General features: G+C 38.1%; 65 protein-coding genes (1 of these 65 running past the window's edge). 61 read left to right on the top strand and 4 right to left on the bottom strand.

The window, feature by feature from the left end; genetic code table 11:
- The 12 genes from rpoC to G600_RS0104395 form a co-directional block, all read left to right on the top strand.
- A protein-coding gene (gene rpoC, locus G600_RS0104450) for a DNA-directed RNA polymerase subunit beta' (RefSeq protein WP_027430865.1) crosses the window boundary here: on the top strand, positions 1–879 show its final stretch. It extends 2769 nt beyond the left edge of the window; the window shows 879 of its 3648 coding nt (coding positions 2770–3648); the start codon falls outside the window, past its left edge; its stop codon occupies positions 877–879.
- A 302-nt stretch (positions 880–1181) separates the two neighbouring features.
- Complete coding sequence (rpsL, locus tag G600_RS0104445; protein ID WP_027430864.1) at positions 1182–1601, top strand: 30S ribosomal protein S12; 420 nt, start codon at positions 1182–1184, stop codon at positions 1599–1601.
- Between the two features lie 227 nt (positions 1602–1828).
- A complete protein-coding gene (gene rpsG / locus G600_RS0104440; RefSeq protein WP_027430863.1) occupies positions 1829–2299 on the top strand; it encodes a 30S ribosomal protein S7 in 471 nt (156 codons plus the stop codon).
- A 22-nt stretch (positions 2300–2321) separates the two neighbouring features.
- On the top strand, positions 2322–4439 hold the full coding sequence (gene fusA / locus G600_RS0104435) for an elongation factor G (protein WP_027430862.1): 2118 nt from the start codon (positions 2322–2324) through the stop codon (positions 4437–4439).
- A 231-nt stretch (positions 4440–4670) separates the two neighbouring features.
- Complete coding sequence (gene tuf / locus G600_RS0104430) at positions 4671–5864, top strand: elongation factor Tu (RefSeq protein ID WP_027430861.1); 1194 nt, start codon at positions 4671–4673, stop codon at positions 5862–5864.
- A gap of 255 nt (positions 5865–6119) precedes the next feature.
- A complete protein-coding gene (locus tag G600_RS13745) occupies positions 6120–6818 on the top strand; it encodes an ECF transporter S component (protein ID WP_051195359.1) in 699 nt (232 codons plus the stop codon).
- A gap of 169 nt (positions 6819–6987) precedes the next feature.
- Complete coding sequence (locus G600_RS0104420) at positions 6988–7989, top strand: P1 family peptidase (RefSeq protein WP_027430860.1); 1002 nt, start codon at positions 6988–6990, stop codon at positions 7987–7989.
- Between the two features lie 370 nt (positions 7990–8359).
- Positions 8360–9979 carry an autotransporter outer membrane beta-barrel domain-containing protein gene (locus G600_RS0104415; protein WP_027430859.1) on the top strand — a complete coding sequence of 540 codons (1620 nt, stop codon included), beginning with the start codon at positions 8360–8362 and terminating at the stop codon, positions 9977–9979.
- Between the two features lie 28 nt (positions 9980–10007).
- Positions 10008–11411, top strand: a complete 1404-nt coding sequence (locus G600_RS0104410; protein ID WP_027430858.1) for a ferric reductase-like transmembrane domain-containing protein — start codon at positions 10008–10010, stop codon at positions 11409–11411.
- A 189-nt stretch (positions 11412–11600) separates the two neighbouring features.
- Positions 11601–12677 carry an FAD:protein FMN transferase gene (locus tag G600_RS13740; RefSeq protein WP_081669408.1) on the top strand — a complete coding sequence of 359 codons (1077 nt, stop codon included), beginning with the start codon at positions 11601–11603 and terminating at the stop codon, positions 12675–12677.
- Between the two features lie 68 nt (positions 12678–12745).
- Entirely contained in the window at positions 12746–13222 is a 477-nt protein-coding gene (locus tag G600_RS0104400) for a NusG domain II-containing protein (protein WP_027430857.1), read from the top strand.
- A gap of 9 nt (positions 13223–13231) precedes the next feature.
- Positions 13232–13741, top strand: coding sequence for a Gx transporter family protein (locus G600_RS0104395; protein ID WP_027430856.1), 510 nt, complete (start codon positions 13232–13234; stop codon positions 13739–13741).
- 317 nt (positions 13742–14058) lie between these two features.
- Here G600_RS0104395 and G600_RS0104390 read toward each other — a convergent pair whose 3' ends face one another.
- Positions 14059–14964: a class I SAM-dependent methyltransferase gene (locus tag G600_RS0104390; protein ID WP_027430855.1), complete on the bottom strand. Its 906-nt coding sequence runs from the start codon at positions 14962–14964 to the stop codon at positions 14059–14061.
- Between the two features lie 258 nt (positions 14965–15222).
- Here G600_RS0104390 and G600_RS0104385 point away from each other — a divergent pair, with 258 nt between their 5' ends.
- The 45 genes from G600_RS0104385 to G600_RS0104165 all read left to right on the top strand — a co-directional run bounded on the left by G600_RS0104385 (position 15223) and on the right by G600_RS0104165 (position 47803).
- Positions 15223–17046 carry an ABC-F family ATP-binding cassette domain-containing protein gene (locus G600_RS0104385; RefSeq protein ID WP_027430854.1) on the top strand — a complete coding sequence of 608 codons (1824 nt, stop codon included), beginning with the start codon at positions 15223–15225 and terminating at the stop codon, positions 17044–17046.
- Positions 17047–17236: 190 nt separating this feature from the next.
- Positions 17237–18847 (top strand): zinc ribbon domain-containing protein, encoded by a 1611-nt coding sequence (locus G600_RS14955; protein ID WP_027430853.1) that lies wholly within the window; start codon positions 17237–17239, stop codon positions 18845–18847.
- Positions 18848–19365: 518 nt separating this feature from the next.
- Complete coding sequence (gene rpsJ, locus G600_RS0104375) at positions 19366–19680, top strand: 30S ribosomal protein S10 (protein WP_027430852.1); 315 nt, start codon at positions 19366–19368, stop codon at positions 19678–19680.
- Between the two features lie 221 nt (positions 19681–19901).
- On the top strand, positions 19902–20537 hold the full coding sequence (gene rplC, locus G600_RS0104370) for a 50S ribosomal protein L3 (RefSeq protein ID WP_027430851.1): 636 nt from the start codon (positions 19902–19904) through the stop codon (positions 20535–20537).
- Between the two features lie 27 nt (positions 20538–20564).
- Positions 20565–21185 carry a 50S ribosomal protein L4 gene (gene rplD / locus G600_RS0104365; protein WP_027430850.1) on the top strand — a complete coding sequence of 207 codons (621 nt, stop codon included), beginning with the start codon at positions 20565–20567 and terminating at the stop codon, positions 21183–21185.
- Positions 21185–21487: a 50S ribosomal protein L23 gene (gene rplW, locus G600_RS0104360; RefSeq protein WP_027430849.1), complete on the top strand. Its 303-nt coding sequence runs from the start codon at positions 21185–21187 to the stop codon at positions 21485–21487. The genes rplD and rplW overlap by 1 nt, the downstream gene beginning before the upstream one ends.
- A gap of 48 nt (positions 21488–21535) precedes the next feature.
- The gene (gene rplB / locus G600_RS0104355) at positions 21536–22378 is read left to right on the top strand and encodes a 50S ribosomal protein L2 (RefSeq protein WP_027430848.1); all 843 of its coding nucleotides are present in this window, start codon (positions 21536–21538) and stop codon (positions 22376–22378) included.
- A 50-nt stretch (positions 22379–22428) separates the two neighbouring features.
- The gene (gene rpsS / locus G600_RS0104350) at positions 22429–22704 is read left to right on the top strand and encodes a 30S ribosomal protein S19 (protein ID WP_027430847.1); all 276 of its coding nucleotides are present in this window, start codon (positions 22429–22431) and stop codon (positions 22702–22704) included.
- Positions 22705–22822: 118 nt separating this feature from the next.
- Positions 22823–23209 (top strand): 50S ribosomal protein L22, encoded by a 387-nt coding sequence (gene rplV, locus G600_RS0104345; RefSeq protein ID WP_027430846.1) that lies wholly within the window; start codon positions 22823–22825, stop codon positions 23207–23209.
- A gap of 87 nt (positions 23210–23296) precedes the next feature.
- Positions 23297–23971, top strand: coding sequence for a 30S ribosomal protein S3 (gene rpsC / locus G600_RS0104340; protein ID WP_027430845.1), 675 nt, complete (start codon positions 23297–23299; stop codon positions 23969–23971).
- Positions 23971–24408: a 50S ribosomal protein L16 gene (gene rplP, locus G600_RS0104335; protein WP_027430844.1), complete on the top strand. Its 438-nt coding sequence runs from the start codon at positions 23971–23973 to the stop codon at positions 24406–24408. Before rpsC ends, rplP begins: the two co-directional genes overlap by 1 nt.
- Complete coding sequence (gene rpmC, locus G600_RS0104330; RefSeq protein ID WP_012738580.1) at positions 24398–24598, top strand: 50S ribosomal protein L29; 201 nt, start codon at positions 24398–24400, stop codon at positions 24596–24598. Before rplP ends, rpmC begins: the two co-directional genes overlap by 11 nt.
- Before the next feature lie 45 nt (positions 24599–24643).
- The gene (rpsQ, locus tag G600_RS0104325) at positions 24644–24901 is read left to right on the top strand and encodes a 30S ribosomal protein S17 (RefSeq protein WP_027430843.1); all 258 of its coding nucleotides are present in this window, start codon (positions 24644–24646) and stop codon (positions 24899–24901) included.
- 71 nt (positions 24902–24972) lie between these two features.
- Positions 24973–25341 carry a 50S ribosomal protein L14 gene (rplN, locus tag G600_RS0104320; RefSeq protein WP_027430842.1) on the top strand — a complete coding sequence of 123 codons (369 nt, stop codon included), beginning with the start codon at positions 24973–24975 and terminating at the stop codon, positions 25339–25341.
- A gap of 10 nt (positions 25342–25351) precedes the next feature.
- Entirely contained in the window at positions 25352–25663 is a 312-nt protein-coding gene (rplX, locus tag G600_RS0104315; RefSeq protein ID WP_027430841.1) for a 50S ribosomal protein L24, read from the top strand.
- Positions 25664–25684: 21 nt separating this feature from the next.
- Complete coding sequence (gene rplE / locus G600_RS0104310) at positions 25685–26227, top strand: 50S ribosomal protein L5 (protein ID WP_027430840.1); 543 nt, start codon at positions 25685–25687, stop codon at positions 26225–26227.
- A gap of 16 nt (positions 26228–26243) precedes the next feature.
- Entirely contained in the window at positions 26244–26429 is a 186-nt protein-coding gene (locus G600_RS0104305; RefSeq protein ID WP_027430839.1) for a type Z 30S ribosomal protein S14, read from the top strand.
- A gap of 154 nt (positions 26430–26583) precedes the next feature.
- The gene (rpsH, locus tag G600_RS0104300) at positions 26584–26985 is read left to right on the top strand and encodes a 30S ribosomal protein S8 (protein ID WP_027430838.1); all 402 of its coding nucleotides are present in this window, start codon (positions 26584–26586) and stop codon (positions 26983–26985) included.
- Positions 26986–27128: 143 nt separating this feature from the next.
- Entirely contained in the window at positions 27129–27671 is a 543-nt protein-coding gene (rplF, locus tag G600_RS0104295; RefSeq protein WP_027430837.1) for a 50S ribosomal protein L6, read from the top strand.
- 17 nt (positions 27672–27688) lie between these two features.
- Positions 27689–28057: a 50S ribosomal protein L18 gene (rplR, locus tag G600_RS0104290; protein WP_027430836.1), complete on the top strand. Its 369-nt coding sequence runs from the start codon at positions 27689–27691 to the stop codon at positions 28055–28057.
- 19 nt (positions 28058–28076) lie between these two features.
- A complete protein-coding gene (gene rpsE / locus G600_RS0104285; RefSeq protein WP_027430835.1) occupies positions 28077–28586 on the top strand; it encodes a 30S ribosomal protein S5 in 510 nt (169 codons plus the stop codon).
- 41 nt (positions 28587–28627) lie between these two features.
- A complete protein-coding gene (gene rpmD / locus G600_RS0104280; protein ID WP_027430834.1) occupies positions 28628–28813 on the top strand; it encodes a 50S ribosomal protein L30 in 186 nt (61 codons plus the stop codon).
- Positions 28814–28840: 27 nt separating this feature from the next.
- Entirely contained in the window at positions 28841–29281 is a 441-nt protein-coding gene (rplO, locus tag G600_RS0104275) for a 50S ribosomal protein L15 (protein ID WP_027430833.1), read from the top strand.
- Position 29282: 1 nt separating this feature from the next.
- A complete protein-coding gene (secY, locus tag G600_RS0104270) occupies positions 29283–30602 on the top strand; it encodes a preprotein translocase subunit SecY (RefSeq protein ID WP_027430832.1) in 1320 nt (439 codons plus the stop codon).
- 160 nt (positions 30603–30762) lie between these two features.
- Complete coding sequence (locus G600_RS0104265; protein ID WP_027430831.1) at positions 30763–31404, top strand: adenylate kinase; 642 nt, start codon at positions 30763–30765, stop codon at positions 31402–31404.
- A 21-nt stretch (positions 31405–31425) separates the two neighbouring features.
- Entirely contained in the window at positions 31426–32181 is a 756-nt protein-coding gene (map, locus tag G600_RS0104260; RefSeq protein WP_027430830.1) for a type I methionyl aminopeptidase, read from the top strand.
- Positions 32182–32191: 10 nt separating this feature from the next.
- Positions 32192–32464 (top strand): KOW domain-containing RNA-binding protein, encoded by a 273-nt coding sequence (locus G600_RS0104255; RefSeq protein ID WP_027430829.1) that lies wholly within the window; start codon positions 32192–32194, stop codon positions 32462–32464.
- 8 nt (positions 32465–32472) lie between these two features.
- Complete coding sequence (infA, locus tag G600_RS0104250; protein ID WP_027430828.1) at positions 32473–32691, top strand: translation initiation factor IF-1; 219 nt, start codon at positions 32473–32475, stop codon at positions 32689–32691.
- Positions 32692–32794: 103 nt separating this feature from the next.
- Positions 32795–32908 carry a 50S ribosomal protein L36 gene (rpmJ, locus tag G600_RS0104245; RefSeq protein WP_003022746.1) on the top strand — a complete coding sequence of 38 codons (114 nt, stop codon included), beginning with the start codon at positions 32795–32797 and terminating at the stop codon, positions 32906–32908.
- Between the two features lie 304 nt (positions 32909–33212).
- Positions 33213–33587 (top strand): 30S ribosomal protein S13, encoded by a 375-nt coding sequence (rpsM, locus tag G600_RS0104240; protein WP_027430827.1) that lies wholly within the window; start codon positions 33213–33215, stop codon positions 33585–33587.
- A 46-nt stretch (positions 33588–33633) separates the two neighbouring features.
- A complete protein-coding gene (gene rpsK, locus G600_RS0104235) occupies positions 33634–34029 on the top strand; it encodes a 30S ribosomal protein S11 (RefSeq protein WP_027430826.1) in 396 nt (131 codons plus the stop codon).
- 19 nt (positions 34030–34048) lie between these two features.
- Positions 34049–34642 (top strand): 30S ribosomal protein S4, encoded by a 594-nt coding sequence (rpsD, locus tag G600_RS0104230; RefSeq protein ID WP_027430825.1) that lies wholly within the window; start codon positions 34049–34051, stop codon positions 34640–34642.
- 217 nt (positions 34643–34859) lie between these two features.
- Complete coding sequence (locus tag G600_RS0104225; RefSeq protein WP_027430824.1) at positions 34860–35828, top strand: DNA-directed RNA polymerase subunit alpha; 969 nt, start codon at positions 34860–34862, stop codon at positions 35826–35828.
- Positions 35829–36000: 172 nt separating this feature from the next.
- Positions 36001–36537 (top strand): bL17 family ribosomal protein, encoded by a 537-nt coding sequence (locus tag G600_RS0104220; RefSeq protein WP_027430823.1) that lies wholly within the window; start codon positions 36001–36003, stop codon positions 36535–36537.
- A 186-nt stretch (positions 36538–36723) separates the two neighbouring features.
- Positions 36724–37602, top strand: coding sequence for an energy-coupling factor transporter ATPase (locus tag G600_RS0104215; protein ID WP_027430822.1), 879 nt, complete (start codon positions 36724–36726; stop codon positions 37600–37602).
- Entirely contained in the window at positions 37583–38422 is an 840-nt protein-coding gene (locus G600_RS0104210) for an energy-coupling factor transporter ATPase (RefSeq protein ID WP_027430821.1), read from the top strand. Before G600_RS0104215 ends, G600_RS0104210 begins: the two co-directional genes overlap by 20 nt.
- Positions 38419–39219, top strand: coding sequence for an energy-coupling factor transporter transmembrane component T family protein (locus tag G600_RS0104205; RefSeq protein WP_027430820.1), 801 nt, complete (start codon positions 38419–38421; stop codon positions 39217–39219). The genes G600_RS0104210 and G600_RS0104205 overlap by 4 nt, the downstream gene beginning before the upstream one ends.
- Positions 39220–39228: 9 nt before the next feature.
- Positions 39229–39987 carry a tRNA pseudouridine(38-40) synthase TruA gene (truA, locus tag G600_RS0104200; protein WP_027430819.1) on the top strand — a complete coding sequence of 253 codons (759 nt, stop codon included), beginning with the start codon at positions 39229–39231 and terminating at the stop codon, positions 39985–39987.
- A 203-nt stretch (positions 39988–40190) separates the two neighbouring features.
- Positions 40191–40625 carry a 50S ribosomal protein L13 gene (gene rplM / locus G600_RS0104195; RefSeq protein WP_027430818.1) on the top strand — a complete coding sequence of 145 codons (435 nt, stop codon included), beginning with the start codon at positions 40191–40193 and terminating at the stop codon, positions 40623–40625.
- A 27-nt stretch (positions 40626–40652) separates the two neighbouring features.
- Entirely contained in the window at positions 40653–41057 is a 405-nt protein-coding gene (rpsI, locus tag G600_RS0104190; protein WP_027430817.1) for a 30S ribosomal protein S9, read from the top strand.
- Positions 41058–41588: 531 nt separating this feature from the next.
- Positions 41589–42518 (top strand): ABC transporter permease, encoded by a 930-nt coding sequence (locus tag G600_RS0104185; RefSeq protein ID WP_027430816.1) that lies wholly within the window; start codon positions 41589–41591, stop codon positions 42516–42518.
- A gap of 43 nt (positions 42519–42561) precedes the next feature.
- Positions 42562–43635, top strand: coding sequence for an ABC transporter permease (locus tag G600_RS0104180; protein ID WP_027430815.1), 1074 nt, complete (start codon positions 42562–42564; stop codon positions 43633–43635).
- A gap of 17 nt (positions 43636–43652) precedes the next feature.
- The gene (locus G600_RS0104175; RefSeq protein ID WP_027430814.1) at positions 43653–44645 is read left to right on the top strand and encodes an ABC transporter ATP-binding protein; all 993 of its coding nucleotides are present in this window, start codon (positions 43653–43655) and stop codon (positions 44643–44645) included.
- Complete coding sequence (locus tag G600_RS0104170; protein ID WP_027430813.1) at positions 44638–45624, top strand: ABC transporter ATP-binding protein; 987 nt, start codon at positions 44638–44640, stop codon at positions 45622–45624. The genes G600_RS0104175 and G600_RS0104170 overlap by 8 nt, the downstream gene beginning before the upstream one ends.
- Before the next feature lie 367 nt (positions 45625–45991).
- Positions 45992–47803, top strand: coding sequence for a peptide ABC transporter substrate-binding protein (locus tag G600_RS0104165; protein WP_027430812.1), 1812 nt, complete (start codon positions 45992–45994; stop codon positions 47801–47803).
- A 78-nt stretch (positions 47804–47881) separates the two neighbouring features.
- Here the strand turns inward: G600_RS0104165 and G600_RS0104160 are convergent, their stop codons facing one another.
- Positions 47882–49255 carry a dihydroorotase gene (locus G600_RS0104160; RefSeq protein ID WP_027430811.1) on the bottom strand — a complete coding sequence of 458 codons (1374 nt, stop codon included), beginning with the start codon at positions 49253–49255 and terminating at the stop codon, positions 47882–47884.
- A 193-nt stretch (positions 49256–49448) separates the two neighbouring features.
- On the opposite strand from G600_RS0104160, the gene G600_RS14950 reads away from it, so the two are divergent.
- From G600_RS14950 to G600_RS0104140, 4 genes are all read left to right on the top strand, one after another.
- Positions 49449–51959 (top strand): bifunctional diguanylate cyclase/phosphodiesterase, encoded by a 2511-nt coding sequence (locus tag G600_RS14950; RefSeq protein ID WP_051195357.1) that lies wholly within the window; start codon positions 49449–49451, stop codon positions 51957–51959.
- A 232-nt stretch (positions 51960–52191) separates the two neighbouring features.
- A complete protein-coding gene (locus G600_RS0104150; RefSeq protein ID WP_027430810.1) occupies positions 52192–53874 on the top strand; it encodes a hypothetical protein in 1683 nt (560 codons plus the stop codon).
- 11 nt (positions 53875–53885) lie between these two features.
- Positions 53886–55223, top strand: a complete 1338-nt coding sequence (locus G600_RS0104145; RefSeq protein WP_027430809.1) for a M18 family aminopeptidase — start codon at positions 53886–53888, stop codon at positions 55221–55223.
- A 36-nt stretch (positions 55224–55259) separates the two neighbouring features.
- Complete coding sequence (locus G600_RS0104140; protein ID WP_027430808.1) at positions 55260–56273, top strand: tRNA dihydrouridine synthase; 1014 nt, start codon at positions 55260–55262, stop codon at positions 56271–56273.
- Positions 56274–56382: 109 nt separating this feature from the next.
- Here the strand turns inward: G600_RS0104140 and G600_RS0104135 are convergent, their stop codons facing one another.
- Together G600_RS0104135 and G600_RS0104130 are read right to left on the bottom strand one after the other, a co-directional pair.
- Complete coding sequence (locus tag G600_RS0104135; RefSeq protein WP_027430807.1) at positions 56383–57144, bottom strand: SDR family NAD(P)-dependent oxidoreductase; 762 nt, start codon at positions 57142–57144, stop codon at positions 56383–56385.
- Positions 57145–57317: 173 nt separating this feature from the next.
- Positions 57318–57671: RNA-guided endonuclease InsQ/TnpB family protein (locus G600_RS0104130; protein WP_027430806.1), on the bottom strand; the 354-nt coding region annotated here is incomplete at its 5' end.

Raw genomic sequence — 57671 nt, 5'->3', positions numbered from 1 at the left:
GCTGCTCAGTCAATCGGTGAACCTGGTACACAGCTTACTATGAGAACATTCCATACTGGTGGTGTTGCCGGTGATAACATTACACAGGGTCTTCCTAGAGTAGAAGAACTTTTCGAAGCTAGAAAGCCTAAGATGTTAGCTGTTCTTGCTGAATTTGGTGGTACAGTAAGTATCAACAAGACAGAAAAGAAGGAAGAGATTATCATCACAGATGATGAAGGTAACTCTAAAGCATATCCATTATCAAAGGATACAAGACGTAAGGTTGAAGAAGGTCAGGTTGTTAAGAAGGGTGAAGAAATCACAGAAGGTTCTGAAAACCCACATGATATCGTAAGAATCTTAGGCGTTAGAGCTGTTCAGGATTATATCCTTAGAGAAGTTCAGAGCGTTTATAGAATTCAGGGTGTTGATATCAACGATAAGCATATTGAACTCATTGTTCGTCAGATGCTTAAGAAGATCGTTATCGATGATCCAGGTGATTCAGAATTCTTACCAGGTTCTACAGTAGAAACTATAGAATTTACAGAAACTAATGAAGCATTAGAGGCTGAAGGTAAGAGAACTGCAACTGGTACACCTATTATCTTAGGTATCACTAAGGCTTCACTTGCAACTAATTCATTCCTTTCAGCTGCTTCGTTCCAGGAGACAACAAAGGTTCTTACTGATGCAGCTATTAATGGTAAGGTCGATCCACTTATCGGTCTTAAGGAAAATGTTATTATTGGTAAGTTAATCCCAGCTGGTACAGGTATGAAGAGATATCAGAATGTGCAGCTTGATACAGGTCTTGATTATGATGAGCCTGTTGAGGAAATTGCAGTTTCAGAGGATGCTGATGCAACTGAAGAAATCGCAGTAACTGAAGAGTAATATTAATTAATATAATTTATAATAAAGGTGTTTTAGTTTTCTAAAACACCTTTATTTAAAATAAAAAGAAATCATGAGGAAAAAATTTATTTTATAATGTTTTCCAATAAATAATGTGGGATTTACAAAAAATCACAAATAATTGTTATCTAAACTAAATATATACACTTGACATATATAGTGGAAAATAATATAATTTTAGGGCGTGCCAGATAGGTATGCCCTATTTTGATGCGCGACATTCTTAGTGAATTACTAAGATGCAACCAAAATTTATTCTAATTCCGGGAGGTGAAATACGAATGCCTACATTTAACCAGTTAGTAAAGCAGGGAAGAAAGTCAGCTGCTAAGAAGTCTACAGCTCCAGCTCTTCAGAAGGGATATAACTCACTTCAGAAGAAGACTACAGACATTTCAGCACCACAGAAGAGAGGTGTGTGTACAGCAGTTAAGACAGCAACACCTAAGAAGCCTAACTCAGCTCTTAGAAAGATTGCCAGAGTACGTCTTTCTAATGGTATCGAAGTAACATCTTACATCCCAGGTGAAGGTCATAACCTTCAGGAACACTCAGTTGTTCTTATCAGAGGTGGAAGAGTAAAGGATTTACCAGGTACAAGATATCATATCATCAGAGGTACACTTGATACAGCAGGTGTAGCTAAGAGAAGACAGGCTCGTTCTAAGTACGGTGCTAAGAGACCTAAGGACGCTAAGTAATTAAGTCTTTTGATACCAACCGAGCTATCGGTAAATTTTAATAATCTACATAAGTAGATTAAGTAACAGCACTTATGTGCAATGAATAGTCGTAAGACATTTAACGAACATAAATTTATTATTGTGCCGGAGTTAGATTAATCCACGGTTGCAGATTAAGATAGACGGCGCGTACACGAATTTTTGTGAGTACCTATGAATTAATTATTATTAAGGAGGGAAGAACCGTGCCACGTAAAGGACATACTGTAAAAAGAGATGTATTAGCAGATCCTATTTACAATAACAAGGTGGTTACAAAGCTTATCAACAACGTTATGCTTGATGGTAAGAGAGGCGTAGCCCAGAAGATTGTATACGGAGCATTTGAAAAGGTAGCAGCTAAGAGCGATAAGCCAGCTTTAGAGGTTTTTGAAGAGGCTATGAACAACATCATGCCAGTTCTCGAAGTTAAGGCTAGACGTATCGGTGGTGCTACATATCAGGTACCAATCGAAGTTAAGCCTGAAAGAAGACAGGCATTAGCACTTCGTTGGATCACAACTTTCTCTAGAGCTAGAGGCGAGAAGACTATGGAAGAAAGACTCGCTAACGAGATTCTTGATGCAGCTAACAACACAGGTGCATCTGTAAAGAGAAAAGAAGATATGCACAAGATGGCAGAAGCAAACAAGGCTTTTGCTCATTACAGATTTTAATTAAAACGGAGGGATATAAGCAATGGCAGGAAGACAATATCCACTTGATAGAACAAGAAATATTGGTATCATGGCTCATATCGATGCCGGTAAGACTACTCTAACAGAGCGTATCTTATACTACACAGGTGTTAATTATAAGATCGGTGAAACATACGAAGGTACTGCTACAATGGACTGGATGGAGCAGGAGCAGGAAAGAGGTATCACAATTACTTCAGCTGCTACAACATGCCACTGGACATTACAGGAGCAGGCTAAGCTTAAGAAGGGCGCTTTAGAGCATAGAATTAACATCATTGATACTCCAGGTCACGTTGACTTCACAGTAGAAGTAGAACGTTCATTAAGAGTACTTGATGGTGCTATCGGTGTATTCGATGCAAAGGGTGGTGTTGAGCCACAGTCAGAAAATGTATGGCGTCAGGCTGATACATATGGAGTTCCAAGAATGGCATTCGTTAATAAGATGGATATTCTTGGTGCTAATTTCCCTAACACAGTTAAGGAAATTGGAACAAAGTTAGGCAAGAATGCTGTAGTTATTCAGTTACCTATCGGTAAGGAAGACTACTTTAAGGGTATTATTGACCTTTTCGAAATGAAAGCCTATATTTACAATGATCAGAAGGGTGAAGATATCTCAATCGTAGATATCCCTGATGATATGAAGGATGAGGCAGAAATCGCTCATACTGAATTAGTTGAGAAGATTGCTGAATTAGATGATGATCTTATGGAGAAGTATCTTGAAGGTGAAGAATTAGGAATCGATGAGATGAAGAAGGTTCTTCGTAAGGGTACTATTGAAGGTACAGCTATCCCAGTTTGTTGTGGTTCAGCTCACCAGAATAAGGGTATTCAGAAGCTTCTTGATGCAGTTATCGAATTCATGCCAGCTCCTACAGATGTACCTGATATTAAGGGTACAGATATGGAAGGTAACGAATTAACAGTTAAGTCTTCAGATGACGAACCTTTCGCAGCATTAGCATTCAAGATTATGACTGATCCATTCGTTGGTAAGTTAGCATTCTTTAGAGTATATGCTGGTACATTAAACTCAGGTTCTTATGTACTTAATGCTACTAAGGATAAGAAGGAAAGAGTTGGTCGTATCCTTCAGATGCATGCTAATAAGAGAGAAGAAATCGATAAGGTTTATGCAGGTGATATTGCAGCTGCTGTAGGTCTTAAGGTTACTTCAACTGGTGATACAATTTGTGATGAACAGCATCCAGTTATCTTAGAGTCTATGGAATTCCCAGAGCCAGTTATTGAGCTTGCTATCGAGCCAAAGACTAAGGATGCTCAGGGTAAGATGGGTGAAGCTTTAGCTAAGCTTGCTGAAGAAGATCCTACATTCCGTGCTCACACAGATCAGGAAACAGGTCAGACAATTATCGCTGGTATGGGTGAATTACACCTTGAAATCATCGTTGATAGACTTCTCCGTGAATTTAAGGTAGAAGCTAACGTAGGTGCTCCTCAGGTTGCTTACAAGGAATGCTTTACTAAGGCAGTTGATGTTGATAGTAAGTATGCTAAGCAGTCAGGTGGTCGTGGTCAGTACGGTCACTGTAAGGTTAAGTTTGAACCTATGGATGCTAACGGTGATGAATTATTCAAGTTCGAGTCAGCAGTAGTTGGTGGTGCTATTCCTAAGGAATATATCCCAGCTGTTGGTGAAGGTATTGAAGAAGCTGCACAGGCTGGTATCCTTGCTGGATTCCCAGTTCTTGGTGTTAAGGCAACTGTTTACGATGGTTCTTACCATGAAGTCGATTCTTCAGAAATGGCATTCCACATCGCTGGTTCTATGGCTTTCAAGGAAGCTATGGCTAAGGCAGCTCCTGCTATCTTAGAGCCTATTATGAAGGTTGAAGTTACAATGCCTGAGGAATACATGGGTGATGTAATTGGTGATTTAAATTCACGTCGTGGACAGATCGAAGGTATGGAAGATATCGGTAATGGTAAGCTTGTAAAGGCTTATGTACCACTTTCAGAAATGTTTGGTTATTCAACAGATCTTCGTTCTTCAACACAGGGTCGTGGTAACTACTCAATGTTCTTTGAGAAGTATCAGCAGGCTCCAAAGTCAATTCAGGATAAGGTTATTGCAGCTCACGCAAAGTAATATAAATTTCCTGTAACATTAGTTAATAAAAACCTTTTGGTTTTATTATATAGTGTACAAATTACAAGATGAAGGCAAGCCTTCATCTTGTAATAAAGATATTTGACAATAATCCTAATAAATTATTGTTGAAAAAATTTCAGAAATGAAATATAATATATATCAGCTATGATAATCCCGAAATTCGGGCAACTAATCAAAGTTGGTTATTATTAAGGAGGATTTTAAATAATGGCAAAGGCTAAATTTGAAAGAACAAAACCACATTGTAACATTGGTACAATCGGACACGTTGATCACGGTAAGACAACATTAACAGCTGCTATCACAAAGACTCTTCATGAGAGACTTGGTACAGGTGAAGCTGTTGCATTTGAAAATATTGATAAGGCTCCAGAAGAAAGAGAAAGAGGTATCACAATCTCTACTGCTCACGTTGAGTACGAAACAGAGAAGAGACACTACGCTCACGTTGACTGTCCAGGCCATGCTGATTATGTAAAGAACATGATCACAGGTGCTGCTCAGATGGATGCTGGTATCTTAGTAGTTGCTGCTACTGATGGTGTTATGGCTCAGACAAGAGAACATATCCTTCTTTCAAGACAGGTTGGTGTTCCTTACATCGTAGTATTCATGAACAAGTGTGATATGGTTGATGATCCAGAACTTCTTGAATTAGTAGATATGGAAATCAGAGAACTTCTTAACGAATATGACTTCCCAGGCGATGATACACCAATCATCCAGGGTTCAGCTCTTAAGGCTCTTGAAGATCCTAACTCAGAATGGGGCGACAAGATTCTTGAACTTATGCATACAATCGATGAGTATGTTCCAGATCCAGAAAGAGATACAGATAAGCCATTCCTTATGCCTATCGAAGATATCTTCTCTATCACAGGTCGTGGTACAGTTGCTACAGGTAGAGTAGAAAGAGGTATCCTTAAGGTTAACGAAGAAGTTGAAATCGTTGGTATCCATGAAGACATCCGTAAGGTTGTTGTTACTGGTATCGAAATGTTCAGAAAGCTTCTTGATGAAGCTCAGCCAGGTGATAACATTGGTGCACTTCTTAGAGGTGTTCAGAGAGACGAGATCCAGAGAGGTCAGGTTCTTTGTAAGCCAGGTTCAATCACACCACACCACAAGTTTACAGCTCAGGTTTACGTATTAACAAAGGACGAAGGTGGACGTCATACTCCATTCTTCAACAACTACAGACCACAGTTCTACTTCAGAACAACTGATGTTACTGGTGTTTGTGAATTACCTGCTGGTACAGAAATGTGCATGCCTGGTGATAACGTAGAAATGACAGTTGAACTTATCCATAACGTAGCTATGGAGCAGGGTCTTCGTTTCGCTATCCGTGAGGGTGGTAGAACAGTTGGTTCTGGTGCTGTTGCAACAATCATTGAATAATTTTAAATCATTTAGACATAATTAGATTTAATATATATAATTTATAGTTCGGACGCCAAGGGGCTTGTAGTTTACTACAAGCCTCTTGTTTTTTTCTCTAATCTATCATATACTTATGCAGGAAATCCGATATAAAGAATGACTAGATTTGAGCTTGGCGCATAAGTTAAGTGCAGCCAGTATAAACTAATAGTCATTTTTGGGTTGTTTACGTTGTATCCGCTTAGGGCGAGAACGACAGTAAGGAGGAGCAATATGAATAAGAACAAATTAAATGTTCGCAAGTTAGTTGAGTTAGGTGTATTAACAGCTATCATTCTTATTATGGCTTTTACACCACTAGGTTATTTAATGACACCATGGGGAATTCAGATTACTTTAATTGTAATTCCTGTTGCAGTTGGTGGAATTATTCTTGGACCTAAGGCAGGCGCTTTCTTAGGTTTAGTATTTGGCTTAACATCATTTTCACAGAGTTTTTCAAGCGTATTAGGACAGCAGATGTTACAGGTTAGTCCAGTAAAGACATTCATTTTATTAGTAGGTAACAGAATTTTAGTTGGTTTAATTCCAGCTTTGATTTATCTTGGCTTTAGAAAGCTTAAGCTTAACAAGGCAGTGGCAATCACAATTTGCTGCTTCTTAACACCTATTACTAATACGGTTCTTTACATCGCAGGTAACTGGTTAATGTTTAAGGATACATGGTTAGGCAATGAGTCATTAACTGGCGGTTATACAGGTAATGGCGGCTTTAGCTTACTCTTTTTCATGCTTGGTTTAGTAGCTGTAAACGGTATAGTAGAGGCTATTGCTTCAACTATTATTGGTTCTGCAGTTTGCCAGGCTCTAACACATACAGTTAATAAGACAGATACACCCATAAGTGCTAGCTATAAGGAAGGCGTAGCAAAGGATGTAGTTGATAATAAAAATTTAGGCGAGTCAGCTTAAAACTAAATGAATTTGTAATATAAGGAACAGCTAAATGTGCTAGAATAACAGTAGTAATTATTGTTATAACATTTGGCTGTTCTTTTTTGATAAAAATAATGCTTTAATAAATTAGGATGGCAATAAAGAAAGTTGATATAGGAATACATTTTCATAAAAAGGAGTTTATATGAGAGAGATTGATTTAATGGAGGTTGGCGGCTTTAAGGTGGGTCATTACACTGACGAAGAGGCGGCAACGGGATCAACAGTGATTTTGTTTGATGAAATGTCTCCCGCAGGAGTAGATATTAGAGGCGGCGGTCCAGCTTCTAGGGATTCGCAGATTTTAAATCCATTAATGGCGGCAAATGAAATTAATGGTGTTTTATTATCAGGGGGTAGCGCTTTCGGCCTTGATGCGGCTGGAGGTGTGCTTGAGTATTTGTCAGAGAGAGGTATTGGCCTAGATGTGGGAGTTGCAAAGGTTCCTTTGGTTCCACAGGCGTGTATATTTGATCTTGGTGTTGGTAGAGCTGATGTTCGTCCAGGTAAGGATGCGGGTTACAAGGCTTGCGAGAACGCTAGTTATGAGAGCCCACAGAGAGGTAACGTGGGCGCTGGAACAGGAGCATCTGTGGGAAAATGTTGTGGCTCCGACAGAATGATGAAGTCCGGTTTAGGCACATTTGCAGTAGAATTAGGCGAGCTTAAAGTAGGTGCAATCGTGGCGGTTAACGCAGTTGGTGACGTTTATGAGAATGGCAAGGTTATCGCAGGCTTGATGAATAAGGATAGGACAGGGCTTGCAAGTTCTTTTGATGAAATATTATCATGGACTGAGAAGGCGTATATGGGAAATGTAGGTGAGAGTGGGCAGATTGATCTCGCAGAGTCAAAGGCTTCCACTAATACTACAATTGGCTTGATTGTCACTAATGCCAAGTTCTCTAAGGCAATGCTTTGCAAGATTGCTGGTATGGCCCACAATGGTTATGCAAGAAGCATTAATCCGGTGCATAGTATGATGGATGGGGACAGTATTTATGCGGCTTCAACAGGAAATGTGGAGTCGGATGTTAATACAGTTGGCATGCTTGCAGCCTTCGTTATGGAGAAAGCTGTAATTGATGCGGTTAAGCAGGCAAAGCCAGCTTATGGGCTAAAGGCCTATGAGGATTTTGCAAACTAGGCTGAGCAGTAAATGTGCGGGAAGCGTGTGAAGTGCAGCTAATCTAGGAAACAAAAGGTAAATTTTGGAAGAGTCGTAATTAGGATTGCGGCTCTTTTTTTAGTGCAAGAAAATACAATAAGGAGAAGTGCCTTGTGACTTGCAGATATAAAAGATTGTGCACAATTTAAAATTTTAACTAAATAAGAAAAACTATCAATAAGACTTATTGACCTTATAAATAATTTTATGTTATTATCTTACACGAACTCAAGTTAGTCTAGTTGAACGCAATTTAGTAATGTAAAACATAATTTAGATTGATTAAACTAAAAAACTTTAGGGATTCGTAACATTTTCATTACATTTATAAAAAATAGGGAGGAAAAAGATGAAAATCAATAAGATTTTAGCTACAGTACTTGCTTTAGTATTAGTAGCAGCAAGTATTCCTGCAGTTAGCGCAAAGGCTGCAGACGAATACGTATATGGTACTTTAGCTTACCTTACATACGGAGAGTATTTCTCTAGCGAATTGGGGGATAGCGCAGCAGTAGCAGCAGATGGATATGACACTATCACAAGTGCTACAACATCAAAGTACAAGTCATTTGTTAACTCAGCTTACACTACAGACGAGTCAACAGGTGAGACATCTATTTACGGTATCAGCAATGTTCCAGTAAGAATTGAGAAGTCAGTTTATGAAGCAGCAGTAGCTGGCACAAATAGCGCAGTAGCAAGCTTACTTTCAAGAGGCTTCACAGAATCAGCTAGCGAATTATCTGTTTATAAGGAAATCGCAAGCGATGCATCAATTAGCGCTTATGTTGGTTTAACTAACAATGATGTTGCTGCAGATGCTAGCTCATATATTTCAACTGATTCAGCTTGGGGTAATTATATTGTTTTCATTTATGCTAACGACGGTTCAAGCCTTGAATCAGGTAAGAACATCGAAGGTGCTTATGTTACAACAACAGATGGTCAGACATATCCTTTATATCACTCAGCAAACCTTTGGTTCCAGGCTTATGAATTCTCATGGGCAGTTGAGTCAGATTTCAAAGAGCCACATGGTAACAACCCATACACAGCTTCTTTAACAGGACTTACAGGAAAGACAATTAGCTCAGTTACTTACATCTTTAAGACAACAGATGAAAATGGTAATGCTACATTTTCAAAGAACACATATAACGTGGGCGAGCTAAAGGTTAAGGAATTACTTGATGATTCATCAAGTGTAACTGCTACAGAGGCTAACAACACAAATAATAATACTTCTGATTTAACTGTAACAGCACCAGCAGGTTCTAACTACAGTGTTGCATCAATAGATTCATTAACAGAAGGTACAGATTATACAGTAGCAGCAACAGATACAGGTTTTGCTATTACATTTGCAGAAAATGTAGCTGCAGGCGCTTACACAGTAACATTTACAGACGATAATTACGAAGATATGACAGCTAGCGTGGTTGTTTCAGCTAATGTCTCAGACGGCGATATCACAATCGAGAATAATGCATTAGTAATTAATAATGAAAATGTATCTCTTGCCGATTTCTTAGCAGCACTTTCATCTGCAACACTTACAGTAGATGGTACAACAATTAGCGGTGGTTCAAGCGTTCTCTTTAATGAAGATGGAACTGTTAACCTTGATGCTAAGACTTCAGGCCGTGGCGCAAAAACATTATTCCCAGAAACAGGTAGCTATGAAGTTGTATTAACTGTTCCAGGTTACGGTACAATCACAGGTACAGTTGTTAAGGCAGAAGCTAGTGAAGAAAACAGTGAAGCAAGTGAAGTTGCAAACGACGAAGTTAATAATGGAGAGGTTGCAGCTGAAGAAGGAAATGTTGCATTAAATGGAACTAGCGAAACAACTACAGAAAAGACAAATACAAACGATTCAGCTAACATAGTAGTATTTGTAGTAGTTGCAATCCTTGCAGTAGCTGCTATTACAGTAGAGGAAATTCTTAGAAGAAAGAAGAGAGCATAAAATTTATATATAGTGGAGGAAAACTTTAATGGTTTTCATTGTTGGACTTATTTTAATGTGTGTGTTAGTTTGGCTCTTTGCAGATCAAATTAAGAAATACCCAGCTTACTTCTATGCTGGAGCTTTTATATTAACGGTTATATCTTATATTGTTTATAAAAATGTAACTATGTCAGAATTTGTAAAGACTTACCTTCTTGGTATCTTTACAACAGGAACATTAGGAATTGCGGACTTTTATATCGTAATGTTTACAGGCGCCTTAAGAAACGGTAGCCCACTTATTAAGAAGCTTATGATGATTAGAGGAGAATTATCAATTCTTTCTTGCATCTTAATGTTTGCTCATCTTGCAATTTTTGGCCCTTCTTATATTGGGATGGCAGCTAAGAATGCAAGTGTAATGTCAAAAAGTTTACTTGTAAGCATTATTTGCGGAACAGTGCTTTTAATACAGATGATTTATCTTGGTGTAACATCAATTAAGGCAGTAAGGAAAAAGTTTAAGGCTAAGACTTGGAAGAGATTACAAAGAACAGCTTATCTTTTCTATTTCCTTATGTATGTGCATGGCGTAACAATGCAGGCGACTAAGATTAAGTCAGCAGATAAGAGTGCATTAATTACAATCATTGCTTATAGCATTTTATTCTTTACATACGTAATTATGCGTGTAAGAAAAGCCTTACTTGCAAAATACAAGAAGGCAGATGCCCTTAAAGTGGCTAAATTCGATAAGATAGGCACATCTATTGCAGGAGTTCTTGCAGTGGCACTCCTTTGCCTTATTACAATCCCACAGTTTAGTGAGTACGCAGAGGCAAGCGAAAGAATTGAGGCTAGAAAGAAAGAGGCCGCAGAGCTTCAGGCAATGCTTGATGCCCTTGAGGAAGATGAAGAAGTGGCAGCTGATAGTGCGGAAAATGTAACAGAAGTAGCAGAGGAGAATGCATCAGAAGAAGCAAGTAGTGAAAATGCATCTACTACTGTAGATTCATCTAACGCAAGCTCAAGTAATTCAGCCACAACAAATACATCAGGCACAGGTAGCACTAGTGCTGGAAGCACAGGCTCATCAAGCACTGCTAGTTCTAGTGCAGGAAGTTCATCAGCTAGCCAAGGCTCTTCTTCATCCACAGGAAGCGCCCAGGCAGAAGCTACAAGAACCTATAAGGCAGATGGAAGCTATAGCGCATCAGCAACAGTTGAGGACTATGCATATCCAATCGTTGTTACAATCACAATCAGCAATGACAAGATTGTCTCAGCAACAGCCAACATAAGTGCAGCATCAGATTTGGATTATGATTTTGCAGAGATGGCTGCAGGCGGTTTATCAGCCAGCGGTTATAGCGCAGTTTCAGGTGCTACATATTCATCAGCGGCTATTCAGAAAGCATATAATGCAGCAGTAGCCAAGGCAAAGAATTAATAAGGTATAAGTTCACGTTAGAGGGTTTAGCAGTTGACACAAATATAATATTTATACTAAAATTTAATGCCAGTAGGGTAACTTACTGGCATTATCTTATGTAAACGATGTGTCTTTCATATTTAATGTGAAAAGCAATAGATAAAAAAGAAAGGGATAGGACTACGTTTTGTAGCCAGGTGATTTAAAATGTTTACTTTATCGGAAATACTAAAAAGAAATTATAAGAGGCTAGGCAGTTTGCTGTTAGTGCTTTTGGTGTTTGCGATAAATTTAACAGCTTGTGCTAATTCGAAAACTAGTAGCAGTACCGGAACAGAGTCGGCTAGCCTATCAGAGTTACATTTTGACACAATCATGTCCATAAGTTTATATGGTAGTGACAAGGCGGCTTTGACAGAAATTATAAATGAGGCCTACGACGAGGTGGATAGATTAGAGTCAATCTTTAGCGCCCAGCTTGAAACTAGCGAGCTCTACAGTATAAATCAGGGGATTGCTAAAGGCCAGACAAGCTTTGTGATTTCTAAGGAGCTAACGGAGGTTATTGACTATGCCCTTAAGGTAAATGAAAAGTCTAATGGGGCTCTTGATATTACTATTGGAAATTTAATTAATCTTTGGGGCATTGGTACAGATCACGAGAAACTACCAACTGATGATGAGATAGCAACAGCGCTTGTTGGCACTGGCTGTGAATATCTAAGCCTTAATAAGGAGACTAATACTTTAACGGTTTCCTCTGAAAATGTGCAGCTAGACCTTGGGGCTATTGCTAAGGGCTACGCGGCAGATCTAGTAAAGGAGCTGATATTAGCTAAGGATTCAAGCGTGGTGGGCTTGCTAGATTTTGGCGGCAACATCATGACTATTGGCTCAAAGCCAGATGGCAGCAATTGGAAGGTGGGCATTACAGACCCTCTTGATTCCACTAGCGTTTACGGCGGGGTTAGTGTCTCTGACCTTTGCGTGGTCACTTCTGGTAATTACGAGAGATATTTTGAGAAAAATGGAGTGCGCTACCACCACATCTTAGATGCCGCAAGCGGCTACCCTGCAGATAAGGGTATCATTAGCTCATCTATTATTGGGGCTTCCTCAATTGAGTGTGACGCCCTTTCAACTGCATGTTATTGCCTTGGGGTAGAGGATGCACTTGCTTTGATAAACTCCCTTGATGGTGTGGAGTGTGTGCTAATTGATAATGATGGAAATTACTATACTAGTGATGGAATTGGGGACTATAATTTTACAAAGGCAGAGTAAGGCCGGCGCCTGTGATGTGTGGCCTGGCGGCGCAGTTGGCAACTGCTCAAATTTAGAAAGGAGATAATATGGATTTGAATAAAAAGGACATGAAGGAAATGAAGGAAATGAAGAAAGCAGACAGCTCTAAAGATAAATCTAAAGCTAGCTCTAAGAAAATCGCAATTATATTATCTCTTCTAATACTTGTAATTGGACTTGGGGCGGGGCTTAGCCTTTACATAATGAACAAGGAAGCGACAGATGGCAGCTATGCCTACATTTACCAAAACAACGAACTTATTAAAGTGGTAGACCTAACCAACGTGAAGGAAGACTACGAATTTAGAATTGACTCAGAGGACGGGGGTTATAATATTGTAAAGGTAACAACAGATGGCAGCATCGGAATCATAGAGGCATCTTGTCCAGATCACGTCTGCATGAACACAGGCTTTATAAGAAATGGCTTAGTTCCCATAACTTGCCTACCAAATGAACTCGTAATTGAGGTTAAGAATTCTAAAGAAGACAGTAATCTTGAATACGATGGGGTTGCCCAGTAAGGAGTTTTTATGTCAGTTAGAAAAATCACATTGTTAGCCCTATATACAACTATAGCCCTAACAATTTTCGTAATAGAATCAGCAATACCAACAGTTGTGCCAATTCCCGGAGTGAAACTTGGCCTATCTAATATAGTGACACTTTTTGTAATAAAACGACATGGAGCAAAGGAGGCGGCTATCGTCCTTATAATGAGAGTAATACTTGCCTCAATATTTGCAGGACAAATAGTATCCTTTACATACTCCATTGCCGGTGGCTTTTTATGCCTAATTGTAATGGCAATTATAAACTTTATTCTAAGAGGCGAGTTTTTATTTATCACTAGCGTCTTTGGTGCCATTGCCCACAACGTAGGTCAGATCCTTGCAGCATTTTTTGTTTTGAAAATGTCTGGCATCTTCGCTTACATTCCTTTCCTTATAATTAGCGGTATCATTACCGGCTTGTTTACAGGCTTTGCCTGCTACTTTGCAGAAAAGAAGATTCCAAGGAAGCTAACTAATGAGCTTAAGTAGAGAATAAGCTAGAGGAAACACTTAGAAAAGTTATGAGATAAATATATAAGAAAAAAAGAAGATAAATATAGAAGATAAAAATCCCTATCACAGTAATTTTGTGATAGGGATTTTTAAGTTAATTTAATTCTAAAATTAATTATTGCATTTAACTCAGTCGGAGAAATCCCCCACCTCATTAGCGTAGGTGGGGGATTTCTCCGACTGAGTTAAACGCTCCGCGAGGATGCGCACGGATTCGGACAGGAATTTGTCTGCTTCAGCAGACTCGAATCCAGCGCGCAAGACTCGCGAGCGAGTCTTGACATTACAGGCGATTAAGCATTTTCAAAACGACCACTAGCGCCGCAAGGAAGTACTAGACCGTTTGAACTTACTGGAAGGCCTACTTCCTGTGAGTCTACAAAGGCATTAGGATTCTTATCAAGTGTTTCCTTTAATTCAGTCTTTAACATGTAAGTTAAAACAGCTGGCTGAAGACCTGTTGTGTATGAATTAATAAGGAAGAATAGTGGGTCGTCACTTAGAATCTGCATACAAATCTTAACGAGATTGTGGATGGATTCTTCAATCTTCCAAATTTCGCCCTTAGGTCCACGACCGTACGATGGTGGGTCCATGATAATTGCATCGTATGTGTTTCCACGTCTGATTTCACGTTCTACAAATTTAACACAGTCGTCTACGAGCCATCTAATAGGGGCATCAGATAGTCCCGAACTTGCAGCATTTTCCTTAGCCCAATTAACCATACCCTTAGAGGCATCTACGTGAGTTACCTTAGCGCCGGCAGCGGCAGCTGCAAGAGTTGCACCACCTGTGTAGGCGAAGAGGTTAAGAACCTTGATTTCCTTGTCAGGTTCGGCTTTCTTCTTATTATATATGAGGGTTGAGAACCAGTCCCAGTTGGCAGCCTGCTCTGGGAATAGGCCTGTGTGCTTGAAGGAGAAAGGCTTTAAGTTAAATGTAAGCTTCTTTCCTATTGGCAATTCGTAGTTAATCTGCCACTGCTGTGGTAGGTCGAAGAACTCCCATTCTCCGCCGCCCTTAGAGCTTCTGTGGTAGTGGCCGTTCATGTGCTTCCAGCCGTATTCCTTCTTTGGTGTGTCCCAGATTACCTGTGGGTCCGGACGCACGAGCAAATATCCGCCCCAGCTTTCAAGCTTCTCACCCTTTGATGTGTCAATAACGTCGTATTCTTTCCAATTATTGGCTATAAACATAGTATCCTTCTTTCTTCTAACGATTTATTAAAACAAATTGGCCTCTGCCAAAATGTTAGTTATCTTTTTACGCACTAAAGATTATATATGATAGTGAACTTTTAAGCAAATCAATCTTTACAATTGACAGAAATCTTTTTTATAGCTTATCATAGGTGTGATTGACTGGTGGCTTTGCCTTGCTGGTAAGTCACATTTTTTCAAAAAGAATGTTAATAAATTATATAAGAAGTAATTTCTTTGTGGAAAGGTTTATATATGAATATTTTAAACGTTGAGAATATATCTAAGACTTATGGAGAGAAGGATCTTTTTAAAAATGTATCCCTTGGTATTAACAAGGGCGATAAAATCGGCGTCATTGGCGTTAACGGTACGGGCAAGTCTACATTTTTAAAAATCATCGCAGGCCTTGAGGAGCCAGATTCCGGCAAGGTGATTAAGGGTAATGGGGTAAATGTTACATATCTTGAACAGATGCCAAACTTCCTTGAAAATGAAACAGTTCTTTCATATTGTATGCGTGGTAAGCACAATGCAACTGAGGCGGAGGCTAAGGAGATTTTAAATAAGCTTGGGGTGCCTGATTTTGACAAGTCTATTAGCTTGCTTTCTGGTGGCCTTAAAAAGAGGGTGGCGCTTTGTAAGGCAATCTTAGAGCCAAGCGAGGTTTTAATTTTAGATGAGCCTACAAACCACCTTGATAATGAGATGGTTATTTGGCTTGAGGACTATATTAAGGCCTTTAAGGGCGAGCTTATTATGGTTACTCACGACAGATATTTCCTTGATAATGTCACTAACAAGATCGTGGAGCTTGATTATGCAAATCTTTACGAGTACGACAGTAACTACTCTGGCTTTCTTGAGCTTAAGACTCAGAGGGAGGAGATGGAGCGCGCCACTGAGAAGAAACGTCAGAACACTCTTCGTAGGGAGTTAGAATGGATTAAGCGTGGTGCTCTTGCTCGTTCTACTAAGCAGCAGGCAAGAATTGATAGATATGAGGATATGAAGCAGGCTTCTCGTGAGGCGAGAGCGAAGTTTATGAAGTCGGACCTTATTATGAGTTCGGTGGGAACTCGCCTAGGCAATAAGACCATTGAGCTTCACAACGTGGGCAAGGCCTTTGGGGATAAGAAGCTGTTTTCTGACTTTGAATACATTTTCTTGAAAGATGATAGAATCGGTATCATTGGTAGTAACGGCTGCGGCAAATCCACTTTAATGAAGATTATCACAGGGGAGCTAAAGCCTGATAGCGGTAGCGTGGAGATTGGCGAGACGGTGCGCATTGGTTACTTCATGCAGGAGAATGAGCTTCTTGATGAAAATGCTACAGTGCTTGAATTTGTGCGTTCTATCGGCGAGTATGTCACAACCGCTGAGGGTAAGGCCACTGCTTCTCAGATGTGTGAGAAGTTCCTTTTTGGGCCTAAGCAGCAGTGGACTCCTATTCGTAAGCTTTCTGGTGGCGAGAAGAGACGTCTCTATCTTTTGTCGGTGCTTATGAGTGCGCCAAATGTGCTTATTCTTGATGAGCCGACTAATGATTTGGACATTGAGACTCTTGAGATTTTGGAGGAGTACCTTGATGGCTTTGCGGGTATTGTCATTGTGGTTTCTCATGACCGCTACTTCCTTGATAGAGTGGTGGATAGAATTTTTGCTTTTGAAAATGGACACCTAAGCCAGTACGAGGGCGGCTATTCCGATTACAGGGACAAGGCCGTTATGGCTGGCAAGTTGTTAGAGAACGGGGCAAGAGCTGACTCTACTATTAACAATACATTTTCAAATGCCAGAAACCTTGAGGCGGCTAACGAATACAAGGCTAACAAGTCTCACAGCAGGAAGTTTAGCTATGCGGAGAAGAAGGAATTCGAAACTATTGATGATGATATTGCTAAACTGGAAAATAGAATATCAGAGATAGATGAACTTATTGTTAAGTGTGCTACTGACTTTGTAAAGCTTAATGAACTCACTAAGGAAAAAGAGGAAAAGGAAATGTTGCTCTTGGAAAAAATGGACCGTTGGGTTTATTTAAATGAATTAAATGATGAAATAAATGGTAATTAGTCTTGAAATAGACAGCGGTTCATGTTATCATTTCTAAAGATTTTATAAAACTTTATTATGAGGGGCTTATACATTAAGGGTGCACTTAATGGCTTATTTATGTTTACTTGTGAGGGTTTAGGTGGCATTTGAGCTTTCTTAATGAAGAGGTTTAATGAGATCAAAAAAGTAATAATATGGGAGGATTTATATGTTTTGTCCTAATTGTGGAACTAAGAATGAAGACGATGCAGTATTTTGTGGAAACTGCGGAACAAAATTAAATCTTGATGACTTTAACGAAACATTAAATGCAGCTGCTAATGAAACAGCTGAGGCTGCAGATGTTGCTAATCAGGCAGCAGATACAGTAGATGTGGCAGCTAATCAGGCTACAGATGCTTTTGTAAATCAGGAAGCTCAGCCAGTTCAGGGCTTTGCTAACGGATTTGATCCAAACGCAAACCAGAACTTTAACAATGGATTTGATCCAAATGCAAACCAGAACTTTAGCAACGGATTTGATCCAAATGCAAACCAGAATTTTAACAATGGATTTGATCCAAATGCAAACCAGAACTTTAACAACGGATTTGATCCAAATGCAAATCAGAACTTTAACAACGGTTACAATCCTAACTATGCTAACAATGGTTACAACCAGGCTCCATATCAGCAGCAGCCTGCTAAGCCATTTAAGCTTAACAAGAAGATCGTTGGTATTGCAGTAGCAGTTGTTGCTGTTATTGTAGCTATCGTTGCATTTGTTTCTATTGGTAAGGCTGGTGTTGATTACAAGAAGACAGCTAAGAAGTATGTTACAGCTATTGAGCAGTGTGACTGGGATACAGCTTACGATTTAATTAACCTTCCTGATAGCGAATTCTTAACTAAGGAAGCTTTAATTAATGCACATGCTGATGCAACAGGTGAGAAGGTTACTGGTATTACAGTTTCTGACGCTTACAGCACAGCTGGTAGCACAAAGGGTAGCGCAACTGTTAAGGTTACTTATTCAACAGCTACAAGCAATGGCAACCAGAGTACTTACGTTCTTTCACAGACTAACGACAAGTACTTACTCTTCTTTAAGAAGTATAAGGTTTCATCAGAAGGTCTTGTTTACAAAGACACAACAATCCAGGTTCCTAAGGGTTGTACATTATCAATCAATGGTGTTGAGGTTAAGTCTAATTACATCAAGGCTGATAACTCAAGCTACGGTTCTTATTATGATACTTACGTTATTCCATACATTTTCGCAGGTGATAATAAGATTAAGCTTACAAGTGATGTAACTGAGGATTACGAGACATCAATCAATGTTTCTTATGATGAAAGCCTTAAGTCTATTTCTTACTCTGATTTAAGCTTTACAGATGATGCTGAAAAGGCTGCAATGGAAAAGGCTCAGTCAGACATTGCAACTATTGCTAAGGCTGCTTACGAGAAGAAGGGTTATAGCGACATTAAGAGCTTAGTATCTTCTGAGGCTGATGTTGAGGATGAGTATGATGATTTAGTTGATGATTTCCATTCAGCATCTGGTTCTTATTATACTAGAGATGTTACATCTTATGATCTTTCAGCTGTTAAGGCTACTGTTGGTACAAAGTACTTTACATTAACTGATGAAGGTGCTCCAAAGATGAGAATTTATCTTGGATATACACTTTCAGGTAAGTACAAGTATACAGGTTACGGCAGTGAAGAAGAAAAGTCAGGTTCTTACACATACAATAGCTATTACTACATCGATTATGTATATGAAGATGGTGAATGGTTAATTGATGATGTTTACCTTAACTTCTACTTCTACTAAGATGGAGCGAAGGAGTTTCTTCTTATAAGAAAGGTTACTTATTATAGAAGGGATTCGTAAACTTAGATATAGCGAATACATTTTCATTACAATTATTATGAAAATGTATCTATGAATATAATTATTATTGCCACGGGGCTTTCGAAAATTAACTTGAAAGTTCCGTGGCTTTATTTTTTATTGTTCTAAAAAAAATACAAAAGAATTCTTGCAAATAATATACTCCTAGTGTATATTTATACATGCTGTGACATTGATAGCTGTGAAGCGAGAGGTTGCTACATTTGAACAATAGCTTGAATGTAGGTTTTCCGTGGAGCGAATGTCAAGGCTGGAAGCGATTCCAGCGAAGAATCTGGCGACAAGTCACTGTACTATAATTGCTACTAAGACTTAGTTTTAGTAGACCATGATGAATCAAGTTTCTCGTAAGAGATAATATGATACACGTGGGAGTGTGTACAGTCACCGCTTGTCGTACTTACTATTTATAAAGTGCGAAGGAGGCGACTTTTTTTATGGCAAATCAGGTAATCAGAATTACTTTGAAGGCTTATGATCATCAGTTAATCGATCAGTCTGCTAAGAAGATCATCGAAACTGCAAAGAAGACAGGAGCTAATGTTAGTGGTCCAGTACCTCTTCCAACAAAGAAGGAAGTTGTTACAATTCTTAGAGCTGTACATAAGTACAAGGACTCTAGAGAGCAGTTCGAACAGAGAACTCATAAGAGACTTATCGATGTATTACAGCCATCTCAGAAGACAGTAGATGCTTTATCTAAGTTAGAGATGCCAGCTGGTGTATTCATCAACCTTAAGGTAATGAACTAATCATTGCCAAGACATTTTCTTGATTAACAAGAAAACGCAGCAAGAAACATTTAAGTTTCAATAACAATGAGAGCTAATCCTAAGGGTTTAATATAGAAGCAACAAAAGCATTCCTATAACGGTGGTGCAGGTTCCACTTATATTAACTTATCTAGGATGACAGGATGCGCTGAATTTATTTATCATCTTGTCCGCTGTAGATTTAACAGGAGGAAAAGAGTATGAAGAAGGCTATTTTAGCTACTAAGGTCGGAATGACACAGATCTTCAACGAAGATGGTGTTTTAACACCTGTAACTGTATTACAGGCTGGCCCTTGTGTTGTAACACAAGTAAAGACAGTCGAAAACGACGGTTACGAAGCTGTCCAGGTTGGTTTTGCTGATATTAGAGAAAAGCTCGTAAGCAAGCCAGTTAAGGGACATTTTGACAAGGCAGAGGTTCCTTATAAGAGATTCGTTAGAGAGTTCAAGTTTGAAAACTCTTCTGAATACAATGTTAAGGACGAAATTAAGGCAGATATCTTCGCAGCAGGCGATAAGGTAGATGCAACTGCTATTTCTAAGGGTAAAGGTTTCCAGGGCGCTATCAAGAGATTAGGACAGTCTAGAGGTCCTATGGCGCACGGTTCTAAATTCCACAGACATCAGGGTTCTAACGGATCAGCAACAACACCTGGTAGAGTATTCAAGGGAAAAGGAATGCCTGGACATATGGGTTCTAAGAGAATCACAATCCAGAATCTTGAAGTAGTAAGAGTTGATGTTGAGAATAACGTTATCTTAGTTAAGGGTGCAGTACCTGGACCTAAGAAGTCATTAGTAACTTTGAAAGAAACAGTAAAGGTTAGTAAGTAATCTTTACCAAGGAAGGAGGACTAAACAGTGGCAAACGTATCTGTTTACAATATTGAAGGCAAAGAAGTTGGCTCAATCGAATTAAACGATGCAGTATTTGGTGTTGAAGTTAATGAACATCTTGTACATCTTGCAGTTGTAAGCCAGCTTGCAAATAATCGTCAGGGAACACAGTCTGCAAAGACTCGTTCAGAAGTATCTGGCGGCGGAAGAAAACCATGGAGACAGAAGGGAACTGGTCATGCTAGACAGGGTTCTACAAGATCTCCACAGTGGACAGGCGGTGGTGTTGTATTTGCACCAAAGCCAAGAGATTATTCATTCAAGATGAATAAGAAGGAGAAGAGAATCGCTCTTCTTTCAGCTTTATCTTCTAAGGTAGCTGATAGCAAGATTGTTGTTTTAGATGAATTCAATCTTGATGAAATTAAGACAAAGAAATTCGTTGAGGTTTTAAATAACCTTAAGGTTTCTAAGGCTTTAGTAGTTCTTGAAGGAGAGAACAAGAACGTTGTTCTTTCTGGTAGAAACGTTAACGGTGCTAAGGTTTCAAACACTAGCGAAATCAATACTTATGATGTTCTTAAGTATGATACATTAGTTGTTACTAAGGCAGCTGTTGAAAAATTAGAGGAGGTGTATGCATAATGGCAAATATTCAGTATTATGATGTAATCCTCAAGCCTGTAATCACAGAAAAGTCAATGACTGATATGGCTTCTAAGAAGTATACATTCTTAGTTCATACAGACGCTAACAAGACTATGATTAAGGAAGCTGTTGAGAAGATGTTTGAAGGAACAAAGGTTGCTTCAGTTAACACAATGAATAACAACGGTAAGAAGAAGAGAGCTAACAGAAAGGATCAGGGCTACACAGCTAAGACAAAGAAGGCTATCGTGCAGTTAACAGCTGATTCTAAGGAAATCGAAATCTTCGAAGGACTTTAAGATATAGACGTGTAGAAAACAATATTACACAGCCGAAAGGAGAAAGAAATGGGAATTAAAACATATAACCCATATACACCTTCCAGAAGAAACATGACTGGTTCAGATTTCTCTGAAATTACAAAGTCATCTCCTGAGAAGTCATTACTTGCTAAGAAGAGCAAGACTGCTGGTCGTAACAACCAGGGTAAGATTACTGTACGTCACCACGGTGGTGGAAGCAAGCAGAAGTACAGAGTAATCGATTTTAAGAGAAACAAGGAAGGAGTTCCTGCTAAGGTTATCGGTATCGAATACGATCCTAACAGAACTGCTAACATCGCACTTATCGCTTACGCTGATGGTGAGAAGTCATATATCCTTGCACCTGCTGGTTTAACAGATGGCATGACAGTACAGAACGGTGCTGGTGCTGAAGTTAGAGTTGGTAACTGCTTACCATTCACAGAAATTCCAGTTGGTACACAGGTTCACAATATCGAGTTATATCCAGGTAAGGGTGGACAGCTTGTTCGTTCTGCTGGTAACTCAGCTCAGTTAATGGCTAAGGAAGGTAAGTATGCAACACTTAGATTACCTTCTGGCGAAATGAGAATGGTTCCAATTATCTGCCGCGCAACAATCGGTGTTGTAGGTAATGGTGATCACAACCTTATTAATCTTGGTAAGGCTGGACGTAAGAGACATATGGGTATCCGCCCTACAGTTCGTGGTTCTGTTATGAACCCTAACGACCATCCACACGGTGGTGGTGAAGGTAGAGCACCAGTTGGTCGTCCAAGCCCAATGACACCTTGGGGTAAGCCTGCTATGGGTCTTAAGACTCGTAAGAAGAAGAAGGCTTCTAACAAGCTTATCATTAGAAGAAGAGACGGAAAGGGTATTAAGTAATATTAGTGCCTAGTAACTTTGAGAAACAAGATTATAAGGAGGTTTAACCTATGGCTCGTTCATTAAAGAAAGGACCTTTCGCTGATGCTAGCTTACTTAAGAAGGTTGATGCATTAAATGCTTCAAACGATAAGCAGGTCATCAAGACATGGTCTCGTCGTTCAACAATTTTCCCAAGTTTCGTGGGACATACAATTGCTGTTCATGATGGAAGAAAGCATGTTCCTGTATTCGTTACAGAGGATATGGTTGGTCATAAGCTCGGTGAGTTCGTTGCAACAAGAACTTACAGAGGACATGGTAAGGACGAAAAGAAGTCTAGATAATAGATGAATCTTTGGAAGAACCCGAAAGGGGTCTTCCGCGGGGATTCCCGATTAAAGAAATCGTAATTACTAATATAGATAATGGATACATTTGAAATTTTGAAAGGAGGACTAATCCATGGCAACAGGACATAGATCCCAAATTAAACGTGAAAGAAACGCCGTTAAGGATACAAGACCAAGCGCTAAGTTAAGCTACGCTAGAGTATCTGTTCAGAAGGCTTGTTTCGTATTAGATGCTATTAGAGGCAAGAGCCTTGAAGAAGCACTTGGTATCGTTATGTACAATCCAAGATATGCTTCATCACTTATAGAGAAGTTATTAAAGTCTGCAGCAGCTAATGCTCAGAACAATAATGGTATGGACCCAAGCAAGTTATTCGTTGAAGAATGCTTCGCTAACAAGGGACCTACAATGAAGAGAGTACATCCAAGAGCACAGGGTAGAGCTTACAGAATCGAAAAGAGAATGAGCCACATCACTGTAATTCTTAATGAAAGATAATTAATCGGTACTTGATTTATTGTTTCAAGATTACTTGAAATTAGAATATGAAATCAAACATTTCCTAAAGAATAGAAAGGAGATTTTATGGGACAGAAAGTTAACCCACATGGTTTAAGAGTCGGTGTCATTTCTGACTGGGACTCAAAGTGGTATGCAGAAGATGCATTCGCTGATAACCTTGTTGAAGACTATAACATAAGAAAATTCCTTAAGAAGAAGCTTTATGCTGCAGGAATTTCAAAGATCGAAATTGAGAGAGCTTCAGATAGACTTAAGATTATTATCCACACAGCTAAGCCTGGTGTTGTAATCGGTAAGGGCGGATCTGAAATCGAAGCTTTAAAGAAGCAGGTTGAAAAGATGACATCTGCTAAGAGATTAAGCATCGATATTAAGGAAGTTAAGAGACCAGATCGTGATGCTCAGTTAGTAGCTGAAAACATCGCTCAGCAGTTAGAGAATCGTATCTCTTTCAGAAGAGCTATGAAGTCATGCATGGGCAGAACAATGAAGCAGGGCGCTAAGGGTATCAAGACAAGCTGTTCTGGACGTCTTGGCGGTGCTGATATGGCTCGTACAGAATTTTATAGTGAGGGTACAATTCCTCTTCAGACACTTCGTGCAGATATCAATTATGGTTTTGCAGAAGCTAACACAACATATGGTAAGGTTGGCGTTAAGGTTTGGATTTACGAAGGCGAGGTTCTTCCTACTAAGGCTAACGCTAAGGTTAATGTTAAGGAAGGGAGCGATAAGTAATGTTACTACCTAAGAGAGTTAAACATCGTAGACAGTTCCGTGGTTCTATGGCTGGTAAGGCAACAAGAGGTAACACTCTTGCATACGGCGATTTCGGTATCGTTGCAACAGAACCATGCTGGATCAAGTCTAATCAGATAGAAGCAGCCAGAGTTGCTATGACAAGATATATCAAGCGTGGCGGTAAAGTATTTATTAAGATTTTCCCAGACAAGCCTGTTACAGGTAAGCCTATCGGCGTACGTATGGGTAAAGGTAAAGGTAACTTAGAGTGCTGGGTAGCAGTAGTTAAACCTGGACGTGTTATGTTCGAGATCTCAGGCGTAGCAGAGGAGACAGCTAGAGAAGCTCTTCGTCTTGCTACTCACAAGCTTCCATGCAAGTGTAAGATCGTTTCACGTGCAGACTTAGAAGGCGGTGATAACAGTGAAAATTAATAAGTATGTAGAAGATTTAAAGGCAAAATCAGCTGCAGAGTTAAATGAAGAATTAGTAGCTGCTAAGAAGGAACTTTTCAATTTAAGATTCCAGAACGCAACTAATCAGTTGGATAACACAAGCAGAATTAAAGAGGTTCGTAAGAACATCGCTAGAATCCAGACTGTAATTGCACAGAAGAATGCTTAATTGCTAAGCTGGATGATAAATTAATCCTAAGAAAGGAGTACAACTGTGGAAGAGAGAAATTTAAGAAAAACTCGTACAGGTAAGGTTGTCAGCAACAAGATGGATAAGACTATCGTGGTTGCAGTAGAAGATAACGTTAAACATCCACTTTACAACAAGATTGTAAAGAGAACATATAAGCTTAAGGCTCATGATGAAAACAACGAATGCTTAATCGGTGACGTAGTAAAGGTTATGGAAACAAGACCTTTATCTAAGGATAAGAGATGGAGATTAGTTGAAATTATCAGCAGAGCTAAGTAATTTAGAAATGATTTTAGTAAACACATTCACTAGATGTGAATGAGACATATATTACTGAAAGGGGTAGTACTATGGTACAACAGGAAACCAGACTTAAGGTTGCTGATAACACAGGTGCTAAGGAAATTCTTTGCATCAGAGTTATGGGCGGATCTACAAGAAGATATGCAAATATCGGTGATGTTATCGTCGCTTCTGTTAAAGAAGCAACACCAGGCGGCGTTGTTAAGAAGGGCGATGTTGTTAAGGCCGTTGTAGTACGTTCTGTTAAGGGCGCACGTCGTAAGGACGGTTCATATATTAAATTTGACGAGAATGCTGCTGTTATCATTAAAGATGATAATACTCCAAAGGGAACTCGTATCTTTGGACCAGTAGCTAGAGAGTTAAGAGAGAAGAAGTTCATGAAGATCGTTTCTCTTGCTCCAGAAGTATTATAGGAGGTGCCGAATGTCAGCTGTTAGAATTAAAAAGGGCGATACAGTTGTTGTTATCGCAGGTAAGGACAAGGGCAAAGAAGGCAAGGTATTAACAGTTAATGCTAAGAACCACACAGCAGTTGTTGAAGGTATTAACATGGTTACTAAGCATGCTAAGCCAAGTGCTGCTAATCAGCAGGGTGGAATTCTCCATCAGGAAGCACCAATCGATATATCTAACATTGCTTACTCAGTAAATGGTAAGGCAACAAAGATTGGTTATGAAGTAAAGGATGGCAAGAAAGTACGTGTTGCTAAGGCAACAGGAAAGGCTATCGATTAATCGAGGAAGGAGGCAATAATTTTGAGTAGACTTAGAGAACAGTATGATAATGAAATCGCTAAGAAGATGACTGAGAAATTCGGTTATAAGAACCCAATGATGGTTCCAAAGATCGATAAGATCACTATAAATATGGGCGTTGGTGAAGCTAAGGAAAATTCTAAGGTTCTTGACGCAGCAGTAAAGGATCTCGAGACAATCGCAGGTCAGAAAGCAGTTCTTACAAGAGCTAAGAATTCAATTGCTAACTTCAAGTTAAGAGAAGGTCAGGCAATTGGTTGTAAGGTTACATTACGTGGTGAAAAGATGTACGAATTCCTTGATAGATTAGTAAATCTTGCACTTCCACGTGTACGTGACTTTAGAGGCGTAAGCGCTAACTCATTCGATGGTAGAGGTAACTATGCACTTGGTATTAAAGAGCAGATTATCTTCCCAGAAATCGAATATGATAAGGTAGATAAGGTTAGAGGTATGGATGTTATCATCACTACTACAGCTAACACAGATGAAGAAGCACGTGAATTATTAAGATTATTCAACATGCCATTCAAGAAGAATTAATATAAGGAGGTAAATTATGGCTAAGACTTCTATGAAAGTAAAGCAGCAGAGAAAACCAAAGTTCTCTACTAGAGCATACACACGTTGTACAATTTGTGGTCGTCCACATTCTGTTTTAAGAAAGTACGGAATCTGCAGAATTTGCTTCCGTGAATTAGCATACAAGGGTCAGATCCCTGGTGTTAAAAAGGCTTCTTGGTAAGATTAATATAATTGTTGCAAGTTCTTAGAACTTGCAACGATAAAATCTTGCTTTAAGCAATATATTTTAAGTTGTTATCAACTTAGTGCACATTAAGTGCAAACAATTGACGTAGTCCAGCGAAAGCTGGAAACCAGTGAATTATAAGGAGGAAATATTAATGACAGATCCAATTGCAGATATGCTTACAAGAATTCGTAATGCAAATACAGCAAAGCACGACACAGTTGATATTCCAGCATCTAAGATGAAGCTTTCAATCGCTAAGATTCTTTTAGATGAGGGTTACATTAAGTCTTATGAAGTTGTTGAGAATGGAAACTTCAAGGATATCCGCGTTACTTTAAAGTACGGTAAGGATAAGAATGAAAAGATCATTTCTGGACTTCAGAGAATTTCTAAGCCAGGTCTTAGAGTTTATGCTAACAAGACAGATCTTCCTAAGGTATTAGGTGGTCTTGGTGTTGCAATCATCTCTACAAACAAGGGTGTTGTAACAGATAAGGAAGCTAGAAAGCTCGGCGTTGGTGGAGAAGTTCTTTGCTTCGTTTGGTAATTATATAGACGTTACTAAGGATTATAATTATAATTAAATCGTTAGGATTTAATTTGTTTAATCCTATAACTATTAACCCAACCAAGAAAACATATTCCTATCATTGTAAATGTTTTCTTAATAATTTTTAGGAGGTGCACGGCATGTCACGTATAGGAAGAATGCCTATCGCTATTCCAGCTGGTGTTACAGTTGAGGTAGCAGAAAATAATAAAGTGACTGTAAAGGGTCCTAAGGGAACACTCGAAAGAGTTTTACCTGCAGAAATGGACATTAAGGTTGAAGGTAGTGAAGTTGTTGTTTCAAGACCTAACGACTTAAAGAAGATGAAGTCATTACACGGCTTAACAAGAACTCTTATTAACAACATGGTAATCGGTGTAACAGAAGGCTACGAGAAGAAGCTTGAAGTTAACGGTGTTGGTTATAGAGCACAGAAGCAGGGTAAGAAGTTAATCCTTTCATTAGGTTACTCACATCCTGTAGAGATGGAAGATCCAGAAGGAATCGAAACAACTCTTGATGGACAGAACATCATTTTTGTTAAGGGTATTAATAAAGAAAAAGTTGGCCAGTACGCAGCTGAAATCAGATCTAAGAGAGCTCCAGAACCATATAAGGGTAAGGGTATCAAGTATGCTGATGAAGTAATCAGACGTAAGGTTGGTAAGACTGGTAAGAAATAATTAAAGGAGTGAATATAATGGTTAGTAAGAAGTCAAGAGCATTAGTTCGTGAAGCAAAGCATAAGAGAACACGTAACCGTTTCAGCGGAACAACTGAAAGACCACGTTTAGCTGTTTTCAGAAGTAACAATCATATGTACGCTCAGATTATTGACGACACAGTTGGTAAGACACTTGTTTCTGCATCAACACTTGACGCTGACGTTAAGGCTGAAGTAGAGAAGACTAATAATGTTGAAGCTGCAACAGTAGTAGGTACTGTAGTTGCTAAGAAGGCATTAGAAAAGGGAATTACAACTGTCGTTTATGACAGAGGCGGATTCATATATCAAGGTAAAGTAAAGGCATTAGCAGAGGCAGCAAGAGAAGCTGGCCTCCAGTTCTAAGCGGAAGGGAGAAAACAGTATGAAACGTACAATTATTGATGCTAGTCAGCTAGAATTAGACGATAACGTAGTATCAATCAAGCGCGTAGTTAAGGTTGTAAAAGGTGGACGTAATATGCGTTTTGCAGCTTTAGTAGTTGTTGGTGATCGTAATGGTCACGTTGGCGCTGGTGTTGGTAAGGCAGCTGAAGTTCCTGAAGCTATCCGCAAGGGAAAGGAAGATGCCATTAAGCATTTAGTAGAAATTCCAATGGATGAGAATGGTTCAGTACCACATGATTTCATCGGTAAGTTCGGTGGAGCAACAGTTCTTTTAAAGAGAGCTCCAGAAGGTACTGGTATTATCGCTGGTGGTCCTGCTCGTTCAGTACTTGAGTTAGTAGGTATTAGAAACATTCGTACAAAGTCACTTGGTTCTAATAATAAGCAGAACGTAGTATTAGCTACAATCGCTGGTCTTCAGGCTATGAAGACTCCAGAAGAAGTTGCAAGACTTCGTGGTAAGTCAGTTGAAGAAATCTTAGGCTAAGAAATTGTTTAGCACCATAAAAGGTGCAGATGGAGGTTAAAATGGCTGATAAGAAGTTAAGAATAACTTTAGTTAAGTCTCCAATCAGTGCTGTTCCTAAGCATAGAAGAACTGTTGAAGCTATGGGTCTTACAAAGCTTCACAAGACAGTAGAACTTCCAGATAATGCTGCTACAAGAGGACAGATTCAGCAGATTGGTTATATGTTAAAGGTAGAAGAAATTTAATATAAAATAATAGAAGGAGGTGCAAGAATGGATTTATCTAATTTAAGACCTGCAGAAGGTTCAGTTCAGAGTGATAATTTCAGAAGAGGTCGTGGTCACGGTTCAGGTAACGGCAAGACAGCTGGTAAGGGACACAAGGGCCAGAAGGCTCGTTCAGGAGCACCAAGACCTGGTTTTGAAGGTGGCCAGATGCCATTATATAGAAGAATTCCTAAGAGAGGTTTCACTAACAGAAATCGTAAGGAATTCGTAGCTATCAATGTTTCTACATTAGAAAGATTTGATAACGGTTCAGAAGTATCAATCGAAACTTTAATTGAGACAGGTATTGTTAAAGATACTAAGGACGGCGTAAAGATTCTTGCAAACGGTGAGCTTACAAAGAAGCTTACTGTTAAGGCTAACGCATTCAGTGCTGCAGCTAAGGAGAAGATCGAAGCTCTCGGCGGAACTTGCGAGGTGATCTAGTATGTTTAAGACACTTGTAGGCGCTTTTAAAAATAAAGACATAAGAAAAAAGATATTATACACATTAGCAATTTTAGTTGTTGTAAGAATAGGAAGTCTTCTTCCGATTCCTGGTGTAGATACTGATTACTTTAGTAGCTTACTTAGTGGAATTAATACCGGTGATTTGGATTATCTTAGTGCATTTACAGGAGGTTCATTCGAAAGAATGTCCCTCTTTGCACTTAGCATTACACCATATATCACATCTTCGATCATAATGCAGTTACTTACAATTGCAATTCCAAAATTGGAAGAAATGCAAAAAGAGGGCGAGGACGGTAGAAAGAAGATTGCAGCTATAACAAGATACGTAACAATCGGTTTATCACTTATTGAAAGTATTGCAATGGCAGTTGGATTTGGTAGATCAGGTTTAATTGCAGGATATGAAGGATTTAGTACACTTCATTATGTTGTAGCAATCATTGTTGTAGTTATTGCACTTACAGCAGGTTCAGCAGCACTTATGTGGTTAGGTGAGAGAATTACTGAAAACGGTGTAGGAAATGGTATTTCAATCGTATTATTAATTAATATTATCTCAGGAATGCCAAGTGATTTCGCTACATTATTCAGCTCTTACGTAGCAACACAGACACCAGCAAAGGGTGTTTTAGCAGCAGCTGTTATCTTAGCTATTGTTGTAATAATGGTAATTTTAGTAGTTATCCTTCAGGATGGCGAAAGAAGAATTCCTGTTCAATACTCACAGAAGGTTGCAGGAAGAAAGCAGGTTGGCGGACAGTCAACTAATATCCCATTAAAGGTTAATACTGCAGGTGTTATGCCAGTTATTTTCGCATCATCACTTATGCAGTTCCCTGTAATTGTTGCTCAGTTATTTGGTAAGTCATATGAGTGGACAAGATATTTAAGCTCATCTTACTGGTGCAGAGTAAGTTACCCTAAGTATTCAGTTGGATTAATTCTTTATGTAGTATTGCTTATTATATTTGCATACTTCTATACATCAATTACATTCAACCCAATACAGGTAGCGGATAACTTAAAGAAAGCTGGTGGAGTAGTTCCAGGTATCACACCAGGAAAATCTACTAGTGATTATCTTAATAAGATACTTAATTATATCGTATTCGTTGGTGCAGTAGGTTTACTTATTGTAGCTCTTATACCAATCGCTTGTACTGGATTCTTCAATGCAAGTATTTCATTTGGTGGAACATCAGTCATCATTATTGTTGGTGTTGTTCTTGAGACATTAAAGCAGATCGAAGCACAGATGGTTAATCGTTATTACAAAGGATTTTTATCTGAGTAATTGATTAAAAGATATATAATGGGCTTACCTGGGAGAAATCCTAGGTAAGTCTGTATTTGTGTTAAAGAGAAAATGTAGTAAATGACAATTAAAATAGAAATCTAACCGCAATTTATGCGATTTCATATAGAACTAGTTATATTGAATGGAGGATTTATCAATGAAGATTATTATGTTAGGTGCACCAGGTGCAGGAAAAGGAACACAGGCTAAGAGAATTGCAGCAAAGTATTCAATTCCACACATTTCAACAGGAGATATTTTTAGAGCAAATATCAAGAATAACACAGAATTAGGTCAGAAGGCTAAGACATACATGGACAAGGGCGAACTTGTACCAGATGAATTAGTAGTAGATTTAATTATGGATAGATTCAAGCAGCCAGATGCAGCTAATGGATATGTATTAGATGGATTCCCAAGAACAATTCCACAGGCAGAAGCTCTCGATAAGGCATTAGCAGCTAATGGAGAATCAGTAGATTTCGCTATTAACGTTGAAGTACCAGATGAGAACATCATTAAGAGAATGGGCGGAAGAAGAGCATGTGTAGGTTGTGGAGCAACATACCATATCGAATTCAACGCACCAAAGGTTGAAGGCGTATGTGATACATGTGGAGAAAAGTTAATTCTTAGAGATGATGATAAGCCAGAAACAGTAAAGAATAGATTATCTGTATATCATGATCAGACACAGCCACTTATTGAATACTATAATAAGAAGAACGTATTACGTGAAGTAGACGGAACAATGGCTATGGATGATGTATTTAATGCTATCGTAGAGATTCTTGCTTAATCACTACAAGGAGAAATAGATATGTCAGTATCAATTAAAAGCCCTCGAGAAATCGAGTTAATGAGAGAAGCAGGAAAAATACTTGGAAAAGTATATAAAGAAATTGCAAATGAGATAAAGCCGGGAGTTTCAACATATACAATCGACAAGATTGGTGAAGAAATCATAAGAAGCTATGGATGTATTCCAGAAGAAAAAGGCTACGAAGGTTATCCAGCTTCATTTTGTGTTTCTGTAAACGATCAAGTAGTACATGGAATTCCTAGCAAGAATAAAATATTGCGTGATGGCGACATAGTTTCACTAGATACAGTCCTATCATACAAAGGATATATGGCAGATGCAGCAAGAACTTATGGCGTAGGTGAAGTTTCAAAAGAAGCTCAACAATTAATGGATGTTACTAAACAAAGCTTTTTTGAAGGAATAAAATTTGCTAAAGAAGGATGTCGTCTACACGAGATATCTAATGCAATAGCGGATTATAACGAATCTTTTGGTTATGGAGTATTAAGAGATTTATGCGGACATGGTATTGGAACATCAATGCATGAAGATCCACAGATTCCTAACTTTAGACAAGAACATCGTGGTATTCGTTTACATGAAGGTATGACACTTGCAATCGAACCAATGGTAACAGCGGGCGATTGGAGAGTTAACTTCCTAGATGATGGATGGACAGTAGAAACAAGAGACCATTCGTTATCAGCTCACTATGAGAATACCGTTCTCGTAACAAAGGACGGACCGGAAATTTTAACATTAGAAAATTAAGGTGAATATAATGATTAATGAGCTAAAAGGTTTAATGGCAAAGTCACTAGTAGGCCACGATAAAGATAAGATATATATTGTAATCGGTGAAGATTCACAATATGTCTACTTATCAGATGGCTATTTGAAAATGTGTGAAAAGCCGAAAAAAAAGAAGAAGAAACATGTGCAGATAATAAAGAATGAAAATTCATTATTATATAGAAAGATTCAAGAAAATCAGAAAATTTCTGATGAAGAAATCAAACTAGAAATAAAGCAGTATATTAGTAAAAGAAATTAGGAGGATTTATGTCAAAGGCTGATGTAATTGAAATCGAAGGAACAGTAGTAGAAAAGTTACCTAATGCATTTTTTAAAGTAGAGTTAGAAAATGGACACCAGATCTTAGCTACAATTAGTGGTAAGCTAAGAATGAACTATATTAGAATTCTTCCAGGTGATAAAGTAACAATTGAAATGTCACCATATGATTTAACAAAGGGAAGAATTATTTGGCGTGATAAATAATCTACTTAATATTTAAGTGGAATATTTTATAATTTGTTGTTGCAATTATATTTTTATTTGTGATATAATTGTTCACGAACTTGTCTGAAAGGAGGCTTTTGCAGTGAAGGTTAGATCATCAGTTAAACCAATTTGTGAAAAATGCAAAGTCATTAAGAGAAAGGGCAGCATCAGAATTATCTGTGAAAACCCTAAGCACAAGCAGAGACAGGGTTAATTTCCTGTTAAGAAGTTTAGCTTCTTAGGTTCTGCATATGGGTAGCAAAGTCATTATTGCTATCAATGTAAATTCATCAAGTATTAAGCAAAGTACTATAAGTACGACTTGATGATTATTAATTTGCGGCTGCAGTAATTATTGAATGAAGATAATTACTATTTGATATAGTTATTATAAGGCAACGCACACATTTCAGGCCATGCATAGATAGGAAACTTATCGAAGCAAGGAGCTGCGTATGTGTATAATAATAAGTTTCGAAATAACACATTAATTAGTTAATTAACGGAGGTTACGTAATATGGCTCGTATTTCAGGTGTGGATTTACCAAGAGAAAAACGAATCGAAATCGGACTTACTTATGTTTATGGTATTGGACGTGTAAGATCAAATAAGATCCTTGCTGAAGCTGGTGTTAATCCTGACACTCGTGTTAAGGACTTAACAGACGAAGAAGTAGCAAAGATTGCTAAGGTTATTGATGCTGATTCAGAGCATTTAGTAGAAGGTGACTTAAGAAGAGAAGTTGCCATGAATATCAAGAGATTAAAGGAAATTGGTTGCTATAGAGGAATCCGTCATAGAAAGGGTCTTCCAGTTAGAGGTCAGAAGACTAAGACTAACGCAAGAACTTGCAAGGGTCCAAAGAAGACAGTAGCAAACAAGAAGAAGTAATTTAAATAAAAATTAAACGTTTTAAACTCAATAGGAGGATATAGTCATGGCTCAGAAAGCTACAAAGAAAGTGACAAAGAAGCGTGTTAAGAAGAATGTCGAAAGAGGACAGGCACATATTCAGTCATCTTTTAATAATACAATTGTTACATTAACAGATGCAGAAGGTAATGTATTATCTTGGGCATCTGCAGGTGGTCTTGGATTCAGAGGATCTAAGAAGTCTACTCCATATGCTGCTCAGATGGCAGCTGAAACAGCTACAAAGGCTGCTTTAATTCACGGATTAAAGTCTGTAGACGTTATGGTAAAGGGACCAGGTTCAGGTAGAGAAGCTGCTATTAGAGCACTTTCAGCTTGCGGTCTAGAAGTTACAAGTATCAAGGATGTTACACCAGTTCCACATAATGGTTGTCGTCCACCAAAGCGTAGAAGAGTTTAATTTAGGGAGGTAGTATACAATGGCAGTTAATAGAACACCAGTGCTTAAGAGATGCAGATCCCTTGATTTGGATCCTGTATATTTAGGAATAGATAAGAAGTCTAGAAGAAAGGCTAAGAATGCTGGAAGAAAGATTAGCGAATATGGTTTACAGCTTCGTGAAAAGCAGAAGGCTAAGTTCATCTACGGCGTATTAGAAAAGCCTTTTAGAAATTATTATAAGAAAGCTGAGAAGCAGAAGGGTATGACAGGTGAAAACCTTATGATCATGCTTGAACTCAGACTTGATAATGTTGTTTATAGATTAGGTCTTGCTAGAACACGTAAGGAAGCTAGACAGATCGTTGATCATAAGCACGTATTAGTTAACGGTAAGTGCGTTAACATTCCTTCATACTTAGTAAAGGCTGGAGACGTAATCGAAATCAGAGAAAAGTCTAAGTCTTCTGCAAGATATAAGGAAGTACTCGAAGCTACAAACGGTAGATTAGTACCAGAGTGGTTAGAGGCAGATCAGGAAGCTCTTAAGGGTCAGGTTAAGTCTCTTCCAACAAGAGAAGTAATCGATGTTCCTGTAAACGAGATGCTTATCGTCGAGTTATATTCTAAGTAAGATGCGTAATTCAAAGCCAGGCAGTTGTATGGAAAGTATATTTAAAACTTTCCATACCTGCTGGCTTTTATGCGACTTTATATGTTATAATAATTCAAGATATAATTTTTTGAATCTTTTAACAAGGTATAATCGCGCTACAAAGCTGTATGCTTAATTGCCTAGCTTTGATAAACGCAATATATACAACTTAAATACCCAATAAGGAGGGGCAATAATGGTTGATGCAGATTTCAATTTCAAAATGCCAAAAATTGAGATGACTGAAGAGTCACAAGATGGAAAGTTTGGAAGATTTGTAGTTGAACCACTTGAAAGAGGTTATGGTTTAACACTTGGTAATTCTTTAAGAAGAATTATGCTTTCATCTTTAGTTGGTACAGCAGTAAGCAGCATTAAGATCGATGGTGTGCTTCATGAGTTTAGTTCAATTCCTGGCGTTAAGGAAGATGTTACTGAGATCGTAATGAATATTAAGCAGTTATCAATTAAGAATAACGGCAACTCGGTTGAACCTAAGGAAGCTCATATTGATTTTAAGGGCGAAGGCGTAGTTAAGGCATCTGATATCCAGGTTGATCCTGATATCGAAATTATTAATCCTGATTTAGTAATTGCACATCTTAATGGAGCTGATGCAAAGCTCTCTATGGAACTTACAATTACTAATGGTCGTGGTTATGTTAGTTCAGAAAAGAACAAGAGAGATGATGCTGCAGCAGGCGTAATCGCTATTGATTCTATTTATACACCAGTTGAGAGAGTTAACATGTCTGTTCAGAACACTCGTGTTGGTCAGGATACAGACTTTGATAAGTTAACACTTGACATTTTCACTAACGGAACTATAGCTCCAGACGAGGCTTTAAGCCTTGCAGCTAAGGTTCTTTCAGAACATCTTAAAGGATTTATTAACCTTTCAGAGAACGCAGTTAAGGCTGAGATCATGGTTGAACCACAGGAAGACGAGTCTTCTAAGGTTCTTTCAATGAGCATCGAAGACCTTGAATTATCAGTTCGTTCTTCTAATTGTCTTAGAAGAGCTGGTATCAATACAGTTGAAGAATTATGTAATAAGACTTCAGATGATATGATGAAGGTTAGAAATCTTGGTAAGAAGTCATTAGACGAAGTATTACTTAAGCTTAAGGAATTAAACTTACATCTTAAGCCAAGTGATGATTAATTTTGATTAGTACATTTATGTATTAATATATCGCCAATTGCAGTAAGACCTAATGCGCGTGCGAGAGGTGGAACAGTGGTTTTCCCACTGCGCAACTAATAATTTGTAGTAGAAACATTGGTGCTATAAGACCTATGCGCGTGTGCTGATGTTACAAATGGAGGATTTTAAAATGGCAAAGTACAGAAAGCTCGGCAGAACATCTAGCCAGAGAAAGGCATTATTAAGAAACCAGGTTACAGCACTTATCGAGAACGGTAAGATCGTAACAACAGAGGCTAGAGCTAAGGAAGTTAGCAAGATTGCTGAACACCTTATCACATTAGCTGTTAAGGAAAAGGATAACTTCGAAACTGTTACAGTTCAGGCTAAGGTAGCTAAGAAGGACGCTAACGGTAAGAGAGTTAAGGAAGTTGTAGACGGTAAGAAGGTTACAGTTTACGAAACAGTTGATAAGGAAATCAAGAAGGATATGCCTTCAAGACTTCATGCTAGAAAGCAGATGGACAAGGTTCTTTACACAGTAACAGAAGTTCCTACAGCTGTAGCTGGTAAGAAGAAGAATACAAAGAAGGTTGATCTTACTAATAAGCTTTTTGATGAAATCGCACCTAAGTATGCTGACCGTAAGGGTGGCTACACAAGAATCGTAAAGATTGGTTTAAGAAAGGGCGATGCAGCTATGGAAGTTATTCTTGAATTAGTTTAATTTAAGAACCATAGTATGATATAGCTAACAAGCGGATATGTTTTACATATCCGCTTTTTTATATATCTAAAATTTTTATAGTCTTATTGAATAGAAATGATAAATCATATAAAATGTGATAAACTAAAAGAGATTGTAGTTAATGAGGAAATTAGTTACACATTAATTAGAAACGAGGAAAATAATTTGAATATAGTTAAGGCAGAAAACCTAACATTTGAATATATAAGACGTGACGAAGAAGGCAACGTTGAAAGCATTAATAAAGCTATCGATAACGTAAATATAGATATAAAAGAAGGGGATTTTGTTGCGGTTTTAGGACATAATGGTTCCGGCAAGTCTACATTTGCAAAACACCTAAATGCACTAGTAAGTCCAACAGAAGGGAGCGTTTGGGTAGACAGAATGAATACCCTAGAACATGAGAACACCCTAAGAATTCGTCAGACTGCAGGAATGGTATTCCAAAATCCAGATAACCAGATCATCTGCACACTAGTAGATGAAGAAGTAGGCTTTGGCCCAGAGAATATCGGCGTTCCAGAAGATGAAATCTGGGAACGTGTGGAAAAAAGCTTAAAAGCAGTAGGCATGTATGACTTCAGATTAGCTAATCCAACTAAGCTCTCCGGTGGACAAAAGCAGAGAGTTGCAATTGCAGGAATTGTAGCAATGAAGCCAAAGTGTATAGTCCTTGACGAGCCAACAGCTATGCTTGATCCAAACGGACGAAAAGAAGTAATAGAAGTTCTACACGAACTCAATAAAAAGGAAAATGTAACAATAATCCTAATTACACATTACATGGAAGAAGTAATCGATGCCGATGAAGTCTATGTAATGAATGAAGGCAAACTTGTGATGCAAGGAAAACCAAGAGATATATTTTCACAGGTAGAAAAATTAAAAGAACTACGCTTAGACGTGCCACAGGTTACCGAGTTAGCCCACGAATTGCGCAAAGAAGGTCTCGATATCAAAGAAGGCATTCTAACAACTAAAGAGCTAATAACTGAGCTAGAAAGAATTAGAGGACTTAAAAATGTCAATAATAGTAGATAAGATAAATTATATATATGAGGCCGGCACAAGCTTTGAACGACATGCCCTAAAAGACGTAAGCTGCGTAATTGAAAAAGGCGAATTTATTGGTCTAATCGGACACACAGGGTCAGGAAAGTCAACCTTTATACAGCATCTAAACGGACTAAATAAGGCAACATCAGGTCACATTTATTATGATGGGCAAGATATTTATGAAAAAGGCTACAATATGAAAGAGCTAAGAAGCAAGGTAGGACTAGTATTCCAGTACCCAGAGCACCAGCTCTTTGAAAGCACCATCTTTAAAGATGTATGCTTCGGTCCTAAAAATCAAGGCCTATCAAAGCAAGAATGCGAACTAAGAGCCTTTGAAAGCTTGAAGCTAGTAGGACTAGATGAAAAATTTTACTACAATTCACCATTTGATTTATCCGGTGGACAAAAAAGAAGAGTAGCAATCGCAGGCGTCTTAGCCATGAAACCAGAAGTACTAATACTCGACGAACCAACAGCGGGCCTAGATCCAAAAGGCCGCGACGAAATATTTTCAGTATTAGAAAATCTACGAAAGACAGGCATCACAATCATTCTCGTGTCCCACAGCATGGAAGATGTAGCCACACACGTAGACCGAATCATGGTAATGAACGACGGAATACTTAAATATGATGACACACCTAAGAATGTATTTAGACATCATAAAGAATTAGAAGAAATTGGCCTAGCAGCACCAAAAGTAACATATATTATGAACGATTTGAAAAATGCAGGATTTGACGTAGACACAGACGCCATCACTATAGAAGAGGCCAAGAAAAGCATATTGGAGATATTATGATAAGAGACATAACAATAGGACAATACTATCAAACAAATTCGGTGATACATAGCCTAGATCCAAGAGTAAAACTCATGGGGACACTTATTTTTATCATATCCCTGTTCCTCGGCATGAACATTCTCGTGTACATCGTGGCAACCCTAGCCCTAGCAGGCCTAATAATCGCCTCAAAAGTACCCTTTAAGTTCATCGTAAGAGGCCTAAAGGCAATCCTAATTTTGATACTAATAAGCGCGGCATTTAATCTATTTTTAACACCAGGAACCGTAATTTTTAAAGTGTGGAAAATTACCATCACAGACAGAGGCCTAAAAACCGCCATCTTTATGGTAATCAGACTAGTATATTTAATCATGGGCTCATCCCTAATGACTCTAACTACCACACCAAACAACCTAACAGACGGACTAGAAAAAGGATTATCTTTTTTAAAATATATCAAAGTCCCAGTACACGAAATCGCCATGATGATGTCCATCGCACTAAGATTCATCCCAATCCTAATCGATGAAACCGACAAAATCATGCGCGCGCAGCAAGCAAGAGGCGCCGACTTTGAAACAGGAAACTTCATAAAGCGAGCAAAAGCCATGGTGCCAATCTTAGTACCACTATTCATCTCCGCCTTTAGACGAGCAGACGACCTAGCAATGGCCATGGAAGCAAGATGCTATCACGGGTCTAATGGCAGAACCAAGATGAAACCATTAAAATATAGCAAAAAAGACTATTTAGCCTACCTAATACTCATCCTATACATAGGAATCTGTATTAGCCTAAATATCATATTTTAAGAGGTAAGAATGAAAAGAATAAAGCTTACAGTAAGCTACGACGGAACCAACTACAGCGGCTGGCAGATACAGCCAAACGCTCCAACAATCGAGGCAGAACTAGACAAAGCCATAGCAAGTCTTACTGGTGAAAATGTGCACGTAATCGGAGCAAGTAGAACCGATGCGGGAGTGCATGGCAAAGGAAATGTAGCAGTATTTGACACAGGTTCCACAATACCAGCAGACAGATTTAGCTATGCCCTCAATAGATATTTGCCAGAAGATATACAGATACAAAAATCAGAAGAAGTAGATAAAGACTTTCATCCAAGACACTGTGACACAAAAAAGACCTACGAATACAAGATCTCAAATACAGAATTTTATCTACCACAAGAAAGAAGATATAGCTGGCACGTACAGGCAAAGCTAGATTTAGAAAAAATGCAAGAAGCTGCAAACTACCTAATAGGAGAACACGATTTTAAAAGTTTTGCAAGCGTGCATACACAGGCAGAAACAACCATTAGAACCATTTACTCAATAGAACTAATATCCAAAGATAAAAAAGAAGGCAAAGACTATCAAGGCGAGATAATAATAAGAGTAAAAGGAAATGGCTTTCTATATAATATGGTAAGAATAATAGCAGGAACACTAGTAGGAGTTGGCAAAGGCCGATTTGAGCCACAATACGTCAAAGAAATGCTAGAAGCCCTTGATAGAACCAAAGCAGGGGAAACTGCTCCGCCACAAGGCTTAACCCTAGTAGAAATCCAGTATTAGGGCTTAAAAAAGTGGAACTTAATAATCTAAACTAAAGAGAAAAAATCATTGACACCATAAGCGCCGTGATATATAATTCTTAAATGTGGCGTGTAATACGCTGACATTAATTATGATTATGAATACTTAGCCAATGCCCCGGAGAAGTATTTGATAATAATTATGAAACATTAAAGTGCATTAAAGCAATTTAGGAGGAAACCATGAGTAACAAGACATTTATGGCTAGTGCATCTAATATCGAAAGAAAATGGTATGTTGTAGATGCTGCAGATTATACATTAGGTCGTTTATCATCACAGGTTGCTGCTGTACTTAGAGGTAAGAATAAGCCTGAGTACACACCATTCCTTGACTGTGGTGACAACGTAATCGTTATCAACGCTTCTAAGGTAAAGACAACTGGTAAGAAGTTAGATCAGAAGATTTATTACAATCACTCAGACTACGTAGGTGGTATGAAGGAAACAACACTTAAGGAAATGATGGCTAAGAAGCCTGAAAGAGTTATTGAATTAGCTGTTAAGGGAATGCTTCCAAAGGGACCTTTAGGACGTCAGATGTACACAAAGCTTCACGTATATGCAGGCCCAGAACATGAGCAGGCAGCACAGAAGCCAGAAGTATTAAAGTTTTAATAGGCATAATATAAGGAGGAAATAACAGTGGCAAAGAAAGCTAATGGAAAGTTCTACGGAACAGGTAGAAGAAAAAGCAGTATTGCTAGAGTATATTTAGTACCTGGTACAGGTAATATTACAATAAATAAGAGATCACTTGATGAATATTTTGGTCTTGAGACACTTAAGGTTGTTGTAAAGCAGCCATTAGTTCTCACAGAAACAACAGAGAAGTACGATGTAATCGTTAACGTTCATGGCGGTGGAACAACAGGTCAGGCAGGCGCTATCAGACATGGTATTTCAAGAGCACTTCTTCAGGTAGATTCAGACGAATTCCGTCCATCACTTAAGAAGGCTGGTTTCTTAACAAGAGATCCACGTATGAAGGAAAGAAAGAAGTACGGCTTAAAGGCAGCTCGTCGTGCTCCACAGTTCTCAAAGAGATAATATTATTAGATTTATTACCAATATTATTGATAAGATTAACAGACAATGGCGTCCACACATTAGCTGTGGGCGCTGTTTTGCTATAAAAAATAAATTTTAAATAAAATTTTAAAATTAACAACCTTTGATGTAGAGAAGGATGGAAAATGATGATCAAAGTTCTAAAACCTATGGAACAGAGATAAGAATCCTAAACTTTTAAAGGTTAGGGGTTGTATAAAAATGAAAAAAAGGGATTATATGCAAAGATGCAACGCATCCTTGCATAGTTTTACATCAAAGCACTTTAACCGATTAAAGCGTTAAATGCATGAAACAAAAAACACATTTGACTATTTTTAAACAAAATTACAAAACAACACATTTACTTGCACATTCACAAATTAATATCTATGGCTAAATTAATGAGTAAATAACCAATGTTATTTTGAAATTGATTTTTAAATAGTGAATGGCGTGCTATAGCTTTTGGTCCAACTCGTGGATTTTTAGAATAGCACAATAAAAAAATCGGAAAGGCAGTTGTTAATTATGAATTCAAAGACATTACTGTACATTTTAAAGAGACTGCTATTAGCAGTAGTAACTGTATGGGTAGTAATCACAGTTACATTTTTCGTAATGCATGCTGTACCAGGTGGCCCATTCCAGGGAGAGAAGTCCATGACAGAAGCAGCTCAAGCAGCACTTGAGGCTAAGTATGGATTAGACAAGCCACTTGCAACTCAGTATGTAACTTATCTAAAGGACGTTGTTACAAAGTTCGATTTCGGTCCTTCTTTAAAGCAGAAGGGTAGAGAAGTTGTTGATATCATTGTAGATGGCTTAAAGACATCAGCAAGATTAGGACTTGAAGCAGCATTCATCGCACTTATTATTGGCGTTGTATTAGGATCAGTGGCAGCGCTTAAAAGAAATAGTATATTTGATAGAATCATCATGGTAATTACTACGGCATTTGTATCTATGCCATCATTTATCATGGGTACATTACTCCTAACTATTTTCTCAATTAAGTTAGGATTATTCCCAGCTAATGGTGCAGCAACAAACGGCCTTGTTTTACCAGTCGTGACATTATCACTTTATCCAATGGCTTATATTACAAGACTTACTAGATCATCAATGCTTGACGTATTAGGTCAGGACTATATTAGAACAGCAAGAGCTAAGGGTGTATCCGGCGTTAAGATTATTTTCGGACACGCATTAAAGAATTCCCTTATTCCTGTAATTACTTACTTTGGACCAATGCTTGCAGGTATTGTAACAGGTTCCCTAGTAGTAGAACAGATTTTTGCAGTTCCTGGTATCGGTAGAGCATTCGTAAGCTCAATCACTAACAGAGATTATACAATGATTATGGGTACAACAATTGTACTTGCAACATTAATCGTTATTATGAACTTAGTAAGTGATATCTTATACAAGATCGTAGATCCAAGAATTAACTTAGATTAATTAGTAAGTTATTTTTTATAAAATTGGAATAAGGAGTGAAATTATGTCGAAGAACCCATTTAACAATCAGATTGACATGGAAAACTACATGGCAGACGATTTCGAAACAGCGACAGAAGACGAGAAGTCTTATATCGTTCAGATGAGACCAGCTTCAACATTCTTTAAAGATGGTGTAAAGAGACTCTTAAAGAATAAAGTCGCAACAGTCTGTTTTTTTATAATAGTAATAATAACATTAGCAGCAATTTTCTTACCAATGGTATGGCCATATTCATATGATACAATGCTTGGTAACACACCAGGACAGGCAGTAGATTCATCATATAATAACCTAAAGCCATTTGAATACGGAAAGACAGAATTAGCAAGAATTGACGCAGGCGAAAAGATTTTCCCACACATCTTTGGTACAGATTCTCAGGGTAGAGATTACTTCATCAGAGTTGTATACGGAACAAGAATCTCACTTGCAGTAGGTTTCTTCGCAAGTATTATCGTATTAATCATTGGTTTAACAATTGGCTCAATTTCAGGATATTTTGGTGGAAAGATAGATATGATTATCATGCGAATAGTTGATATCATCTACTCTCTTCCAGATACACTTATGGTAATTTTATTATCATCAGTATTAAAAGTAACATTATCCACAGCATTAGAAGGAACACCGCTTGAAAAGCTCGGTTCCAACATGATAAGTTTATTTATCGTTTTCGGTTTACTTTATTGGGTATCAATGGCCAGATTAATTAGAGGTCAGATTTTATCTCTTAGAGAGCAAGAATACGTACTAGCATCTAAGGCTGCAGGCGCTAAGGGTAAGTGGGTAATCCTAAAGCATTTATTACCTAACTGCATCAGCTTAGTAATTATCTCAACAGCCCTTCAGATTCCAAGTGCTATCTTTACAGAGAGTTACCTTTCATTCTTGGGACTCGGTGTAAATGCACCTATGCCATCGCTAGGTTCACTTGCATCAGATGCCTTAAATGGTATTTCATCATATGCATATAGAATGGTTATTCCAGCAGTGGTTATTTCCTTAATCGTTCTATCATTAAACCTCTTTGGTGATGGTTTAAGAGATGCATTTGATCCAAAGTTAAATAAGTAAATAGGAGGCGTTTTGAGATGAGTTTATTAGAAGTAAAAGATTTACATACATCATTTTTTACAGACGCCGGTGAAGTTAAGGCAGTAAACGGAGTATCATTTAACCTTGACGAAGGCAAAGTACTTGGTATCGTAGGTGAATCAGGTTCCGGAAAGTCTGTAACAGCATATTCAATTATGCAGATTTTAGCAGGTGCAGGAAAGATTGTATCTGGATCAATAAAGTTTAGAGGACAAGAACTAGTTAATTCTGGTGAGTCTGTAATGAAGACAATTAGAGGTAATAAGATCTCAATCATCTTCCAGGATCCAATGACAAGCTTGAATCCAACATACACAATTGGAAAGCAGCTTATGGAGGCTATTCTTCTTCATACTGATCGTAATAAAGAACAGGCAAGAGAAAGAGCAATCGAAATGCTTCAGCTTGTAAATGTTAACGAACCAGAAAAAAGAATGAAGCAGTATCCACATGAATTTTCAGGTGGTATGAGACAGAGAGTTATGATCGCTATGGCCCTTGCCTGCGAACCAGATATTCTTATTGCCGATGAACCAACAACAGCTCTTGATGTTACAATTCAGGCACAGATTCTTGAATTAATGCAGAATATTCAGAAGAAGTTAGGCATGGCAATCATCATGATTACTCACGACTTAGGTGTTGTAGCCCAGATGTGTGACGAAGTAATCGTAATGTATGCAGGTTCAATTTGTGAGCAGGGAACAGCAGATGCAATATTCTACAACCCATGTCATGAATATACTAAAGGCTTAATTCGTTCAATCCCAACTGATGCAAATTCAGGACAGAGATTAAAGCCAATTTCAGGAACACCAATCGACCTTCTTAATATGCCAAAGGGATGCGCATTTGCACCTAGATGTGAACAGGCATTAAAGATTTGTTTACGTGAAAAATGTCAAAGAATGCAGATTGATGCAGATCATCAGGCTGCATGCTGGATGAACGTTAAGAAATTAAAGGAAGGCGGTGCTATTAATGAGTAATGAGAACAAAAAAACACTCGTTGAGGTAAAGCACCTTAAAGAGTACTTCAATATAAATGTTGGCGCATTTAAGACAAAGCCCCTAAAGGCTGTAGATGATGTATCATTTACTATTAAAGAAGGCGAAACACTCGGTTTAGTAGGTGAGTCAGGTTGTGGTAAGACAACAGTTGGACGTACACTTTTAAATTTATATAAGCCAACATCCGGAGAAATCTGGTTTGACGGAAAAGAAATTAAGACAAAGAAAGATATAAAGGAATTCAGAAAAGATGCCACAATGGTATTCCAGGATCCATATTCTTCTCTTAATCCAAGAATGACAGTATCAGATATCATTGCTGAGCCGCTAGACATTCACAAGATGTATAAGACAAAGCAGGAAAGACAAGATAGAATTCTTGAGTTAATGAGCTATGTAGGTTTAAACAGTGAGCACGCATCAAGATATGCCCATGAATTCTCAGGTGGTCAGAGACAGCGTATCGGTATTGCAAGATCCCTAGCTGTAGATCCTAAGTTCATCGTATGTGATGAGCCTGTATCAGCCCTCGATGTATCAATCCAGGCACAGGTAATCAATATGTTTGAAGAATTACAGGATAAGTTAAATCTTACATACCTCTTCATCGCTCACGACCTCTTAGTCGTAAGACATATAAGTGATAGAATTGCCGTAATGTATCTAGGAAAGATGGTAGAATTAGCAGACGCTGATGAAATCTATAAGAGACCATTACACCCATATTCAAAGTCACTCATGAGTGCGGTTCCAATTCCAGATCCAAAGATTGCAAGAGAGAATCAGCGAATCGTATTATCAGGCGACATCCCAAGTCCACTAAATGCACCATCAGGTTGTCCATTTAGAACAAGATGTCCACATGCCACAGCAGCTTGTGCTGAAAGCATGCCAGAGTTTAAGGAAGTATCAAAAGGACATTTCGTAGCTTGTCATAGAGTTGGCGAAATTAACTAATAATAATACATAGTCTTGTTGTGTTAGCGAAAGCTAGCATAACAAGATTATGAAAATGCATAAAAACCTATATGCAAAAACTAACAATCAAGACATAAAAACCGATATGTCAGATTGTTATGAAAATGTATCACAACCGCAAATTTGACACATTTTTAAAAAGCACACAAAAGATGTTAGAATCATAAATATTGAAGATAGAAATATTATTTTTGATATACAATTAAAAAGATGATATAATATCATTAATTTAAAAAAGTTTGGGGAAACTTATCAATTAGGTCATACAATTCATAGTTGATTAATCTGCTGTAGACTATGGATTTTTATGATACACACATTTACAACCTTAAGGAGGAAAAGATTTATGAAGAAGAGACTTATGTCACTTATGCTTGTAGTCGGCTTAGTTGCAACAACAGTACTTTCTGGTTGCTCAGGCGCAAGCAAGAGTTCCGTAACAAACAAAGATGAAATCAATGTTTGCCTCGGTTCAGAACCACAGACACTTGATCCAGCACTTAATTCTGCTGTAGATAGTGGTACAGTATTAGCACACCTTTTCTCAGGTCTTGCAAAATGGGAGCAGGACGATTCAGGAAAGGCAGTTCTTGTAGCTGATGCAGCTGAAGAATTAGTAGACGGCGTTGAGAACGCTGATGGTACAGTAACATACACATACACATTAAAAGATGGCTTAACATGGTCTGATGGTGTTGCTGTAACAGCTAAGGATTTTGAATTTGCTTGGAACAGAGCAGCTTCAGTAGCACTTGCTGCTGATTATGGTTACATGTTCGATGTAATCGACGGATACGATGAAGTTTGGGCAGACGATGCAACAGGAAACGAAAAGCTTAATGTTAAGGCTACTGATGATAAGACATTAGTAGTAACACTTTCAAATGCAGTTCCTTACTGGAACGAATTACTTGCTTTCCCTTGCTACTACCCAGTAAGAGAAGATGTTGTAGCTAACGAAAGTTGGGCAACAGATCCTAGCACATATGTAAGTAATGGTGCTTACACATTAACAGGCTGGAGCCACAACTCACTCATCACAGTTACAAAGAATGATAACTATATTGATGCAAGCGAAGTTACAATGAAGACAATCAACTTCTATTTATCAGATGATGCTAACAACCAGTTAACAAACTTCCAGAACGGAAGCTGGCAGTTAATCGATGACGTTCCAACAAACGAAATCGAAAACTTAAAGACAAACTACGCTGATGAATTCGTAGTTGCAGGTCAGCTTGGTACATACTATGTATGCTGGAACATTAACGAAGAGTTACTTCCATCTACAAGCACATTAACAGGAACAGAGAAGACAGAAGCAGAAGCTGAAATCAGAAATGCATTCTCACTCTTACTCGATAGAAACTATGTAGTAGAAGGTATCGCTCAGGGCGGCCAGGTTCCTGCTTCATCATTTGTAGCTATGGGTATCACAGAAGCTGATGGTTCTGAATTCTATCAGAACGCAGGTGATTCAGATTCATACGATGGTTACTTTGATACATCAGCAGATGCATATTCAGATAACTGCGCAGCAGCTGTTGAAACATTAAAGAAGTACTACACATACGACGAGTCAACAAAGAAGTTCACTGACGTACCAACACTTACATACCTTTACAATACATCAGAAGGTCATAAGGCAATTGGTGAATACGTTCAGAGTACACTCGCTAACTACGGTGTAAATATTCAGCTTGAAAACCAGGAATGGGCAACATTCTTAACAACACGTAAGTCAGGTGATTACTCAATCGCTCGTAATGGTTGGTTAGCTGATTACAACGACCCTATCACATTCCTTGATATGTGGACAACAGCATCAGGTAACAATGATGTTCAGTTCGGTAAGGGCGACAACGCAGATGTTAAGGCTTACTCATTAGATCTTACATCATACGGTTATGACTTAAATGTAACAAATGGTACATGGGCAGAAACTTATGACGAGCTCATTACAATCATCAAGTCTTGTACAGATGATACAGTTCGTTATGAATTAATGCACAAGGCAGAGGATATGTTAATGTCTACAGGATGTATCACACCATTATACTTCTATACAGATCTTTACATGGTTGATGATTCAGTAGAAGGCTTCTTCTCAACACCACTTGGCTTCAAGTACTTTATGTACGTAACATACGCAGATTAATTTAATATTTAAGCCAATAAATAAAAAAGGCCTAGCTAGTGTAAACTAGCTAGGTTTTTTCTTATTATGAAAATGTATTTAGCCCCTATAAACAACATTTCCATTACAAATAGTAAAGAATACCTTACCCGGCAATTCCCAGCCTATAAAAGGCGAATTAGAAGCTTTAGATGCAAATTCCTCCTCCTTAACAGTCCAAAGAGCATCCTCGCCAAAGATAACAATATCAGCAATAGCCCCATCACTAATAGAAGCAGGAGTCATACGATAGAACTTATAAGGATTTGTACTCATAAGCTCAATAAGCTTCATCATAGAAATTTCACCAGTCTTAACCAAAGACTTCACACCAAGAGAAAGACTAGTCTCAAGACCAGTGATACCACTAGGCGCCTTAGCAAGCTCTCTTGCCTTCTCCTCCTTAGAATGAGGAGCATGATCAGTAACAATCATATCAATAGTGCCATCCTTAAGACCCTCAATAATTCTACGTCTGTCCTCCTCAGTACGAAGTGGAGGATTCATACGAGCATTAGTGCCATATTTAAGCACAGCCTCTTCAGTCAAAGTAAAATGATGAGGAGTAGCCTCTGCGTGAACATCAGCACCCATTTTCTTAAAAGCACGAACAATATCCACAGAATTACCAGAACTAATATGCTGAATGCAGACACTAGCTCCAGTATCAAGAGCAAGAACACAGTCACGAGCCACCATAATATCCTCGGCAGTTCTAGAAGCTCCACCGTAGTTAAGCTTTTTTGAAACCTCACCCATATTTACACCAGGATGCTTAATAAAGAAAGGATCTTCCTCGTGAAGAGAAACCGGTAAATCAAGCTCGTAAGCCTTCTTTAAAGCCTCATAAAGCACCTTCTCATCCATAAGTGGAAGACCATCATCAGTAAAACCGCAAGCCCCGTTTTTAGCCAGTAAGTCCATATCCACTAGCTCCTTGCCCATCATGCCGCAAGTAACATTAGCAGTTTGTAAAATGTGTATATCAGTCTGCTCACCCTTCTTGATACAATAGTTGAGAGTCTCTAAATTATCCACACTAGGCTTAGTATTAGCCATAAGGATAACAGTTGTAAAACCGCCCCTTGCAGCTGCCTTAGCCCCAGACTCGATATCCTCCTTATAAGTAAAACCAGGATCTCTAAAATGTACATGAGCATCACAAAGCCCCGGAGCCACCACAAGACCAGTGGCATCGATGACCTCAAGCTCAGCGCTAGCCCCACAGGCCCCGCTATTCTCATAGGCACTTCCGGCTGCACCATCAGCACTAGCCCCGCTATTTTCACAAGCCCCGTAAACTCCAGCCTTTACATCCTCTTCCTTGATTTCCTTAGCCACCTTCACAATTTTCTTGCCCTCAACTAAGACATCCATCACTTCATCAGTATTTGTAACAGGGTCCACGACCCTACCATTTTTTATTAAAATCATAATAACATCCTCCTGTTAAAGAAATAATACCATAAGCCACTGAATAAAGGTATAAAAATAATGATAAATGAAGCTCAAAAAATCTCAACTAAACAAGGAAAATCTCCGCCGTTATATATTTGTAAAACATATAAATTAATGGTATAATATATATACTATGAATCGTGAATATACAAAGTGATAGGGGCAGATTATGAACAGTGAGGATATGAGAACGTTTGTATTAGACAACTTCGATGATGCCTTAAAGCAGGGGAAACTAAAGCTATATTATCAGCCGATAATTAGGGCACTCACAGGAGAAATATGTGCAATGGAAGGTCTAGCTCGTTGGCAAGATGACGAACTAGGACTAATTTCACCCGCCAATTTCATTCCAGTACTAGAAGAGGAAGGACTAATTTATAAGTTAGATAGCCATTTGATTAGGCAAATGTGTATCGAATATGATAAAGCATATAAAAACGGAGAGATATTGTTGCCAGTATCTCTTAATTTCTCGCGCAAAGATTTCGAAATGACAGACATTTTCAAGGTTCTCGAAGAAAATACAAAAGAATTTAAAGTCCCTAGAGACATGATAAATATAGAAATCACAGAATCCACAGCCGGAAGAAGTAAGGAATTTATTCAAAATAAGATAAAGAGACTCAGAAGCGAAGGCTATGAAGTTTGGATGGATGACTTTGGAAGCGAGTACTCATCCCTAAATGTTTTAAAAGACTTCGACTTAGATTTAGTTAAGATTGACATGCGCTTCCTTGAGCTAAACACAGTAAAGGCAAAGCAAATCGTCCGCTTCATGATAGATATGCTAAAAACCATAGGTGTAAAAACCCTAGCAGAAGGTGTAGAAACTAAGGAACAGTACGATTTTCTAAGAGAAATAGGCTGCGATAAAATTCAAGGCTTCTATATTGGAAAACCAATGCCAGGGGTAGATGTAAAAGACTATTTTCATTTACGTGGTTTTAAATGTGAAGAGCACATAAATCTAAAATATTATGATGATATTGCTAGGTTAAACATTTTAAGCCAGACCCCAGCCCACGATTTTATTAATGCAAAGAAGGGAAAAGTAGAAGCCACAGATAACATAGAATCCCTTGCAATTATTGAAGTAGATGACGGAGCCATAGCTTTTAAATACTACAATAAAAAATATCTTGAAGAGCTACAAAGCGTAGGAATTAGTAGCATTGACGAGCTTGAAGGCATTTTATCAAACGATAATAACCTACTTAGAAAAAAGATAAAATTCATGCTAAATACAGTTGAGGAAGGCAACGAAGAATGTGTGGTAGACCACATTTTCAGAGATAATTTTTGTATCATTCGAATCTGTAAAATCGCCGAGGAGAATAAAAGACGAAGCTATGCCACTAAATTTATTAACGTCAGCAACAACAAAGACATGCTTCGCCTCTACAACAGAAGTATCGATATTAGCGCCATTTACAATGCATTTTCAAATGTGGACATTATAGATATTGAAAAAAAGAGAATCAAGAATATTTACACGAATATTCAAAATATTGAGCGAAATGATGATGCTGATTGCAGCAAGGATATACTTCTCTTTATGAATAAACACGTATATCCTATGGATAGAGAGCAATTCCTTGATTTTTATGATGTTAGCACCATGTATGAAAGACTTATAAAAGCCCCAAACAACAAGCTAGAAATATTCTATAGAACTAAGGATATTGAAGGAGAGTACAAGTGGTGCAAGGGCGTGCTGATGCTTGCTAGCACCAATAACAAGAAGCGCGTCATTTCCTGCATTCACATAATCGAGAGAAACGACCTTCTTAATATGCCTTTGGAGAAAATGCTACACGGCCTTGAAATCAAGAATGAGACCTTTACAGATGCCAACCTATGGCAGAATTTCATTTCAAACACAGATATTGGCATGTTCTGGAAGGACAAGGATAGACGCTTTGTAGGCGTTAACAGAGCCTTTCTTGATTACTATGGCTTTAAGTCCCAAGATAATGTCATAGGAAAAAATGATGAGGACATGGGCTGGCACATTGACCCAGAGAAATTTAAAAATGACGAAGAAGACATTTTAAAGCAAGGCATCCAAACTCATTCAGTTACAGGAACCTGCCTTAATAATGGCTCCATTAGAAATATTAAAGCAAGTAAAATGCCATACTATAAAGATGGTAAAATCGAAGGCTTAATTGGCTATTTCCTTGAAGTAGGAGACAGGGCAAAAAGCCTAGGAGACCAGGATTATAGAGACGATATAACCATCGCCTTAAATATGAAGGGCCTCCTTGATAGCGCCCAACAGTTTGTAGATAGCTATATTATGCATCATTACGACTTTAATATTTTCTATATAGATATTGTGGACTTTAGACATTTTATTAATAGTAATGGCCACAAATTATCCATTAGAGTACTTGAAGAAGTAGCGCTAAAGATAAAGGAAAAGATAGGCACCACAGGGGTTTTAGCTCGTATCGGAGGAGATCATTTTGTTATTCTAAAAACTGTAGTTAACGAAGAAGAAGACAAAAAATTAATAGAGGAAATCCGAGAAGAAATCTATAATATAAGAAGAATAGATAACGTGCCATCCACAATTTATCTAAATATCGACGTAGATAAATTTTCAAATATGAAGAACCTAGACAATTTCATAGTTAACATTATCAGAAAGTCCGTAAGGGCTGATGAAGGGTAAATTGCTCTAAACTTTTACAAGCTGTTTTTAGCAGTATCAAAACTAGCGTGGAAAAGTTGGACCCTCCTATGGGCAACTTATCTATAGATTAATGCCGTCATGCAAGTGTATGTGTATGGCGGCATTTTTATTTTTTTTCTAAACTATTTAATAATTAGTTAAATTTTGATAAAATACATTGGATGTGAATAAATAATGGAGTATAATTCAATTATTTGGAGGGAGTCACAATATGATAAAAAAATTCAAGTCCGCAATGAAAAGAATATTTAAATCAAAAGCCAATTTACTAGCAGTTGGAGTTACAATGCTAGTTTTACTAGTTGCCCTTGGGGCCACTTATGCCGTGCCTTACGCGGTGGAGAAGGCACTTTATAGAAAAGAGAATCTAGCAACTGATGAAGTTCTAGATAAGACTTATCAGGAAAAAGAAGCAAAGCATCTTGAAGGCCTAGAAAGACTAGATAGAAACACTTGTAGAGGCTCTAATAGAAGAAAGATTATAGATTTAAAGAAGTGTCAAGGAGAAAGACAGAAGGCAAACGCTCAGTCAAGTACAACTAGTGCTAACGCTTTCTTTTGTGACTATGAAACAAGCAATAACGAAATCATTACTAATGTTGATGAAAATGAAGCACTAGCTAACGGCTATCAGCCAATCCGCACAGTTAAAGAGCTAGTAGAAGCAAGCAGTCATACAGATGGCAAGTACATCCTTTTAGCTGACCTTGATATGTCAGAAGTTGATTGGCAGCCTTGGGATTTTGCAGGAACTTTTGAAGGAAATGGACATGTAATCTACAACCTAAAGGTAACTAGCCTATCAAGCACAACAACCGTTACTTACGATGGAAACTATAAGACTTATGATACTTATAGCGCAGGCTTTTTTGGAAAGCTCTCAGGAAGCGTTTCTAATTTAGGACTTATTGGGGCAAATGTAACAATAAAGTCAGAAAATTATGCCATGCTTGGAATTCTTGCTGGTATCACAGAAAATGCCCAAATCGATAACTGCGAAATCTATGGTTATGTAGAACTTGAAACAAGCGCTGTAATGAACGGTGTTGGCGGTTTAGTTGGCTACGGCAATGGTAGTGCTAATAATTGTAGAATAAATGTGACATTAGTTTCAGTTGATACAGATAAGGAAGTTAAGGATGAAAACTTCCTAGGTGGCGTCCTTAGCGCAGGCTACCTTGATATTGATAACTGTACTGTAATCATTGATGGTTACGATTCAGACCACGGTTACGTTCACAGCGGTGGCCTTGTGGGAATGTATATTTTATATCCTAGAACTACCATCTATGAAGGCAGTATTACAGGAAATTCAATAACAGGTACTATTAGTTTTTTTGAAGACAATACAGATAGAAGAGCCTACTGTAAAGGCCTTATTGGTGAAGTCATGAACTGGACCTTTGCAGCAGCTACAAACTACTATCAGGACTTTGTAAGAAATGAAATCTTTGAATACGACACAAATCTCTATCCAGAAGGAGACAGAAGCACAGCCGTAAAGACGGAAGAAATCATTGAGCCAAGCCCAATAAGCGTTGGCTATACAAAGGTGACATACACAGCTACAGGTTATAGCTTTAACACAGACTACACTCTTTACGAAGTAAACGTTGATGAATGGGAAGTTCTTGTGGAAGCCACAAGTGAGCATTCAGGCATTAAGAAGGGCGTAGACACAGTTAATCAGCGAAACGTCTATATTGACTATGACTACGAAGAGGAAGTTTCAGCTGAAGATACCAGCCTTTCTAATGAGGAAAATGCATCCACAATTACTGAGGCAGTTAAGTCCCACGCTGATTTTATATTACCGGTAGTTGCAGTAATAGTAGTAATTATTCTATTAGTCTTAAGATTTACTGTATTTTCAAAGAAAACTAAGAAGAAATAGAGGTTGTAAATATGGAAGAAAGTAATTTTATTGACACAAGTAAAGACCTATTAAAATTCATTGAGGAGAGCCCATCAGCTTTCCACGTTGTAAATAATTTTGCTAAGATGCTTGAAGACGAAGGCTTTGTGCGCCTTAGCGAGAACACAGAATGGAGCCTAAGCCAGGCAAAAGGCTATTTTGTAACAAGAGGCGACTCAAGTATTATTGCCTTTAGATTCCCAAAGGATGGAGCAGTAGATTTTACTAATTTCCAGATAACTGCTGCCCACTCAGATTCTCCAAGCTTTAAGATTAAAGAGAATCCAGAGATGACTATGGATAGCAAGTATATTGTGGCAAATGTTGAAAAATACGGCGGTATGCTTATGGCCCCTTGGTTTGATAGACCCCTATCTGTGGCAGGACGTGTAATTGTAAAGGAATCAGATACCTTTGAGTCTCGTTTAGTAAATGTAGACAGAGACCTCTGCCTCATTCCAAACCTTGCAATTCACATGAATCGCGAGGCTAATACAGGGCTAAATTACAATGCCCAAAAGGACATGCTTCCACTAATGGGAGATATTGAGTCAAAGGACCTATTTAACACAGTAATTGCAGATTCAGCAGAAACGGATGTTAACGACATTGTGGCAGCAGATCTATTTTTATATAATAGAATGCCCGGTAGCATCTGGGGCCTTGATAATGAGTTTATCTCAAGCCCTAAGCTAGATGATTTGCAGTGTGCCTACACTTGCATGAATGCCCTTATGAGAGCCGATAATTCCAATGGTGAAAGCGTAAATGTTTGCGCCATTTTTGATAATGAAGAAGTAGGAAGTACAACAAAGCAGGGTGCTGACTCAACTTTCCTAACAGATACACTAGAGCGCATCTCAGACATGTGTGGAAAGCAAAGAGAAGGCTATAAGAGAGCCATTGCCAGCTCCTTTATGATAAGCGCAGATAATGCTCATGGCGTTCATCCAAACTATCAGGACAAGGCAGACCCAACTAATAGACCATACCTTAACGGGGGCATTGTTATTAAATATAACGCTAACCAGAAGTACACAACAGATGCCCTATCAGCAGGCATTTTTAAGGAAATATGCAAGAGAGCAGGAGTGCCAACTCAGAGCTTTGTGAATCGTTCTGACATTGCCGGCGGCTCAACTCTTGGAAATATCGCTAATTCCCACCTATCCCTTAACACAGTGGATATTGGATTAGCTCAGTTAGCTATGCATTCACCATATGAGACAGCAGGAATTAAAGACACAAAGTACATGCTTGATGCCATGACTAAGTTCTATGAAACAAGCATCTACACAAATAGAAATGGTAGCATAAGCCTAAGATAAAAAGTTATATAGTTAGATAGAAAGAGTTTTAAAGTTATGAAGATATATTTAGCCCCTCTAGAAGGACTAACAGATTATACCCTTAGAAACCCCTTTGAAGAAGTTTACGGCCAGGGAAAAGTAGATAAGTATTTTACACCCTTTATCTCCCCTAATAGTTCTGAGCGCTTCCTAACCAAGGAGATGAGGGATATAGATAGGCTTAATAATACTAATAAAAATGTAATACCCCAGGTAATGACCAACAGTTCCAAGGACTTTATCTGGACCATTAAAAAACTTTATGAAGAATTCGGATATAAAGAAATTAATCTAAATGCCGGCTGTCCCTCAGGAACAGTAGTATCAAAGGGCAAGGGCTCTGGCTTTTTAGGAGACCTTGATAAAATGGAGAAGTTCTTTTATGAAACTTTTTCAAATCCCTATATAGAGGCCAATAACATTAAGATATCTGTAAAGACTAGAATAGGTCTAAATGACAGTGATCATTGGGAAGATATCCTTGATATCTACAATAAATTTAAACTAGAGGAATTAATAATTCATCCAAGAATTAGGTCCGATTTTTACAAAAATGATGTAAAGCTTGAAGCTTTTAATCTAGCCCTTAAAAAAAGCACTAACAAAGTAGTTTATAATGGAGATATCTTTACAAGAAGAGATTATCTAGAGTTTATAGATAAATTTCCAGATTGTCAGGCAGTAATGCTTGGAAGAGGTTTAATAGCAGATCCTGCCCTAATAGATGTATTAAAAGCAGACAATCCTAAGGATTATGTAAGAGATTTAGAATATGATAAAGAAAGATTATCTAAATTCCATCAAAGAGTCTTAGAAGAAAGACTTAAAATCATGTCAGGAGATAAGCATGCTATCCACAGAATGAAGGAAATGTGGTGTTATATGGAATATGTTCTAGATGACAAGAAGGACGTAAAGCTAGTTAAGAAATCCCAGAAGATGGAAGAATATAAGCTAGCGGTTAAGGTATTATTAAACAATACCAACATTGAAGAAAAAGAACATATTTCCTTTTGGAAAAAACATTAAATAACAAGCTTAATTTACATTAAGTTAAGACTAAAAAAGAGCCCTTAGGAGCATTTTAATAAGGATAATTCTTATTAAAAATGCTCCTAAGGGCTCTTTTTATAATTTACTATCTGCTAAGTTTTTTTGATTGCTGATTTCCACAAATCTTTGCTGATAAAAGTCTTGGAAGGAATCTATTACCAAGTACAGCTAGCTTCATATAGTTGGTTGGTATAATAATAACTCGTCCCTTAAACATCTCCTCAATAGCTATTTTTGCACAGAATTTAGGACTAATTCCCTTAAGGCTAAATTTTACATTAGCCACATTATTAAAGTTAGTATCAACAGGTCCTGGGCAAAGGGCAGATACACATACCTTAGAATGTTGGTTCTTAAGTTCTGTAGCAATTGCAGTTGTAAGGCTTGTTACATAAGCCTTAGTGGCATAATAAGTTGCCATATAAGGACCAGCATAAAAAAGACCAGCACTAGATGCCACGTTTAAGATATAACCGTAATTTCTTTTCTTCATTTTCTTTAAAACAGCTTTAGTAAGCACATGAACTGCCTTAATATTAAGATCAATCATGTTAAGTTCCTTATCTAGACTAGTCTTTGTAAATTCCCCTAAATCTCCAAAACCAGCATTATTAACTAATATGTCGATACGTTTTCTATTAACATAACTAACGAGCTTGTTTAAATCCTTTTCCTTTGAAAGATCTAGACCCAGAGTCTTAGTTTTATTTGGAAGACAAGCAGCAAGCTCATCAAGAGCCTTTTTGTTTCTAGCTACTAATATAAGTCCGTATCCTTTTTTACTAAGAATCTTAGCAATTTCCATGCCAATACCAGAACTGGCACCTGTAATAAGAGCAACTCCCATAAATACCGTTACTGAAAACTTATAAAAAGTTATATGCTTTTATGTTTCATTCCTACTTCAGCGAGTATGCTTTTGATGGTACAAATACCTATCTACTCACAAGTTCTTGTACTCTCCATAGGCGTAAATTCCGAACTAACGTATCCGTACATATTTGCATTAACGTTTAAGTGTTAGCTTGCAAATTTTTCTCCATAAGCTCTTAGATTGAGTGATGCTTGGAAATCTCTATCTATAACATTTCCACACTCACATCTATAAGTTCTATCAGATAGTTTTAGATCCTTTTTAATTTTCCCACAGCAACTACAAAGTTTTGATGATGGATAAAATCTATCAGCTATAATAAGTTGAATACCACTATCATTGCATTTGTATTCTAGTTGTTTTCTAAATTCAAAGAATCCCTGATTTTGAACTACTTTGGATAGGTGCCTATTCTTCATCATTCCACCAACGTTTAAATCTTCAATACAGATAAATCTTGGTTTTCGATTTACTATCTCAGATGTGGTTTGATTCAAATA

It is taken from the genome of Lachnospira multipara ATCC 19207 (genome assembly GCF_000424105.1).
Taxonomy (GTDB): Bacteria; Bacillota; Clostridia; order Lachnospirales; family Lachnospiraceae; genus Lachnospira; species Lachnospira multipara.
This window is presented reverse-complemented; position numbering and strand designations above follow the sequence as displayed.

Bases quoted from the DNA above. Each gene is read 5' to 3' on its own strand.
- rpsL (WP_027430864.1), top strand. From the start codon at position 1,182: ATGCCTACATTTAACCAGTTAGTAAAGCAGGGAAGAAAGTCAGCTGCT.
- fusA (WP_027430862.1), top strand. From the start codon at position 2,322: ATGGCAGGAAGACAATATCCACTTGATAGAACAAGAAATATTGGTATC.
- tuf (WP_027430861.1), top strand. From the start codon at position 4,671: ATGGCAAAGGCTAAATTTGAAAGAACAAAACCACATTGTAACATTGGT.
- G600_RS13745 (WP_051195359.1), top strand. From the start codon at position 6,120: ATGAATAAGAACAAATTAAATGTTCGCAAGTTAGTTGAGTTAGGTGTA.
- G600_RS0104420 (WP_027430860.1), top strand. From the start codon at position 6,988: ATGAGAGAGATTGATTTAATGGAGGTTGGCGGCTTTAAGGTGGGTCAT.
- G600_RS0104415 (WP_027430859.1), top strand. From the start codon at position 8,360: ATGAAAATCAATAAGATTTTAGCTACAGTACTTGCTTTAGTATTAGTA.
- G600_RS0104410 (WP_027430858.1), top strand. From the start codon at position 10,008: ATGGTTTTCATTGTTGGACTTATTTTAATGTGTGTGTTAGTTTGGCTC.
- G600_RS13740 (WP_081669408.1), top strand. From the start codon at position 11,601: ATGTTTACTTTATCGGAAATACTAAAAAGAAATTATAAGAGGCTAGGC.
- G600_RS0104400 (WP_027430857.1), top strand. From the start codon at position 12,746: ATGGATTTGAATAAAAAGGACATGAAGGAAATGAAGGAAATGAAGAAA.
- G600_RS0104395 (WP_027430856.1), top strand. From the start codon at position 13,232: ATGTCAGTTAGAAAAATCACATTGTTAGCCCTATATACAACTATAGCC.
- G600_RS0104390 (WP_027430855.1), bottom strand. From the start codon at position 14,964: ATGTTTATAGCCAATAATTGGAAAGAATACGACGTTATTGACACATCA.
- G600_RS0104385 (WP_027430854.1), top strand. From the start codon at position 15,223: ATGAATATTTTAAACGTTGAGAATATATCTAAGACTTATGGAGAGAAG.
- G600_RS14955 (WP_027430853.1), top strand. From the start codon at position 17,237: ATGTTTTGTCCTAATTGTGGAACTAAGAATGAAGACGATGCAGTATTT.
- rpsJ (WP_027430852.1), top strand. From the start codon at position 19,366: ATGGCAAATCAGGTAATCAGAATTACTTTGAAGGCTTATGATCATCAG.
- rplC (WP_027430851.1), top strand. From the start codon at position 19,902: ATGAAGAAGGCTATTTTAGCTACTAAGGTCGGAATGACACAGATCTTC.
- rplW (WP_027430849.1), top strand. From the start codon at position 21,185: ATGGCAAATATTCAGTATTATGATGTAATCCTCAAGCCTGTAATCACA.
- rplB (WP_027430848.1), top strand. From the start codon at position 21,536: ATGGGAATTAAAACATATAACCCATATACACCTTCCAGAAGAAACATG.
- rpsS (WP_027430847.1), top strand. From the start codon at position 22,429: ATGGCTCGTTCATTAAAGAAAGGACCTTTCGCTGATGCTAGCTTACTT.
- rplV (WP_027430846.1), top strand. From the start codon at position 22,823: ATGGCAACAGGACATAGATCCCAAATTAAACGTGAAAGAAACGCCGTT.
- rpsC (WP_027430845.1), top strand. From the start codon at position 23,297: ATGGGACAGAAAGTTAACCCACATGGTTTAAGAGTCGGTGTCATTTCT.
- rplP (WP_027430844.1), top strand. From the start codon at position 23,971: ATGTTACTACCTAAGAGAGTTAAACATCGTAGACAGTTCCGTGGTTCT.
- rplN (WP_027430842.1), top strand. From the start codon at position 24,973: ATGGTACAACAGGAAACCAGACTTAAGGTTGCTGATAACACAGGTGCT.
- rplX (WP_027430841.1), top strand. From the start codon at position 25,352: ATGTCAGCTGTTAGAATTAAAAAGGGCGATACAGTTGTTGTTATCGCA.
- G600_RS0104305 (WP_027430839.1), top strand. From the start codon at position 26,244: ATGGCTAAGACTTCTATGAAAGTAAAGCAGCAGAGAAAACCAAAGTTC.
- rplF (WP_027430837.1), top strand. From the start codon at position 27,129: ATGTCACGTATAGGAAGAATGCCTATCGCTATTCCAGCTGGTGTTACA.
- rplR (WP_027430836.1), top strand. From the start codon at position 27,689: ATGGTTAGTAAGAAGTCAAGAGCATTAGTTCGTGAAGCAAAGCATAAG.
- rpsE (WP_027430835.1), top strand. From the start codon at position 28,077: ATGAAACGTACAATTATTGATGCTAGTCAGCTAGAATTAGACGATAAC.
- rpmD (WP_027430834.1), top strand. From the start codon at position 28,628: ATGGCTGATAAGAAGTTAAGAATAACTTTAGTTAAGTCTCCAATCAGT.
- rplO (WP_027430833.1), top strand. From the start codon at position 28,841: ATGGATTTATCTAATTTAAGACCTGCAGAAGGTTCAGTTCAGAGTGAT.
- secY (WP_027430832.1), top strand. From the start codon at position 29,283: ATGTTTAAGACACTTGTAGGCGCTTTTAAAAATAAAGACATAAGAAAA.
- G600_RS0104265 (WP_027430831.1), top strand. From the start codon at position 30,763: ATGAAGATTATTATGTTAGGTGCACCAGGTGCAGGAAAAGGAACACAG.
- map (WP_027430830.1), top strand. From the start codon at position 31,426: ATGTCAGTATCAATTAAAAGCCCTCGAGAAATCGAGTTAATGAGAGAA.
- G600_RS0104255 (WP_027430829.1), top strand. From the start codon at position 32,192: ATGATTAATGAGCTAAAAGGTTTAATGGCAAAGTCACTAGTAGGCCAC.
- infA (WP_027430828.1), top strand. From the start codon at position 32,473: ATGTCAAAGGCTGATGTAATTGAAATCGAAGGAACAGTAGTAGAAAAG.
- rpsM (WP_027430827.1), top strand. From the start codon at position 33,213: ATGGCTCGTATTTCAGGTGTGGATTTACCAAGAGAAAAACGAATCGAA.
- rpsK (WP_027430826.1), top strand. From the start codon at position 33,634: ATGGCTCAGAAAGCTACAAAGAAAGTGACAAAGAAGCGTGTTAAGAAG.
- rpsD (WP_027430825.1), top strand. From the start codon at position 34,049: ATGGCAGTTAATAGAACACCAGTGCTTAAGAGATGCAGATCCCTTGAT.
- G600_RS0104225 (WP_027430824.1), top strand. From the start codon at position 34,860: ATGGTTGATGCAGATTTCAATTTCAAAATGCCAAAAATTGAGATGACT.
- G600_RS0104220 (WP_027430823.1), top strand. From the start codon at position 36,001: ATGGCAAAGTACAGAAAGCTCGGCAGAACATCTAGCCAGAGAAAGGCA.
- G600_RS0104210 (WP_027430821.1), top strand. From the start codon at position 37,583: ATGTCAATAATAGTAGATAAGATAAATTATATATATGAGGCCGGCACA.
- G600_RS0104205 (WP_027430820.1), top strand. From the start codon at position 38,419: ATGATAAGAGACATAACAATAGGACAATACTATCAAACAAATTCGGTG.
- truA (WP_027430819.1), top strand. From the start codon at position 39,229: ATGAAAAGAATAAAGCTTACAGTAAGCTACGACGGAACCAACTACAGC.
- rplM (WP_027430818.1), top strand. From the start codon at position 40,191: ATGAGTAACAAGACATTTATGGCTAGTGCATCTAATATCGAAAGAAAA.
- G600_RS0104185 (WP_027430816.1), top strand. From the start codon at position 41,589: ATGAATTCAAAGACATTACTGTACATTTTAAAGAGACTGCTATTAGCA.
- G600_RS0104180 (WP_027430815.1), top strand. From the start codon at position 42,562: ATGTCGAAGAACCCATTTAACAATCAGATTGACATGGAAAACTACATG.
- G600_RS0104175 (WP_027430814.1), top strand. From the start codon at position 43,653: ATGAGTTTATTAGAAGTAAAAGATTTACATACATCATTTTTTACAGAC.
- G600_RS0104170 (WP_027430813.1), top strand. From the start codon at position 44,638: ATGAGTAATGAGAACAAAAAAACACTCGTTGAGGTAAAGCACCTTAAA.
- G600_RS0104165 (WP_027430812.1), top strand. From the start codon at position 45,992: ATGAAGAAGAGACTTATGTCACTTATGCTTGTAGTCGGCTTAGTTGCA.
- G600_RS0104160 (WP_027430811.1), bottom strand. From the start codon at position 49,255: ATGATTTTAATAAAAAATGGTAGGGTCGTGGACCCTGTTACAAATACT.
- G600_RS14950 (WP_051195357.1), top strand. From the start codon at position 49,449: ATGAACAGTGAGGATATGAGAACGTTTGTATTAGACAACTTCGATGAT.
- G600_RS0104150 (WP_027430810.1), top strand. From the start codon at position 52,192: ATGATAAAAAAATTCAAGTCCGCAATGAAAAGAATATTTAAATCAAAA.
- G600_RS0104145 (WP_027430809.1), top strand. From the start codon at position 53,886: ATGGAAGAAAGTAATTTTATTGACACAAGTAAAGACCTATTAAAATTC.
- G600_RS0104140 (WP_027430808.1), top strand. From the start codon at position 55,260: ATGAAGATATATTTAGCCCCTCTAGAAGGACTAACAGATTATACCCTT.
- G600_RS0104135 (WP_027430807.1), bottom strand. From the start codon at position 57,144: ATGGGAGTTGCTCTTATTACAGGTGCCAGTTCTGGTATTGGCATGGAA.